The following is a 57,671-nucleotide window of genomic DNA, read 5'->3' on the forward strand; positions in this document are numbered from 1 at the left end:
TGCGATGTTGTCGCATAAAATGCGCGCGTTCCTTTCAATTTTAGGCATACTGATAGGAGTTGCTGCGGTTATCGCAATGATTGCATTAGGAAGAGGAGCGCAGGAGTCAATAGAGAAACAATTAGCCTCTTTAGGCTCTAACCTTTTGCTGGTAAGGCCCGGTTCTCCTAAATTGCAGGGGATTGCTATGCAAAGCGGCTCTACAACACGGTTTGTTTTTCAAGATCTGGCTGAAATTGCGAAACTAAAAGATTTAGTTAAATATGTAAGCCCTTCAGTGACCGGGCGTGTACAGGTTGTTTATGGAAATAAGAATTGGAATACTCAGGTAGAAGGCGCAGGAGTTGAATATGAACAGCTGCGAGTTGCAACTCCCATAGTCGGAAGATTCTTTACCGAAGAAGAGGTAAAGTTAAGAAATAAAGTTGTTTTATTGGGAACGACAGTAGTCCGTGAACTTTTTGACGATGATAACCCTATCGGAGAAACCATAAAAATAAATCTGATTAATTTTAAAGTAATTGGTATCCTGCCGCAAAAAGGAGCCGGTGGTTTTCATGACCAAGACGACACCCTGCTTGTGCCGATAACAACTGCAATGTACAGGCTTTTAGGCAAGCAATATATTGACCAGATTTATGTAGAAGCAAAGTCTCCCGATTTGGTGGAAGGCGCGCAAGAAGAAATATTAAAAGTTCTTGTTAAAGAACATCACATACCGCAGAAAGATGTTGAAGATGCGTTCCAAATACGCAATATGTCCGATATTAAGGCGGCATTGGAATCCAGCACAAAGACGATGAGCCTGTTGTTGGGTTGTATTGCCGCTATCTCTCTTTTGGTAGGAGGGATCGGGATTATGAATATTATGCTTGTGTCGGTAACCGAAAGAACACGCGAAATCGGCTTAAGAAAGGCGATAGGCGCAAGTAATAAAGATATCTTAACACAATTCCTTATTGAAGCAGCTTTGATGTCTTTTATTGGAGGAATTGCCGGGATTATTTTAGGAACAGGCATTTCTGTTTTGATTACAATATTTACGGGCTGGGCAGTGAAAATTTCTTTATTCCCGATAGTTCTTGCAACGACTTTTTCGTTAATAGTGGGAATAATCTTTGGAATTTGGCCGGCGAAAAAAGCTTCCATGCTTGATCCGATTGAAGCATTAAGGTACGAATAAAAATATTTTTTAATAATGATAAAACCCTTAAAAATAAATGAATACTATGAAAGGATTGATAAATATCTTGGAATGTTGTTGTTGCTTTGCGTATTTTTATTTATCTTTGCTTATTCCCACCGTGCCATTTTTGACCTTGATATCTGGTCGCATTTAAAAACCGGCGAATATATAATCCAGAATAAAACAATCCCGCAAACTGATATTTTTTCCTTTACGCGGCAAGGCGAGCCTTGGCCAAGCCAGAGATGGCTTTTTCAGGTGGTGTCTTATCTTATATATCAAAAATGGCAGGCAGAAGGCCTTATCTTATTTGGCAGTTACACGATTATTTTAACTTTCTTTATTTTATTTCTTATTGGGCGGAAGTTTTTGAAATCTTACTTGGAAACTTCTCTTTTGATTTTACTTGTTGCTTTGGCTTCAGCCTCGCGTTTTAATATCCGTCCTGAAATGTTCAGCCTCTTATTTTTTACGTTTTACCTATATATATTGCGGTTCTTTATTGAGAAACGGATAGTCTGGTTTCTTGTTCCGATTCAAATCCTCTGGGTAAACCTTCATTTTTACTTTTTTCTCGGGCCAGCGCTTATATTGCTATTTATTATTGCAGAGTCGGTAAGGAGGTTTTCAAAAAAATTACCTTGGAGATGGGGAAAAGAATTTCCCTTAAGCAATAAAGCGTTTAAACAGCTCATCCTTTTATTTTTTGTTTCTTCTTTCGCCTGTATTTTTAATCAAGGCGGGTTAAACGGCGCATTCTATCCTTTTGTGGTCTTTAAAGAAATATTTTTAGGCCAGAGTAAAATATTCTGTGAGCATATCCAAGAACTAAGGCCTACATTCCGGTTAATTAAAGACATCGGGAATTATTATCCTATCCTGCTTGTTTTATGTTTTTCTTCCATGTTGATGAATTTTAGGAGGTTGAAGATTGTTGAGATTTTGCTTGCGGTTTTCTTTTTTTTCTTTGGGCTTACTGTGCGCAATGTATCTTTTTCTTCGGTCGCGGCTTTCTTAATTATAATTTCTTACCTCGGAGAAACCATAACTTCAATGAGCTCAAATATTAAAGTTAAGGTTCCCCGTCAGCAAACAGTCTATTATTTATTTAGGATAGGAATAATTTTAATAATTATTGTTTGGCTCGTATCCAAAATTCTCTCTGTCTCTTCACAGAAGTATTATGATTTTACTGCCAATAAATTTGTATATCTTGGTTGCGGTATAGATAATAGAAGGTTTCCTGTAAAGGCAGTTGATTTTGTTATTAATAATAACCTACCGGATAATATCTTAAATGATTTTAATTCAGGCGCCTATTTAATATACAAAGGATATCCAAAGATAAAGGTATTTATCGATGGCCGGACCGAAGTATATGGAGAAGTTTTTTACAGGGATTATCAGGAAGCAATGGATGGGAAAAGAGCTGTTTTTGAAAAATTAGTTAGTAAGTATAATGTAAATACAATTATATTGAGCACGCTTTCAAATACTAAAATATACAGTATAGTCCCCTATATTTATAAGAACCCGCAGTGGAGGTTGGTGTTTTTTGATGATGCGGGAGTTGTGTTTTTAAGAAACCTTCCTTTATATCAGCAATTGCTAAATAAATATTCATTAGGCTCGGGCAAATATAACCCTTTGCCTGTAAATACGAAAGAGATCGGGCTAAGAAGAGTTTATCCGTCTTTATATTTAAAGTATGCAAATCTTCTGCTTCTTCTAGGAGAGAATAATGCCGCTATAGTAGAGGCAAAAAATGCTTTGGAGGTAGATCCGGCCTGCGGTGAAGCATACAGTATCTTAGGCCGAGCTTATTTAAAGCAGGACCAATACTCTTTAGCTTTCAGTGCGTTACGCCACGCCGCGTTGTTCCTTCCGAAGAATCCCGAAGTTCTGACTAACTTGGGCTTATGCTTAAGAAAGTTAGGAGATAATAGTTTTGCTGTTACTATCCTAAAAGGAGTAGTAAGAATTGACAAAAAATATTCTCCGGCCTACTATCAATTAGGCATGGCATATTATTCCAGGAATGATTTAAGGGGAGCTGTAAGTGCTTTTGAGAACGCCGTTAAACTAAACCCAGAAGATCCAAGATTGCGCCTTAAACTTTCGGAGAGCCTATTTCAATTAGGGGAAAAATCAAGAAATCCGGTAATAATAACAAAGGCTAGAAAAGAAGCAAGCAAAGCATTGGAATTATCAAAGAGCGACGCTAAGTTATACAAAGAATTAGAGATGCGGATAAAGAAAATTTTTGAGCATGAAAAACTTTAAAGAATTCTCTTGCATTTTTAATTGCTTTATGATAAAAGAATAATAACTAAGAGGAGATCTAATGCGTGAGCATCTAGGTTTTTTAAAGATATCCAGTGCAGTGGTAAAAATAACTGCCTGGATTTTTTTGGTTTTAGGTTTAATAAGCGGCGTGTCTATTATCTTGGGTATTGTGCCGGGACATAGCTATTGGGAAGGGATAGTTGTATTAGCAGTATATGCCTTCTTTTTTTTCTTCCTTTTCCTTATAGCAAAAATCGCGGACCTCTTGATAAAAATCATTAACGAAATCAAAAAAGACAGTAACGCCTAATTCTTTAAACGACTAATTTATTTTTTTTCAGGAGGTAGGATGTTAAGAATGAGGCTTTATAATTTTTTAATTATTGCGGCAGTTATAGTTCTGTTTTCTGGTTGTGATAATCTCCCGTTTTTCCCAAAGAAAAAGGAAATTAAGCAGGAAGAGAGCAGGGCCCCAGCAGGCGATATAGTCGCAAAGATAGGGAGATTTTATATTACTAAGGATGATTTAAATAAAGAAATAGATGCATTTAACAATATGGTCACTACCCAGGGCATGCCTCAGAGTAAAATTGATACCCGTGAAAAAAAGATAGATTATTTAAAGAATGACGCGGTGCGTAAATATATACTTTATCAGGAAGCTTTGGATAGAGGGCTTGATAAAAGAGCGGATATTGAAAGAAAATTAGAGAATGGTAAAGTTACGCTTTTAGTTTCAGAATTATTGCGCAGCGAAATTGAGAAGATAGATGTTACCAGTAAAGAAATAGAGGATTTTTATAAAGAAAATAAAGATATGTTAAAAGAGCCGGAGCAAAGAAAAATTTCTGAGATACTTGTTCCGACGGAAGAAGATGCAAGACAGGTAAATATTGAGCTCTTAAAGGGGGGAGATTTTGCGACACTTGCCCGGCAATATTCTAAATCTCCTACTGCAGCTAAAGGTGGAAGCTTAGGCTTTATTTCTTTAGAAATGGATACTACAAAAAGAATAAGGCCGGATAAGTTTTATGAAGTAGCTTTTTCTCCTACTCTAGATACGGGGAGCATCAGCAATATTTTTAAAAGCAAAGAAGGCTATTATATTATAAAGCTGGAAAGCGTTAAGAAATCGGAAGCAAAATCACTTTCTGAGCTTTGGGACAATATAAAGTCGTATTTATTATTTGAGAAACAGCAAAAAGCTATTGAAAGCCTGGCTAATAAATTAACCGGAGAAACAAAAATAGAGATATATGAAGGCAAGGTAGACTAAATATGGATATGCCAAAACTCCCAATTGATAAAAAGTACCTCCCGATGATTATAGCGGCTGTCGCCGGTTTAGTCGCGGTGTATCTAATTAATATTTATATCCAGCAGACAGCAGATGAAACCAGAAAGAGAGAGCAGGAGAGGAGAAAAGAACTGGCAACTGTTGTCATTGCAAAGCAAGATATTGCTTCGGGGACTGCTATTAAAGACACTATGGTTAAAGAAGAAATAATCAGTAAGTCTCTGATTCAGCCTCGCGCCGCAAGTTCCTTGGATAGGGTTGTGGATAGAATTACAATTGCTCCTATATCTAAAGGTGAGCAAGTGCTTCTTAATAAAGTTACTCTTTCGGGAGAAGCAGTTTCGTTATCGACAAAAATTCCCCGGGGAAAAAGAGCGATTACAATTCCAGTAGATAATATTTCTTCTGTTGGAGGGATGATCAGGCCGGGAGACCATGTAGATGTAGTCAGTATGATACCAATCCCGGGGATAGGCCAGGATGGAAAACCCAGTAACCAAATGAATACTACGCCGCTTTTTCAGGATGTTTTGGTTTTAGCTGTTGGGCAAGAATATGCAGCAGTCCCCGGCGGGCAAAAAGGAGAAAAAAGGCAAACTCCAATTATTACTCTGGCATTAGCGCCTCAGGAAGCGAATCTTATCGCATTTATTCAGGAACAAGGCAGAATTCGTTTAATCCTTCGTTCTCCCGGAGACAGCGGATCTGAAAGAATTGCTCCTGCTAATTGGGAATCTGTATTAAGAATGACTATACCGGAAATGTTTGAAAGAGGAGAAGAGGCGCCGGCTCCAAAGCCTCGTAAAACGGTTGAAATATACCGCGGTTTGCAAAAAGAAGTAAAACCTTTGGATTAGAAGAAAAGGATAGATAATGACGAGAAAATATAAGATTCTCTGTAGCTTAATTTTGTTTTCATCTTTTTTATTGGCACACAAACCAGTTTTAATTACTGCGGAGAATGAAGAAACAATCCGTATGATAGTCGGAGAGTCAAAAGTTTTTCCTACATTATCGCCTACCCGAGTAGTTATAGGAAATCCTAAGGTTGCAGACATTGTGGATGTCACGAATACCGAGATTTCCGTAAATGCAAAATTATCAGGAGTCACTACTTTGGTTTATTGGGATAATTATGGCGAACAATCAATGAAAATCAGAGTTGTCCCCGAAGACACTATAGAGTTAAAGCGAAGAGTAGACAGTTTAATTTCCGGTTTAGGATTAGATGAGGTGAAAACCAATATTGCCGATGATGAGGGCAAGATTTTAATTATGGGCCGGGTAAAAAACCCGCAAGACAGAGAAAGAATTGGAGTTGCGCTTGGAGCATTAAAAGATAAGACAATTGACCTTATTGAGGTAAAAGAAGAACAGGCAGTAGTTGAAATTGACGTGCAGATATTAGAGCTTGATAAAGACGGGACTACTTCATTAGGGTTTAGCTGGCCCGGGCAATTCTGGATTAATGAAGTTGCTTCTCCGGGTATTGCTACTACAGGAGTTACTTCAATTGTTCAAGGAGCTTCTCCTTCCACAAGTTTCTCGGTTACAAATGCCGGAACAAAACTTTCAAATTTGTATAAAGTTGTAAATTATAGCCGTAATGCTTTTGGCGTCAAGTTAGATGCGTTGATTCAAGAAGGAAAAGCAAGGATTCTTTCCCGCCCGCGTTTGGCCTGCCAGAGTGGGAAAGAAGCAGAGTTGTTGGTAGGAGGAGAAAAGCCGATATTTAGCACAACACTTGCTGCTACAACAGGAAATTCAGGAACTCAGGTAGAATACAAGGAGTACGGAATTAAGCTAAATATTAAGCCAACCGTAGGTGCTGATGAAAAAATCAAATTAAATTTAAAGGTTGACGTAAGCGAGTTGCAGGAAGCTGAAACCATAGGGACTACGACTTCAATTACGGCAAAGGCATATCCGCTTACTAAGCGTTCCACGTCTACAGAGCTTTTTCTTGAAGATGAGCAGACCTTAGCTATCGGAGGTTTGATAAAGCAGAAAACCTCCGAGGATTTACGTAAATTCCCTTGGCTTGCTGATATCCCCGTTTTAGGATCATTTTTTAGACAAAAAATTACGACTACTGGTGGTGGAAGCGGCGAGAAAGGGGATACAGAATTATTTATTACGCTTACTCCGAAAATTGTTAGTAGGGAATCGGATAGTAAAAAAAATAAGAAAGAGCCAGAACCCCGGGATTTTGTTAAGCCTTCTTTGCCCGTGAATACATCTTCCTCACCAATTAGTAACTATGCTTCTTTAATTCAAAAGCGAATTACTGATAATTTGGAGTTTCCTGCAGCAGCCAAGAAAAGCGGTTTTGAGGGGACAGTGAAATTAAGTTTGCATCTTTCGTATCAGGGGGATCTTTTGGATACAGTGGTTAAGAAAACTTCCGGATACAAAATATTAGATGAAAGCGCGGTAAAGACAGCCCGGGGCATCGGAAGTTATCCTCCGTTTCCTCCCGCAATAACATCTCAGGATATTTGGATAGACGTACCAATAGCCTATCGGCTTGATTAAAATATGTCCAAAACAATTTCAATATTCAGCACAAAAGGCGGCGTTGGGAAGACTTTTGTCTCAATGAATTTGGCTGTAAGCCTTGGGTACTATTCCAAGAAAAAAGTCGCCCTTATTGACCTTGATCTTCAAGCAGTAGGGGATATGTCGCGGCTACTTAATGTTCAAAGCCGCAAATCTTTATTGGACCTTGCCGAAAATATAAAGAAAAATCCCGAAGCTGTATCATTGAAGGATTATATGGTAAAAATTCCCAATTTCGGGGTTGATTTTTTACCGGCAGTCTTAAACCCGCGGCAGGCTGTGCATCTGGATAGCGATAGAATTAAATGCGTCCTTGATTATTTGGATAAGAATTATGATTTCATTCTTATTGATGCAGGGCGGGCTTTTACGGAAAGTTTGTTTTCTACTTTTAATTATACCAATTTAATCCTCTTAGTTGTAACTCCCGACGTAATTTCAGTTTATCAAACAAAATGGTCACTTGATTCTTTACAGTCTTTGCATATCCCTCTTAATATGATAAAGATTGTTTTAAACCGCGCTGAGAGCGCAGGCAGCGTCAGTTGGCAGGAAGTGCGCGCCGCGATACCCGTTGAAATAATTGGGAGAATCCCTTCAGAGGGAAAAACTGTTGGCCTTGCATTAAACCGCGCAACCCCGGTTGTTATAGATTCTCCTCGTTCAAAAGTAGCCCTTGCCATAAGAAAACTTGAGAAAGACCTTATTGAAAAACCAAATCTTTTCCTTGAACGTCAAGAAATAGCAGTTGCCGCTGGAGAAGAAGTTGTATTGCCTAAGGAAGGTGAGTTTTGGCAGAGGTTTAATCTAGCGAAGGATGCGCTTGTTGAAACCGATACTCAAGAAGAAGATGAGATTATTGAGTTAAAGAAACGAATCCATTCAAAATTAATTGAAAAACTGGATTTAAAACATATTGAAATTGACATGACTGATCCGGTTAAAGCGCGCCAGATAAGGGATAAAACCGAAGGGCATATCTCTACTGCTCTAGCAGAAGAGACCGGTGTATTTCTCTCATCATTTGAAATAAGAAAAAGATTAGTTAAAGAGATTGCTGATGAGGCTCTTGGTTTGGGGCCTTTGGAAGACCTCGCAAATGACCCGGACATATCAGATATTATGGTTAATAATAAAAACCAGATTTATATTGAACGAGGCGGGAAAATTAAATTATCTCCCAAAAGATTCCTTTCAAATGAACAGGTGCGCCAGGTTATTGAGAGGATTATTGCTCCATTGGGCCGCAGGATCGATGAGTCAGTCCCAATGGTGGATGCGCGCCTTCCTGATGGCTCGCGCGTAAATGCAATTATTCCTCCGCTTGCTTTATCCGGCCCGACTCTTACGATTAGAAAATTTGGAAGAGAGCGTCTTACTATTGACGATTTGCTTCGTATAAATACTTTAACCGAACCAATGCGCGATTTTATTGCCGGCTGCGTTTTATCAAGAAAAAATATTATTGTTTCGGGAGGAACCGGTTCAGGAAAAACAACCGTTTTAAATGTGCTCTCTACGTTTATCCCGGAGAATGAGCGAATTATTACAATTGAAGATGCTGCCGAATTAAAATTAAAACAGGAGCATTGCGTGCGCCTTGAGTCACGCCCACCTAATATTGAAGGAAAGGGAGCAATTACAATTCGCGATCTTTTCCGTAACTCTTTAAGAATGCGGCCTGATAGAATCATTATCGGAGAATGCCGAGGGGCTGAATCATTGGATATGCTGCAGGCGATGAATACAGGCCACGATGGTTCATTAACTACAATCCATGCAAATTCTACACAGGATGTTTTAGTCCGCCTTGACTCCATGATTTTAATGTCTGGTGTTGAGTTGCCTATCAGGGCGATTAGAGAAATGATTGCCTCCGCAATTGATATCGTAATTCACACTGCCCGTTTGTCCGACGGAACCCGGAAAGTTATACAGATTACGGAAATTACAGGCATGAAAGACGATATTCATATAGGTTTAGAAGATATCTTTGTCTTTAAGCAAACCGGCATTGATGCGCAGAATAATGTTGTCGGTCAATTTAAAGCCACTGGTTACATCCCTGCATTTATTGAAGAACTTAAGATTAAAGGGATACCAATCCCCGCTGATATATTTAAATCATCTTAATCTTTAGATAGTAATTCCTTTCTTGTCACTAAAATGCAAATAATCAATAAAACTACAAATATAAGTTTGGCCAACGAAGTTATTATAGCGCAATCTTTTTTTAAAAAAGCAAAGGGGCTTTTGGGAGTTAAAGAGTTTAAAGAAGGACATGCACTTATTATTAAGCCATGTAATTCAATCCATACTTTTTTTATGCAAATTTCAATTGATGTTATATTTGTTGATGCAGCAAATATAGTAGTTAAATGTATCCCAAATCTTCCGCCATTTCGCTTAAGCCCAATTTATTTTGAAGCAAGCTACGTGATTGAATTACCCGCCGGAACAATCAATAAAACCCAAGTTAAAACAGGTGATTGCCTTTTAATATCATAGCCTATCTGTCCTTTTCAGTTGTTTAAACCTTATTATAAATGTCCAATCAGAGTTCTTGACAATGTCCAATCTATTTGGTACACTTTAATTGCTATATAAAAATGTCCAAACTGGAGTGCTTGAGGTAGGTATGGGTGTAATTTATAAATTAAGGCCGGAAATTAAGGATTTTATTGTTGAGAAGAAGAAGATTAATCCAATTATTAGTTGTCGTGGCCTTACTGAGCTTATTGAATCTGAATTTAAAATTAAATTATCAAAGTCTACTATTAATGCAATAATTAAAGATGCTGGCTTAAGTATGCCGATTGGAAGGAGGCTTAAGAAGCACAAGCATCATCCCAAGGAGCAGATTGTTGAATCAAAAGAACCGCCTCTAGAATCACCTTCAAAAGAGTTGGTTCCCGTCGAGAAAAAGCCGGAGCAAATAGCTCAGCCAATCAGTATTCCTAAAATTGAAGAACCTGTTGAAGAAATAAAACCGCCGCAAGAAGCCCCTGAAACACCAATAATTCTCCCAGAAGAAAAACCAATTGAAGAAAAGAAAGAGGAATTGCCAGAGGTTCAAATAGAAAAGCCAGAGGAGCCGGTTATTGTTGAAAAGCAAGAAGAACTGATTCCTCCTCCAGAGCCTATTTTGGCTAAAGAAGAATTAGCTCAACCTGTTGCTCCAGAAGAAGTTATTGAAAAAGAACCAGAAAAAGAAGAAATTAGTGAGCCTGTAGTAGAAAAAGTTGTCGAGCCTGCAATATTACCTGTTGCAAGAGAAGAAGTTAAGAAAAATGAATCTTATGAGGAATTAGTCTCAACTGGAGCGGTTCTTTTAAAAGCTGCTGATTTTATTATTGGTGGAAGCAGTATAATTTCTGATGCGATCAGGAGTAGAATTATGTCTCTTGATGCCGCTCTTTTAGCTAAGACTGAGAGTGCAATTTATTTGCCTCTATTCCAAGGAGTAGCTGGTGGGCAGGAAGATGATTTGGAGAAATTATGGTCTTTAGTTGGACGAAATGTCACTTTAGATGCAATTTTGACATATCTTGATGATTTGCAGAAGGTTAAGCCAGTTAATACTGATATAATCCGTATTATTGACACCTCGGCGCAGGAAGTGAGGTGTATTAAGCTAGATCTTTCTAACGGAAGTATCTTGTATTTGGATGGGCAGTTTCAAACAGTGTGGTCAACACCGCATATACCGCATAGTTTTAACCTAACTGTAAATAATGTAAAGGGTTACATCAATAATTATTTCTTTGAAGAAAAGCCGTTAATCCTCGGTATGGCCCCGGGTTATGATTCTCCAACTGATGAATTTTTTAATTTTGCTTTAAGTCTTGATTCAAGAGAAAGAAAAATACGTTCACTTTCTCTGATTGCGGATAATCTTGAAGAAATTGAAGTAATCCCAGTTGAAACAGCCCGAAGAAGGTTTTTTATTTTTGGCTTATGGCCGTGGCAATTTACTCAGAGCCGGAAAGTAAGTTTATCCGGGGAATTTAAACCGTATCAATCCAATGTTTGCAAAAAAGAGTTATTTATAGCTTCCCTCGGGATTATTTTATCGCAAGTATCTGGAGATAAATCACTTACATTAAGAGGCTATGCAATAAAAACAAATCTTAACGAGAAAACCAGGTTGGTAATTTTAAGTAATCTTCCCATAGATACTAGCCCGGATTTATTGATTGAGCCGTATCTTGGCCGTTGGCCGAACTTTGAAGAGGCTTTTAAGGATTTTAGCCGAAAAGTTGAATTATTTACTTATACCGCGAATTCGCAGAAATATTTTTCCTCAGCTTCTGCAGATTTATTTACTGTGGCAAACATTGATATCAAAACGATTTTCAACCAGTATCTGAAACTTTTGGATATGTTCGTAAAATATCATTTTCTACCTCCCGGGTCTGAAGATACAGATTTCTCGTCGATGAAAGAGCAGTTTTATAGCCTTAAAACCACATTTAAGAAAGAAAAGGGCTGTGTTTTTATCAAATTTCTTACCCCCGAAGGATATGCTTCGCAAAAGCTGCTTTCTTACGCCTGCAACAGACTGAACGAAAGAGAGATTATTTTCTTTAACGGCCTGCGCGCCTGGTTTTCGCTTTAGAAAACGCTTTCTTTATACTCCCAAATATCATTGACACTGTATTATATTAATGTTATATTTTGAATGCAATTGAAAGGCGGCAACGAAAAGGCAATTCCACTATGGAGGTAGTGGATGCGCAAAGCCACGGTGAGTATGCTCGCAAAATATTGTTTTTATATTTCTAGCTTTGGGTCAGAGCGAGAAACTTTTACCGGGTTACCGAAAGCCGTCAATGGCTTTCGGTTTTTTATTGGATAAATTAGTAAAGACTTTGTAAAATCAATTAATAAGTTAAAGGAGGTGAGAAAATGTTAAGTTTAAGAGGGAAAAAAGCTCAGAGTACATTAGAGTATATCTTGGTTCTTACGGCTATTGTTGCAGCAATCGTGGTTGTTTCACAGGGGGTAATAAAAGAAAAGGTTATAAGTATGTTCGGCAATGTAGCTAATCAGGCTGATAAGGCAGTTTCAAAGATTAATTTTGATAACGAAGAATAAACAAAAATTTTTGAGGGAGGTGAAGAAAATGTTGATCTATTTAAACAAAAAAGCGCAAAGCACAGCCGAGTATGTCATTGTGTTGGGGTTGGTTGTAGGAGCTGTGGTTGCTATGCAAACATTTGTAAAAAGAGGCTTGCAAGGCAGAATCCATGACGCAGTAAAATATACCGGGGCTGCAGGCGATACAGATGCAAAAGCAATATTTAAAGGCAACCAGTATGACCCGAATTATGTTGAGAGCAATTTAACAAGATCAAGCTCTTCAGAAGAAAGTGAAAAAATTGCTACAGGCGGAGGAGAGATTACAAAAGAACTTACCAAGGAATCAAGCTCCACAACTGGTACGCAGACTATGGAAGCAGAAGATGGCAATAACGATTAAAAGTATGTACTTAACCCCCAATTTTATCGGATAAATTGGGGCGGGCTTGTGCCCAGGGAGGTGGAATAAATGTTGAGATATCACTTAAGAAAAAAAGGCCAGTCAACTCTGGAATACGCGATTCTTATCGGAGTTATTGTTGCCGGGCTTATCGCGATGCAGACGTATATCAAGAGAGGCTATGAGGGAAAATTAAGAGAGAGTGCTGATACTATGGGTAAGCAGTATAATCCCGAGGACACAACTTATAATTATACTACTTCAACCTCTTCTTTAAGTACTGAGGTTGTTTCTGATTCTAAAACAACAACAACAATTCAGAATCAGACATCGAATAGGACTGGAAACGAAACAGTTGGCGGCGTTACAAACGAAACATTGTTTTAAGCAGGTTAATTAAATTTAAGAGGGGAGAAGCCCATGTTTGTAAAAGCTTTGATATTTTTGGTCGTCTTTGGGGTGATATTCTTTCTTGTCACTTCTGCGTACCCCGCGTTTGAGATTTTAATGAAACGTTGGCGCAGAAAAAGAATGGATAATATTACCCCAAAGCTGGACCATATGTTTCTGGATATTACATTGCAGAAGCTGATGTTTCTGGATGTGTTAGTACCTGTAATATTCGGGATTATAGCAGTTACAGTTTCCAGAAACATTTGGATAGTTTTAGGGGCAATCGTGTTGGGTTTAATCATCCCTATCTTCGTGATTAAAAAGTTAGAGTCAATACGCCGGAATAAATTTGCGGGACAAATAGTAGATGTATTGATGATTCTTTCCAGCTGCCTTAAAGCAGGTTTGAGCATGACGCAGGCTCTGGAAGTTGTGGTTGAAGAAATGCCTTCTCCTGCTAACCAAGAATTTGGCTTAGTAACCCGCCAGATGCAAATGGGTGTATCTTTGGAGGATGCAATGAACAGCTTGCGCCGGCGTATGAAGGTAAGTGATCTGGATATGGTAGTAACAGCGATGATGGTTGCGAGGGAGAGCGGAGGAGACCTTACAGAAACATTCTCCCGCCTTGTCTTTACGATTCAGGAACGCAATAAATTAATCAGCCGCGTTAAAGCTTTGTGCGTTCAGGGAAAGTTGCAGGGTGCGATTATGTCGTTATTACCGATCTTTTTTGCGCTTTTTGTTTATAAGGTTAACCCGCATTTTTTTGATATCTTTTTTGAGGATAACTTTGGAAGGATGCTTTTTGCATACGCGATAATTTCAGAAATAATGGGGATAATCTTTATCCGCAAATTAAGCAAAGTGGATATTTAGGAGAATATATATTATGTTAATAATAATAGGGTTGCTTTTAAGTTTAGCGATATATTTAGTGCTCTACCAGATTGGGGTTGCTGCTTCTGAAAAGGCGCATCTTCCGCAGGAAGTTTTTTCCAATGATGTAGAGCAATCACTTTTGCGTTCTAGTGCTAGCATTGAAACACAGAATACCGCCTGGCTTTCTATTACTAAGCGGTTTAGGGCTCTCGAGAAGCGTATAAAAGCTACTGGCTTAAGAAGAAAGATAATCAAAGCAGGTTCTCCTATGGGTGTTTTGGAATTCATTTTCTTAAAGATACTTTGTATGACAGCAGTTCCTTTGATTGCCTTTATTTTATTAGGAAATAAATTTCCGCAGCATTTGGTATTTATTATATCGTTGGGTGTTGGCTTTATTCTTCCGGAATTTTGGTTGCAAAGGCAGATTAAGATCCGCCAGAACAATATCAGAAAGGACCTGCCCAATATTATCGACCTTTTAAATTTGTGCGTTAGCGGCGGTATGGATTTTATGCTTGCAGTTAACCGTGTTGTAAAAGAATTACCCAAGTGCGACTTAACGCAGGAATTAAGTGAAGTATACCGCCAGACCCAGATGGGTAAAAGCAGGAAAGAGGCTTTAAAAGAAATGGCTTGGCGTATAGATATGGCAGAGGTTTATTCATTCGTCAGAACTCTTGTGCAGGCAGATAGGATGGGTTCTCCGATGGCAGAGGCATTAAAACTTCAGTCAGAAGAGGTCAGGACAAGAAGATTCCATAGAGGAGAGGCAATGGCTTTAAAGGCACCTATAAAACTGCTCTTTCCTCTTTTTGCATTTATTTTACCGGTTGTTTTGATTATTGTAGGCGGCCCGATTATTTTAAATTTTGTGCGTAACAATGTCAGTATGGGGTTTTAAAAATGAGAAGACTAAGACGAGGCCAGAGTACGATTGAGTATTTTTTGATTATGGTGGCTTTTATTTTGGCGCTTCTCGTCAGTAACTTTATTTACAGATTGCATAATCCGACGGGTTCAGGGATATTCGATAGGTACTTTGTGAATCCGTCCAGCAGGATAGCAGGAAGCATTGGTGCAATGCATTTATTCCATTAAGAATTTGGAGGGAAAAGTTATGTTTAAGAATTTTAGATGCAGAAAAGCGCAAAGCGTTTTGGAATACGCAATGCTCATTATCATTATTGTTACAGCCCTAACAGCTATGAGTTTGTATATTCAGCGCGCAATAAATGCCCGTATGAAACAAGTTCAGGCTGAATTGGATGAAAATAAAAGGTAAGGTAAATATGAGAAGAGCCCAGAGCACATTAGAATATTTGGTTTTTATCGCTATCATTGTTGCGGCAGTTACTTCCATGGCCGTATATATGAAAAGGGCTATTCTTGGAAAATACAGGACAAATGCCGAGCAGGTTAGCGGAAGGTCATTTTATTCTCCGGGAGCAACGGAATCATATTATAAAACAACAAAGGATGTAATAGAGAATAATCATTCGGACAAATTTATACAAGAAGAGGGCGTTGTCCCTCCGCCAGTAGATGTGCTTGGTTTATCTCTGGGGGGGGAACCGGTGGTTACGCCTAACGTAACTAATATAACAGTTAATTCGGCTGAAACAGTGTTGCCTTTTGCAAAAGAGCCAGTGAGGCCGTGATATGAACTACAAAATTAACACAAGAAAACAGAGAGGATTTGCGTTTGCAGAATACGCTATTCTTATCGGCTTGGTGGCTATGGTGTTTGTAACTATGGATATGTATATTAAACGCGGTATTCAAGCGCGCACAAAGGATATAACAGATTTTTATTTAAGCCCTAATGGCGCGCCTAAGCAAGCAGTAGACCAGCTTTTGCCCAATAAAACTTACACAAGAGACTCTAGTACGGATTATGATGCAACTTCAGATTTATCTATGTCTACAGGTGGAGGTACCGGAGTAGATGTAAGTTCAACCATGACTTCAAAAACACATTCAAAAACTGTAGATCAGGATTTGTATAGCGGCATACTACCCGGGAACCTTTTAACTTTTATTCCTTGGGAATCTGGAGATATTCAGGCTCCAAAAAGCGAAGATTATACCAACCCGGATCATACTACTGAAGAAACAAAATATGATTGGGAAATTGATGATGATATTCCTCGGCTGCAGGCAGAGGTAGATAAATTGGTTACGAAAGCGCAGATGTTAGAAGAAAGGGCGGCAATGTTAGATAAAACAAGCGGTTCTGTGTCTTCAGATGCTAATATTTTAAGTGGCAATTTTTTTACCAGTTTCTTTTCTGCAATCACAAGTGGGACTAATTCAATGAATCAGACCAGCTCTGATTTATCCAATAATGCCAGTGACCTAAGAAGGCAGGCGCAAGAATTTAGAGATAGGGCTTCTCAAATAGAAGCGAGAATCGCAAGCCTTACGCAATCAACACAGGTAGGTGCATAATGATTATATGCGGAAATAATAGAGGACAGGCGGTGTTAGAAATGTCGATTTTCGCGGTTGTATTATTTATGGTCTTAGGGGGCCTTATTAGTTATATCCAGCAACTTAACGACCAGCAATATGTGCAGATGGAAACTTTTCGCAGGGCGCTTCAAACAGCAGGTGGATCTTTCCCCCAATCATATTTACCAGAAGCTTTAGGAGGCGGCAAAGGAGCGGGTGCTGCGGTTAACTATGTTCTTGTCCAGCACCGTAGATATACTGATTTTTCGGATTTCTTCAGGAAAGGCCAGCTGGTTCCTGTCTCTGGCAATGCTTCAATATACTGGGCGATCCCGGCAATTGGCGTAACAAAACCGCAGGACCGTTTAATTTATAGAATTAATGATGATGAGCCGCTACTTCCTCAAATTGTAAATGATGTAATGGGCGAGTTAAAAGATAGCATCCCGTCAATAGACATTCCTATTTTAGGCGAAAGTAGTATTACAGTGGGAGTTGCAGATATAAAAACAGATGTTAGTACAGATTTTAAAGAACGGGATATTAAACAAGAAAGCATAAACAGTATTATTACTACAAAAAAATCCACACTGAAAGATACGATAAGGACAAGCTTTGGTTATACGGTTATACCGACTGGCTTAGCATCGGATTTAATTGGTATTGACCCGGCAAAATTCCCCCAAGCAAATCATTCTATTACGCAGAGATTATATCGGGATGCAAGCGGGCAATATAGATATTCAAGGTTTGTTCCTGAAGGCACAACTGTAGAGAGAGGCAGGACATGGGAAACTCCTATTGGAAAATAAAAAATATTATTAAGAATAACAAGGGGCAGAACACTCTGGAGATTACCCTTGTTTTAATAATTATGATTAGCCTTCTTTATGGAGTGATTAATGTCTGGCTTTGGGGTAACAAACAGATTGTAAAAAGGCAGATTTCGTATAATAATTCAAGGATACAGGCTGGAACAGCTAAAGATGTATATCTTGAGCCGGTGTGGTGGGATTATAGAGGTAAAGACGCTATAGAAAAATTAACGGAAAACCAAGTCTTAATTGATAAATAAAAAGGAAAATAATGTTTATTTATTTTCACCAGAATAGATTAAATTACGAAAAAGGGCAGATGATGCCCGTTTTTATTTTGGTGCTGGTAGTTATTATTACAATGGCATTGGTTACTGTAAATATTTCTAAGATTGGTCTAATCAAGACAGACTCTTCAAATGCTGCAGATGCCGGTGCTCTGGCCGGAGGCGCTGCAATGGCAAATACTTTTAATAGTATTGCCTATGCTAATTCAGAGATGAAGGCTGCATATGATGAATTCTTCGCGCAGATGTCCACGATGTTTGCTATGCAGCTGGTTGCTTTAGTGTTGACTAAAACTTCCGCGACCGCAGCTCAAATAAGCGCAACAGCAGGCTTAGCAGCCGGCCAGGCCGCTGATACGTCTGCAATGTTAGCATTAGATGAAATTAATAGTGATTTGCCTTGTATTGCAATTGGATTTGCGGAATCGGCTTCTCAAAGCACTACTGCAGCACTCGCAGCTATGACAGCTGCTGAAGCTTCAATTGGAACAGCTACTGCCATGATGACTGCAATAAAGATAACAACAGTTGGAATGATGTTATCTACTTTCTTTTTTGCGGTTGCGCAGAATTTTATGTATTTATCTATCAGAAAAATGGCGCGAGAAGGCAGAAAGAATGCAATCAGGGTTGCCCACCAGTATCTATTTAACAATAGCGGGATAACTCAAAAGTTAAAAAGGAATATTCTAAAAGACCCGGATTTTGGAATCGGCAATTGGCAGCAATTTAGCAATTATCAACAGGCATTTGCGCTTTTTATGAAGTTTATTGTTAAAGACAACTCTTTTTATACTTACCCGTGGATAGATGGGCAAAATAGGACGCATACGGTTACTTCGCAGGTTGACATACGTCCGGTGGATAAGTTTTCGTTAAAAGTTTCTAATCTGCCGCTTCCCGCAATAGAAGCAATTTTTGCTGTAATCTTAATAACCGTTTCTGCGGCTATCTCTCAGTTTTCTGCAACCCTTGCTTCTTATGGAAAGGCAATAGCTTCTTACACCGACACAAAAACTAATTATGAGAAGGCACTTGAAGCTTTAGAGAGAGCTTGTGATACTTATTGGCCTTGCCATCTACTTGGAATAAGTTGTGATGTTTATGAGGCATCAATGAATGATGCTATAACTGCATTAACAAAAGGTGAAGAAGCTAACAAGGCAGGCAATGGTTTTGTTGAGGCTGGCTTAGGCACAAATGCATCAGCAATTGGTACAATTGCCCCAATAAGCACTCTTTTAGTAGGAGGAAATGCTTCTGCTTTGGGTGGCTTAAGGCCGGGCCCTACATTTACCAGTTTTAGCGATGCCGATGGGCTTTTGTTTATTATTGACTGGATAGAAGATGTTGTGCATGATCGTTTAGTGCGCGTTTCAACGACGCAAACTCATGCTGGAGGAGATTTGACTTTATGGCAGACTAAGTATCCAAATATTAGCAGCTATTCTATAGTTAGCTTTCAGGGAGACGGTCAAATTAAACCTCAGCCAAAAGCAAATTTTGATGCAGATATAAAATGGACTGATATCTATTTACCTGAGATAAATCCTCCGGAGGACGCGGTTTGTAAAGAAGTAGAAGGCAAAGTAGGTTTATTGCAAGAGCAGTTGGATAATCTTCAGGCAAGCAGTGATTCAATGGAAGCAAATGCAAATGATGTAGATGGGTATGCTCAAACTGTTACAGAAGATAGCAATGCTTTGGCATCAAGTTATACTAGCATAGGCTCAGGGCTTTCTTTGAGCGCTGCGGAAACCAGAGAAGGGACTAGTGCGATAGATAATAAGGTGCAGAACATAGTAAATTCTTTGCAATCCATCTTAACTTGGATTCAAATCCTGATGGATCCACAGTTGCTTCCGATATTACTGGAGTTGATAAAGTCGCTTCCTCAAATAAAGGATGGTATTCTTGCAGGCGCAAGTTTTCTTGACGGAGGAGCAAGCTTTCTTAATGGAGAAGCTGACAGGTTAAATTCTACTGTTGGCTCGGAAACGCAGGCTTACGGAGAATCCACGAACACTATAAGAGAGCATATAGGAGAAGGCGGAGTGCAACAGAATGAAATTAATGCAATGCAGGCTGAAATAGAGCAGTATAAAAAAGATTATTCCCAGTGTTCGTTTTAAGGAGGAGGTGTAAAGTGTTGTTAAAAGCAAGATACAAGATAATTTCTTTTCTCGCGGCTTTATTTATTTTATCTAATTTGGGAACGTGTTTTTCTGCTTGGTGGGATAATTCATATATACCGGCTCCCCCTGAAACCGAACAGCTAAGGACGCAAACAAAAGTCTTTTCCGGGACAGAATTCAAATTTACATATTATACCAGCACGCAGGATGAAAAGAGTATAAAGGATTTCTATAAACGGGAACTAATTAATTTAGGTTGGAAGGAAAAGCAGATTTTGGATGGTTTAATGGGAGACAAAAAAGAGGAGATAAAAGAGGGTTCAACTTTAGATTTATTTTTTGACAACAATCTTATTTATGAAAAAGACGGGAAGATGCTCACTGTAACATTCCTTCCTAAAGAAGTCAGGCAGCAAGGAAGGGTTGATTATTCAATTAGCATAGGAAAGCCTGATTTCGAAAAGTTTAAAGTTTCTCCTCAGGCAAGCCCAATTCCAAAATTAATGGCTAAGCCCCAAAAGAATGTTGCCCCGGTTTATCCCGGAGCAGTGTTAGTTAGCCTTTCAGAAAAAGCCGAGTATTTAAAAGCAGTTTATTATACTCAAGATGATATTGAGAAGGTTATGGATTATTATAAAGGAAAAATGCCTTCATCCGGATGGTCATTGGTTGATGAAGTCCCAATTACAAAAACAGATTACAGTAAGGCAACTGAAAAATTATGGGATTTGGAATCATGCCCAACTTGCCAGCAAGGAAAAATAGGATTTTCTCAGATTATGGGAGAGGTTTGGTTTGGAGAATTGAGTTATGCTAATCAAAAAAGCGATACCTGTAAAGTTGGTTTTATCAACAATGCAAAAGCAGAGGGAGGAAAGCAGGGATATTTACCAGGCTTTACCGCTATAAGAGTAGACTATGAGAAGAAGAAATAGTTTTATAAACGCTCAATCATTTGTTGAGTATGCTGTGATTATTGCAGTAGTAGCTGCTGCAATTTTGGCAGGGAGGGCCTTTTTTGTTCGAGCCTTGCAGGCAAAATACCGCCAGAGCGCAGATACTTTTGGCCAAGGCGAACAGTATGATAAAAGAGCGACCAAAGACGTTTCTTTAGATACTCCGGGGTCAGATCTTGTCCCTACAATACTCCCTGAGCTTGTGCATGATTGTGATGTAATTAGAGAAAGAGTAACCGGCTTAGAAACATCAATTAGTAACCTTTATAGTCAGGCAGATAAATTGGAGCAGAGTGCTGCAAGTTTGGCAGTAAGCGCGGCATTGGTAGGCAGCGTAAGCGATATTTCAATTAAGCAGTATAAATCTGAAGCAACATCTTTAAGAGATGAAGCAGCAGATAAGCAACAGCAGGTAGATACCATTAGAGGCAAGTTTCCAGATTGTTTTTAGCATGTTTTAATTGTCCAATCTGCTAATAAGTAATGTCCAATCTGGATAAAATACAATAAAAATGTCCATTCTGAAACAAGGTTTTCGCTGGTAGATAGAAAAATAGAGGTTGGTTAAGCTTGTTTCGTTGCCACGAATAAGCGCCTTTCAAGCCAGCCTCTTATTTCTACCAGTGTTTCAAACATCCCACCATTAGGTTCTCTAAAAGTGAAGTAATCATGAAAAACAATAGTTTTTGGGAAGCTTTTGCTTCTTTTCTGGCCAGGTAATTGACAATTAAACTAACTAAAAGTAAATTTTTTAAGCAGAGTTAAAACATGCTCAAACTAAAGAACTTTCAATATGAAAGCGCTATCATTTTGGTATGATTTTTTGCTTGACACTATTAATAACTATATGATATACTTTTGATGCTCTTGGAAATAAGATTGTTTATCTGAAAAAGGTAAACTCCGAGTAATCGGAGGACACAAAGCCACGGGTCCTCACGCGAGAAAGAATTGTAGGATAGCCGGGTTGCCGAATAAAAAAATTATTTGACAATCCGGCTTTTTTTTGAAGCATTAATAAATAGTTTGTTAAAGAATAAAAAAAGAAAATGAAAAACTTACTATCAAACAGATTAATAAAAATAATCATAATTTTAATTATGGTTATTTTTTCTTTTAACCAGGTCGCCTTTGCAGCTCGTCATGCAGCTGGCGGAGGCGATATGGCGAAATTTAATGCCGGCAAATTCGCAGTAGGAACCGGTATTGGTTTAGCTTCTTTTACTGTTGGTAGTGCTTTAGCTGGCGGGATTTCATCTGGTATGCAAGGTGGCAGTTTTTCCGCAGGTATTGCTGCAACAAAACCATTAGCCTTTTCCACATGGGCAACAAATTATAGTGTAATGACTACAACCGGCCAATTAGGCAGGGCTGTTGGTAATATGGGCAATTATTATGGGTGGAATCCAAAAGCCACCTTAGCAATCAGCTCTGCTTTGCAGGGCGTTGTTGGCGGAGGGATGAATCCTGCAGCTTACGGAACCTCAAGCGTTTTAAATGGCATGGCATTAGGTGGGATCAATGGTAGTGTGCAGGGCGCTGTTTTGGCAGCAACAGCAAATAAAAGAGGTGTTGTACAGCCTTGGGCTGGAGCTGTAGCAGGAATAGCAGGTGGTTTTGCCAGTGGATTTGTTTCCGGAGCGCTTACGCCTACCAATGGAAACTTTTCTTTCGGAAATAAATTTAATGCGGGGGCTGGATTTAAAGCCGCGGCTACTTCTACAATTCAAAGCCTTCCTTCTCAAGCAATTAGCGTGGGTGTTGGTTACATTGCTCAGAATTCAAAAAATCCACAAGATAGATATATGATTCAACAGGCATTTAGCGGTGTTTATCCTATGGTAAATGCGGTAACTAATCCAGTTTCTGTAACAAACGTGAGGCAGCTTGGCCCCGGCTTTATTAACGTAAGGGCAACACCAAGCGCATACAATTATTCTCAATTCCAGCATGCTAATCCTGTTGGTTCAGGGTTGCCATCGAATCAGACTCTTAATTATAATTCAAATTCAGGGATTAATAATTTCCCAACAGCTGGTAGTAGATAATGCATAATTTTGCGCAACTAAAAACAAACATGAGCGAAGACAGAAACACGACAGAAAATAATCTTCAGGCGGAAGCGGTAAAGGAAGAATTCAAATCCAGTTTTAAAGCTTGGATTAGAATTGTTGCTTTTATCGTCGTGGCTGTGTTTTTGCCTGAGCAGGCTGCCCAAGCTGCAGGGTATGACTGGAGAGTTATTTGGAATAAGCCGGGTTTATCTATGCCTGCTGTTTTAAATTCAAATGTCGGCCAAGTTAATCAAATTGATATCCCGTTAACCATAAAGAATATTTTAAAAGAAGTTTCCGGTAAACCTTACACTGCGATAAAGCTCTCTGATAAATTGACCGTTAATTTAGATAAGCCAATTAACCTTTCCCAAGAGAGAATTGAAGAAATTTACAGCTGGCTTAAAGGCAAGCCATGCGGATCAAAAGCACTATTAGATTATTTAAAACTTAAAGGTGTGCAGGTCAGCGAGCAGGATATTGCTGTTATGGCTTTGACAGTGGATATTATGAATGACGTGGTCAAGCCGGAAGGCAACCCCGCAATTATTTTGAACTCATTATATGCTTTATCTAAAACCGCGGAATTTTATGGACAAAAACTTTACTCTGTTAAATTAGCAACTTCAGATTACGGATCATGGAATAAAATAGCGCCTTTTATCGCCCATCTAAACGGCAACCACTTTGTTTTAATAAATAAAATTTCTGGCAACAAAATTTACCTTTCCGATAATCACGCAGAAAAAGTTTTATCCACAGATGAATTCAAAAAACAATTTACCGGCTATGCTTTAATCCCTGAAACTAGCAACCTGAAACCTGAAACTGTTGAATTGTCTGATGCAGAAGCAATGAAGATAATGGGGGCTGCTGCTGCCAATGATAATGTTTGGGGCGGCCAGCTTAACTTGAGCTTAGATAGCGGTTCTTCGCCTTCGCGTTCTCCTGCACCGACAACTCAGCCTAGTTATACGCCTCAAGCGCCTGCTCAGCTCGGTCTTGGTTATAGCCCTTCAACACCGTCTTATACACCTACTTATACGCCAAGCTATACTCCAAGCTATACTCCGACGACTCAACCGTCTTATACTCCTGCTGTGCAGACACCAATGCCTCAAATTACCAATAATTTCTGGACTAATGTGAATAATTTTGCGAATTATACTCCTACGCCAGTTTATACACCACAAGTTAATACTTATACACCTCCGACAAATTACGTAACACCTTATACACCGACAACTCAACCAGTGGTTTATACACCCAGCGTTACCCCATCATACAACCTTAATCTTTTTTCTCCAGTTTCCAATTATATTCAAAATACTCAACCTGCTTATAACATAACTGTTCCTTTCGCAGCTCCGGCTTATACGCCTCCAGCAAATAATTATGTTACAACTACTCAGCCTGCTTATACTCCTGTATCTTTTAAACTAGATTTTAATTCTCCGATAGCAGCTCCGTCTTATACATCGCTTACTAATTATGTTGCACCCGTAGCTAAATTTACTCCGACAACGCAACCCGCAGCGGTTAGCATGCCTCAGGCAGGCCCGACATTCTGGGATAGCGTGAATAGTTTCTCTAAATATACTCCTCCTGCTGTTCAGTCTTATTCAGCTCCTCAAATGCCTGTTGCTCAGCTTACTATAGACCCAGTTGCAAATTCTAAACAATGGTCAAATCAGCCTTATGGAAATAATGTAAGTATTATGGGGACAAATGCTGCTGGAATGACTACGATTAGCGGAGCAAAGAATTATTCTTCGCATAACAACACAGTAGCTGTTAATTATCCACAGGGAGCTGTTTTATTTAATGATAGCAAAAGAGGTTTAGGGGATAGGATAGCTATTGGAGTAGGTAGGGTTGCGGCGAGCTATTTAAATATTCCAAAAAACAGTCCAGTTAGAGATGTTGCGCTTCAGGTTTGGGATAAAGAAACAACTTCTGTCCGGTATTCTTTGGATACAAATCGGGTAACAGGTGGGTTAACAAGCGGCTCTAAATTATTTACAGATTTTTCTTTAGCACCGAAAAGCTCAGTTGTCGCAAATACTGTTTCTCCAGTAAATCGTAATGAACACGCCCTGGTTTTAGGAATAAATACTCCTAAATCACCTACGGCATTTCAGATTACGCATGTTGACAGGACTCCTGTCAGCCAGCATATGGGGTATTTTCCGCAGGTAAATACTCTACAAGGAAAGATTGCTTTTGATCCCTTGGTTTTGGATACAGGAAGATATAATCCTGTAACTCAATCTATCGCTGGCAAGGGCTGGCATACGGATTTGGCAATTAAAAATGCCCCTAGTAGTAATTTGCAGGTAGTAGTTGGAAAAACTTTTATAGACAAATTACCCGCTTCTTTACCCGGCATCCAGTCGACAATGACTATCCCAAGCGTTTCTCGTATGGATATTCCTATGGGTTCAGCAGGGTATAACGCAACGCTTAAAGTCGCGGACAACTATAATTTTTCATCCGGCAGTAAGAAATTTAACGGGGATTTATATGTAGGAATTCCAGATGCCAAAATAGATTCATTTCAGCAATTGGCTTGGGGTACTAAAGCCCCCGGTAAAATCTGGGTGGATATCAATAAAATTCCAAATTTAACCAATAATCCATTTAGTAATTCTCCTGCATTTGGCCCGACAGTTACAAGTAAAATGATCGGAGTAGACCTTTCTCAATTTGCGAAGAATCAAAATGCCGCGCAAGGCGGAAAGCCCCAGAAATTACAAGGCGGATGGGAATTAGAAGGAAAGTTAAGTTTTGTTAAGATCGCAAATTATAATTCTAACTCTCCAAAGATTAAATCACAGACAGATTGGACATTTAATACTAACGGGTTAGGCGCTCGTTATACCAATATAGGTAAAAATTTGGATTCAACGCCTTTGGCTCCAAGTTTGGGGATTATGAAGGGAGATACATTGGCTCACTTGCCTTTTGCAAGTACTCATAATCCATCTAGCTCGGGCTTATTCCTGTCAACTTCCCGTCCAGATGTTCAATTTAGAGATTGGAAGACAAATCATGATTCTACTTGGAACAAACAAACGGTGGTTAATCAGTATAATGCGGGAGTTGAAAGAATAAATGCAAGGTTAATTCCCGGTGAAAGAATACAGCCTATAAGCGCAAATAAATACCAGTATTTCCCTCTTTTAAAACCGCAAGTAATAGGTTCTGATATTGTTTCTGTAAATCATTTTGTCAAACTTCCAATTTCACAAAAGGCTTCTTCTGCTGATGCTGCCAGAATATTTGGCGAAGATTTCTTAAGTACCTACAAAGTAGAAAAGATAGGGCGTGGTTTACAGTTGACAGGCAAAAATGAATTTAGCGGGCTTTGGCAGATAAATACATTAGGAGTAGATGGTAAGTTAGTAACACGGACAATTACTGAAGGTTATGTTTGGACAAATAAAGTCGGGAAAATAGGCGATGTGGATTTAAGCCAAAAAAATAACGTAATAAGCGACGCTCGTTTTAATTTTGATCATTTTAAAGGCGATGCAAATGTAATTCCTTTTAAAACAGGATACGGAGTTAACTTAGCTGGCGCTAGAATTGAAAGCGGCATGATTAAAGGGCCCGGGCTTGCCACTGGGGCATTACCGCAGCGAGTAATAAATAAAGTAGATGGCCTTCTTAAGGCTACCGATATCCACCAGGTATTTCCAAATAATAAGCAAATTAATCTTACTACAAAAATTAATAGCGATGGAAGCCTCGTAGAAAATTATTTTATAAAAGATAAGAGTTACAGTGCAAGTGTTTTAAGCGGTAAATTCGAACAAGATATTACTAATGTGCCGCTAAAAGTAAAATATGATTTGAATAAATTTTCTGCACAGCTTATGCCTAATGGCTCAGTAAAATTAATTACTCCCAACAATGCCATTACTTATAGCTATTCTCATCTATTGTCTAATCAGGGTGGTAGTGGTGTAGGCATTAAAAATTTAGGAAAGGGTGTGGAATTAGACTGGATTTCTCCTGTTTCCAGAGGAGCGGATGTAAATGTTCATTTAGGCAAAGCAGGCATTTTAATCAATCCTCAGGCTAATACGCTGGATTTCTCTCCAACTTATTCCGAAGGTGCGGTATGGAAGAAGACCGCGGAATTTAATATCGTTAGCAAAGACCAAGCAGTATATGCAGATAAATTAACTGGCATACATTTTTCTTCTGATACATGGTTAGGGCATTTAAAAGGCCAGTCTGGAAGAATAGAAATTGGCGAGCCAGGCAAATTCTCCGGAGATGCAGCTTTTATCAAAGCATTTGCTAATAATACTCCTTATCAATTAACTTCTCAGGATAAAGCAAAATCATTAAATGTTAGCTTAACTCAATTTGATTTGGTAAATAGATTTGATGTAAAAGGCCAAGTTGCTCCGGATTGGCACTTGTCTTATATGAAAGGCAACGGCATTGTTAATGGCAACAAAATTGATATATTTGATTTAGGGGTAACTAAATTTAGTAATGGCAATGAAATGCCCACCTTAGGCGTTAAAGCTGTTAAATCAGGCAATTTATCTATTCCGGAATTTTTCAACAAAGCCGGCGGAGGTTCTTCTGCAGAAATAACATACAGTAGCTTTAGCCCGAAATTAAATCTCTTAAAGGTTCAGAATACGACAGAATTAATTGCTAAACAAAATGGCCAGGATATTTATCGCAGAACAAATATTGCAAGCGGAACAACGGGCATTTTACTTAACCCAGCAGAAATCAACAAACAGCAGACTTATTTTGACGGCCAGGGAAATTTTGTAGTTGGCTCTGCTGATATCAGCTCTTTGTCTTTAAGCAATCGTGCTGAGTGGCAAAATGTTGGGAAAGCTTCTTTAATAAATGGAAAGATTTATGCGAATGACGAAAAGCTCGTTGCTTTTTCTACTAATTTAAATGGAGATAAAGTAATCCGTGCATCTTTAGGAATTAAAGCCGGAAAAGAATCAGGAGATGTATTAAAAATAGGTAAAAATGATTTTCAATTAACTAGTTATCTTCTATCTTCTCCTGAAAAAATTAAACAATACCCGGGAATGAATTTATCTCCTTTGCAAAGAAGCACATTAGGCATGCAAGAGATAGTTCCTCAATTGTTTTCCGGTGTTGATTCTTATGATCCTCTTGCTGGTTTTTACTCTTCATTAATGCCAAGCTCAAAGAATTTGTCTGAAATTAATCAAATCATGGGCAGCAATCTTTTACAGAATATTTACAAAGATTGGCCTTCAATTGCAAACACCGGCATAGAATATACTATTTCATCTTGGGCTACTTATCAGGAAAGAGATGCCTTGGGGAACATGGTTTTTCCTAACAAGGATGTTATCTTTGGAAAAGGCATTCAGGATAATCATTCTATCAATTGGAAAATTGGCCAGGTTGATATAAATGGGGAGATAGGTCCTCTTGCTGAAGGAACAAAAACTCTTCTCGGGAATGATTTAATAACCAAGGGGTCCTCTCCTTTGGTTATGCAAAAGGCAGCTACAGAAATAAATATGAAAGATGGTAAGCCGGTAAATGAAGCTATCGGGCTTTTAGGCTGGCAAGGATTGCCTGTGATTTCTCAGGGGCTTGTTAATGCAACGGTTAACGCCGGAGGAAATTTATCAACAGATGCTAATCAAAATGGAACAATTCTTAATTCCGAGCATACCTACAATATTAGTGACCGCATAGGTGGTGTTTTATTAAATGATAATGCTACTCTTACGAATTTAGGTATTGATAATAATGGTAAGGTTAATTTTAACCCTGTAACCCAAGCGGGAAGATTAGGGTATTCAAACGTAAAAACATCAGAAATTGTTAATAACAAAGATCTTTCCAGAGTGGCTGATATCAAATGGAAAGATGGTTCGCTTGCAATGCCATGGAATTTAAGTGTTAATGTAAATAATGAAGGAAAACCGACGCATTTTGAAGTTGGATATTTAGGCGGGGCTAATAGCAAATCCGTTAAATTCGACGAGAAAGGTAATTTAATGAATGGGGCTGGGCAAATTACTTCTACCCAGTATTTATTATCATTAAGGCCTGGTCTGGAATATGGGCCTGATGCCAAGATGCTCACGCCTGTTTTGTATAGATACAGCGAATTGAAAGATGGTTCTTGGCAGATTCCAAAAGGGAGCACATATTTTGGAGAGAATTTAAAATCGATGATTGGCAAGGTTATTTCTATTCCAGAAGGCAGTGCAGCACGGAGAATTTTTACTGCGCAAGGCGAAGAATTCAAATCAGGTTATTGGGCTGCTGATCAGAATGGGAAGGTGTGGGCTTTGAGCCCAACCGCAATGCGTTATGGTATTTTGAATGTTGATGGGTCTTTGCAATATTTAAATAGCGAAGGCCAATCTTTTAAGGAAAGCGATATTCCTGAGGAGATAAGGCCGAATTTAACCTTAGCAAAAGAAATAGCTTTACAGAAAAAGAGCATTGCTGAAAATTCGGAATTTGTGCATAACCAGCTTAATGATTTGCATAATGGATTCGCTTATAAATATTTTAGAGCCGGAGAAGGCACAGAAAAAGCATTGAATAATGAGCTTGCAGCAATTCACGATAAGAAGCTTCTTATCAAAGAAGCTGAAGCGTTCTTGAATGTTGATAATATTGATGGCGCGAAAAATACATTTGATATGTTGGTTGGCGGAGATGCTTTAGCAAAAGTTGTTGTAGAGGCTCTTCCTTATGCCAAGCACGACGAAAGATTAGTTTTAGATGCATATATGCGTAATGCTGGTGTTAAAGATGATAAAGATGTTGCAGGTATTGCAAGAATGGTAAGAGAGGATCCTAAAGCGCGCATGTTTGCTCATAAACTCCCGCAATGGATCAGAGAAAGTAATGATGAATTAAGAGATTGGAAACAGGGAAATGATATTGTGCGCGATAATCCGGACAGCCCTTGGACAGTATGGGCAGAATCTTTTTATCGCGAAGCTGCAAGTAAAATTTTACCCGTAGATTATGTTTTAAATAATCCGGATGCTTCAATGCCTCGCCAAGGTTGGGAAACTTTCAAGAACGTCGGCTCAACTGAATTAGAAGGTTTGGGTATGATGTCTAAGGGGGGTTGGCAAGGAGTAAGGTCAGTAGTTACAGAACTAGGTGTTTTAGGAGATTCTTTAGTAAGATGGGATTCTTCAGAATTAAAAGAGGGTTCTTTGCTAGCTTGGGAAACTTTAAAGGGAGGTTATAACCCTTACGACGATGCTTACAACAAAGGCGGCGCATGGAAATCCTTATATTATATGGGGAATGGTTCAGAAATTACTCTTGAGATTTTATTAGGCAGAGGCGTTTTGCGTGGGCTAAAACTTGGAGAATACGGAGCTGCCGGAGAAAAGTTAGGACAAGTTTTATCATTCGGCGGAAAAGTTTCACCTTATGCGACAGCTTCTTTATTGACTGGTGCTGCTGCCGCTGGCGGAACTGCAGTTTATAATGCAGCAGAAGGCAAACCAGTAACAGAGGATTTAGCTAAAAATTCACTTCAGGGTTTGCTCGCACCATATCTTATTCATCCTACTACCAAAAGCATTGCTGCTAAAGTAGCGGCTTATGGCCCATCTATATTGGGTTTGATGGCTACTCTTGGCGGCACTCTCGATCTAGCTCTTTCTTCCGATAAGAAGTTGGAACGCTATTATAGCGTTGGTGAAAACAAAACTTCCGTAAAAGATTCTTCTACAACCTTCTCGTTTGAAAGGTATTTTATTTTTTCTTTTGCAGGAGAACTTTCTGCAGCAGCCGGATCGGTTGTAAGAAATTTTGCCCTTTCTTTGGCCGGCAAACTTTCTGCAACAACTGGATATATATCTGGAGATAAAGCAGGCGCGGAAGCAATGGATACGATTACAAAAGGTTTTGAGGCTTCATATCAAAAGACTTTAGGAAACTTTGTAGAAGTAACCAGAAAATTATTTGGAGATATCCCAGCTATCATTCCAGAGGTGTTACGTACGTTGCCCGGATTCGCGGGTTTCCCACATACTGTGCTACGTGATATGGCTTATTTTGGCAGAGAAAACGCCGATTTAGCTAATCAGTTTGGCGGAGATCAGATGGGTGGTTGGATTGCAGGAATTTTCCGCGGCTCAGCAAAAGGTGCTTGGGGTATGTTTAGTTATGTTACTTCTATAGCTGATGCTTCATTGCATGTATTTGAAGGCGGCGGGGACACTGGAAAGTTCTATCAGGGATTTATTGGCGATAAAATAAAATCAGTTTTAGGGCAAGAGGTTTCTATTTTTGTAGATCCTGAAGGAACTGCTAATATTGTAGCTCAACGAGCCTATGAAGGATTTTCATATGTTATTGCTAATTTATTGCTTATGCCTGGAGCGCAACATATAGGTAAAGGCGAGAATATTATGGCAGCTGAGAAAACTGCACCTAAGAGCACAGCGGGACAGGTTGCAGTGAGCATTCTTGATGGCTATAACGCAGCAACACGCGCTATACTTCTTCCTACGGATATGTTAATAGGGATTGGTAAAGCTCCATTAATAGTTGGCAAAGAGACTATTAAAGGAGAGATCTTAGGCAAAGATACCGATACTTCAATATATTCTGGTTTGGTTAAAGCAGGCAAAGAAATAGAAAATAAAATTCCCGGGTTAAGACAGGTTAATACTGAGGCTCCAAAGAAGGCCAATGAATCCCGACCTACTTTTAAAGACGGCGAAGTTGGCGGCAGACAAGGATCGAAAGTAAGTGCTGCAGAATTAAATTCCGCTGCAAAGGATGCAAGATATGTAGGAACATATAATGACGTAGAGGTTTGGTTAAAACCAGGTAATGAAGTAGTCCCTGGACAAGCCGGTGCCGGCGGATTAACTATTGATGGCAAACAAGTAGTCCTTATCGCAGAAAATACTTGGAGAAATGCAGAAGGCGGTAACGCAGATGCAAAGTGGACTGTGCATCATGAGTTAATAGAAGCAGCTGGCCGCGGTTCATTCGCAGAGGGGCCTTTGGCTCCATCTAAAGAAAAAGTTTCTGATGCGGTGCATTGGGAAGGTGAATTAGGTAAAGCGTATGAAGATAATGTAAAGAAAAATTGGCAGATGCCGAGATTTGAAGAAGCAACTCCAATCTATTCTAGGGTTGCTACTCCAATGCAAAGAGCAATGGCTTTATTTAATAATATAGCAGGTAGAGCTCCGACGCAGAAAGAAATGGTTACAATCATTAAGAACTCACCAATAAAAACAGACTTTATTGATGCAGCAAGGAATGTAGCTAAGGAAACTAAAGTTAAAATAGGTGACGAATTCTCTTTTGATAATGCTTGGGCAGGGAAATTGTTTAGGGTGAAAGCAAAAGCTACTGAAGGAGAAGGCTGGATCACAGAATATTATTCTGAAGGGGATAATGCATGGAAACATTTTGCGTTTAAGAAGTTTAGCAGCAGAGAAGTGGTGTTAGGGCAAGAAAAGTTAGCCGCTCAAAAGTCATTAACTGAAGTGCAACAGGCAAATTTAGATTTTGAAAGATTAACAGGGCACAATCCATCATACAACGAAACAAAGGCAATTGTCACAGAAGTGGTAAACAGGGGAGGAAGGACAACTTATAGAGATGTTGCTATGGAAAGAGCGGAAATCATAAAAGCCAATCAACGTCTACAGCCCACAGGCACCTTACCTATTATTAATGAAGGCCCTCTGCAGTTTGCCGAAGGAAGGTTTGGGTTTAATGAGGGAGATGCTAAAGTTGGTAAGGTAGAGGAAAAAGACTTAGCTACACGTGTTGCCGAAGCAACTGGTGGTAAAAAGATTGAGGAGTTAAATCTTAGAGAAAGAGTGTTTCTTGCTTGGAGCGATGTGCGTTCTTCTCTTCCAAAGGATCAAGCGCAGGCAGATTTATTCTGGAGAATAGATTCTACTAATCAAGAGGTAGTATCAAGATTACAAAATAGAACTCCAGGAAAAGATGTCATTCCTCCTACATTTGAAATCCAAGGTGGTATGTCTTCAGGTAAAGATTCAGGTGCATTGGTATACGACAGTTTACGTCTAAGTGAATTAGGTGATCCAGCAATAGGTAGAGAGGTAGTACCATTAAGAACTCATTCACAAGCCCAAGAAACAGCAGCTGAGGTTAGAAGAATAATTACTCATCCTTTAATTGGGCTTAAAGAAGGAGACGTTGCAGTTGTTTCTGCGCACGATCCTAAATCAATAAAGGCTGCAGAAAAAGCACAATTTGTATTCTCTGCAAATGAGGATTTACAGCTTCTTTCTGCAACTCCAGAAGGAAGGAAATCAATTGAATCTTTTATGGGGTCTAAAGATGCCCGTCGTCATTATTGGAATCCAGAGGCTGAAGATACTCCAGGCCTTATGGTAGGGACTAAGGCAGCTAGGAATCTCTCCGCTAAAGAAGGGAATGTCGGGGGCGAGACTCAAAATGTGCTAACCGAGAGACTGGGTTCAGAAACTGCAACAAGAAATGGTGAGAAAATTATTTCAAAAGATACTGATCATATAGTGAGTTTAAATGAACCATTAATAGAATCTATTATGCCCGTTTTGAAAGCGGATAGCTTAGAGGAGGCAGTAAAAACTGAAGATGGGGCTTTAAGAATGTCGGCAATGGCAGCGAATGCTAAAGCACGCCACGATAAACTTGGTGTTGATGTTGATAGGTTAGAAAATGGGCAGACATCTCCGTTGGATGGTCTTTCTGGTGTTAGGCATAGGGTAAGGCCGCATGATCCAATGGATGCAGTTGCTCAAGCCCATATTACAAGAGCAAAAATGGGAGAGATAACAGGAGAGACTCCTGATTTGCCTGCTAATATTGAATCCCAAGCAGAAACTACCAAGGTTTTAGATGAACAAATGATAAGGATATTAAGGCCAAGCTCTGTTCGTTTTGCAACAGGCTCTCTTACTTCTGAGGCAGCAAAAAGAAATCAGGTGGTCTATGGTGCAGAATTGCCGCCAGGTGATAGTGTTGCTCCTTTAGATTTAGCCAGCCTTAAGGTAACCCAAGGGGAACATGATACCGGAGTTAAAAATTTTGAAACTATAATGCAAAAACTGGCTCAAGAAAAAGTCAGCGGGATTATAACTATTGCAGCTAGAGGAGAAGATTTGCCTGCTTTTGTAACACGAGCAACTGAATTAGCTAAGAATACACAGCAAAGAGTTATATTAGTTGATGCTGCCGGTGAAAGCAGTTTTGTCACAGGATCTAAAGAACGCATTGCAAGTGATAAAGATGTTAATACTCAGTTAGTTACTTCAGATAACATTGTAGTTATAGTAGCTCATGGATCTGCAAAGAGTAAGAGTTATTATTTTGGCCAGGATTCTGAAGGAAAACCTCTTGGTAGAGGTTTTGTTTTGGCTGATGGAAAAGCTTATGCAGAAATTGTCGCACAAGGCACCAAACGTCCAAGGACAGCAGCTACTCTTAATGAAAATGGCGAATTAGTGAAAGATTGGGGAAAACAGCAAGAGGTATCTGATACTGTTGAAGTTGTAGCTTATGGCCCTACGCGTGAAGGTGCTTCCACCCATCAGGAGAGTTGGTTGAGGAACCAGAGAGACGGAGAATTAAGAGCTAATCATCGTAAAGTTATAGATAATTCAATTAGAATGCCGCATGATTCTTTGGAATATTTAGCTCAACTAGCTCCGGAAGCAAGTAAAGAAATAGCTACAAGATTAGAGAGAAGAAGACAAGAAGATACGATTTACAAGAATACTGAATTACGAGGCGATGCTGAAAGTGGAGAAACTTCAGCTCTTAGGACAAGAGATAGGTCAAATATCTGGCTTAGGGAGCAGATGAAGAGTTTGGAATCTTTTGTTAGGGCGGATAATACACAAGCAAGGGATTTTATGAAAGAAATACTCGGTGAAGAATTAAGCCGTGGTCCAGTGCCTTTAGGGTATGCACGTACTCCCGCTGAATTGATTGAAGCTTTAAAAAGATTTGATTCTGCTGATTATCCAGCTCGCACTCCTCACTACGTAGAAGCAGGTGTTGCTTCAGCTGATGCTGCTGCAGGAGCAAGAAAAGATTTAGGGTTAAAAGGACATGAACCTATAATAGCAGAAAGATTATTAGCAGTTAGAGGCATTGCTCCAGCAAATGCTCAATGGTTGAAGGATAATGGCTATGCTGATCCTCAAAGCGGCGTTTTATATATTGATTCACAATTCTTACCTATAATTAATCAGTTAGTTAATTCTACACAAGCTACAAGACAGGCGTTAAATAGTGGTTTATCCACTCTTAATATTACAGCTGCTACTTTGCCTGATTCGGAAACTGTTTCAAACCAGCAGGCCTTTGATACACTAAAATCAATTATTGATAACGTTGTGCCGGCAGCTAATACAAGGCAAGGTTTTAATTCTCTCATGACTTTAGGCCAGCTCGTTAAACCTTTTGAGAGTACTGGCGATAGCGTCTCGATTACTCCTGGAGCATTCAAGAAAGCCCAGCAGAGCTCGGATTATTTAGCAATTGTAGATTTGGTTTTAAACCTGGTAAGAGCGAGCCATCCTGAAAAAGCAAAAGCCATAGATAACTTGCTTAATGATAAAGTTAGAAGCGCATATAAGAAAATGCAGATGGCAAGAACTGATGCAGAACGCAAAGCCGCTGCCAAAGCTTTAACTAAAGCTTTGCCTACCCGTACTGCTATTTATGATGCAATGACGCCTTTTGGCACAGCTGGCACAACTGATGATGAGTGGAAAGCTCCGGAAAAACTTCGTTCAATGGAATTCGTGCCTTTCTTAATTCCTATGTCTCCAGAAGAAACACGCAATTTAATTGCTGTTGATGATGCCTTATTAGAAGATGATTTGCTCCCAGCATCAGTAGCTACAAAGGTTCCTTTAATTGATACAGTAGCTGTTGCCCAAGGCCAGATGAATTTCTCGGGTTTGATTTCCAGATGGGGCGGCAGAAGCGAAGTAGCTAAAGCTGCCAGAATGCTTAGTAATTTAGAGAATGCTTCCGCAAGGTTATCCGCAGCTAGGAGAATACTTAGCAAACAGGCGCAATCCGGAGAACAACCAGATAAGAAATTACAAAGCGCATTAAAGAGTTTATCAAAGCAGATTAAGAGATTGCAAAGATTAGGGCTTGATCCTACTCAATATACCAGTAATGATAATCTAACTGTAATTGCACAAAGAATTGTTGGCGAGGATAAGGCTAAAACAGATAAATTAATGGAAAAATTAATTCTTCTTTCTATGGCAGGAAGAAGAGATTTGCTTGAGAAGCAGGTTAATAAACATAAAGAATCTTTGGATCCGGCTATCGCAGCGTTGAATGCATTAATTGAGGAAGAAAGGCCGATTGCTGAAGGCGGAGAGAATTTAACAAAGAAAGCCGAAGAAGTCCGCCAGCAAAGAGAACAGAGGCGTCAACAGCAGATTGCTCAGGTTGAAGAAGATGCAGCTAAAGCAGCCCAAGAGGGAAAAACAGTAGAACCAACCGAAATCCCAGAAACAGATAGCGTTGAAACGATTGCTGCAGAATTACAAAGCCGCGCTAAAATAACAATTGATTTAGCTAAAGAAAAGTTGGCTAAACTTGAAAAAGAAAAGGCTGATGCTGCTGCAGTAACTAATGAAACTCCTCTTGCACAGCAATATGCTGCTACAGAAGCTTATCTTCCTGAAGCATTAGAGTTGTCCATTAGAAGCGAAGCTTACCAGAAATTTGCTAAAGATAAAGCTGCTGAAGAAAATCAGCCTGCAACAACTGAATTCTCCGCAGAAGACGTGGCTAATCGCCTTAACGAAATTTCGAATCAAGATTCCGGCGAACATATGAATCTTATGGCGAAGAAATATACTTATAACACCATCACTCCTGACGAAGATGTCCGATTGAATGAAATTGAGAAGAATCGTAGGCAGCAGGCAGAGAGTTTACTCCAGGGCCTTAGTATTGAACAATTGGAAGCAGTTGTAAGGCTTAATGTTGAGCAGGATGAACGTTTAAATAATGGAGAAAAGCCAGCTTCGTTATTTGGTAATGGAGCTCCAGATTATGCCGCGCAAGAGTTAATAAGGAAATTAAAAGCTAGGGATGAAGCCAAGTCCGATGCACAATCGAAACAAGGTAATCAACCAGTGGCTCAAGAGCCAAGTAATCAAAGCTTCTTTAAGCGCGCATTGTATTATAAAGTCACCCTGCCTTTATCAGAAAAATTATTGGGCTCCCCGGTAAGCGTGCATTGGAGTGTTGCTGCTTTAGTAGCGTTCTTGGGGATTAAATTTGGAGGTGTTACAGCTGGTTTGGCGGCTGCAACGCCTATTATGATTTCAGTATTCTTACATGAAGCTGGGCATGCATGGGCTGCATTTAAGAAAGGAATGAAAACCGATAATATTACTCTATTTGGTTTTGGTGGATCAACTAATTTTGATAAAGATAGATATGAAGCTATGTCTCAGAAAGATAAGAAATTTGTCGCTTTAGCTGGCCCGGCGATGAATTTTGTTTTGGCTGGTGGAGCAGCTATGTTGAATGCTTTAGGCGTTATTGATTCACATTCGGCAAATTATTTTGCTAACATGAATTTATTCTTAGGGGCATTTAACTTGATTCCTTTCTGGCGGATGGATGGGGCAATTATATTCAGAAATATTGGTAGAGCTACTAGTAATGCCTTTACACCGCTTGGCTTGATGATTTATGCTGCTGGGAAGCTTATGTTTGGTAATGGCGGATTAGACAATGCAGGTGTTTCTGGCGCTGGGCAGAATAGTAATGGTGGCGCTAAAGAAAAGCCTGAACAACAGCCGATGGGTCAACCTCTGCCTTTCACAAATATTCCAACACCAAATGTTAATAATTTGAAGGTTCCTGCAAGTAATGGCTTAATTCAACATTTACATAGCATATTTGGTTTGTTTGGACAGGCGTTATCATTCGCAAGGCCAGCTTATGCCGGAGAAACCAGCTCCCAGCATCTCACTAAGGTAGCTGGTGCAGGCGTATTTGGCCGTAGCAGCCCGGGTGTCAACTCCGCGGCTGCGATTAGCCCAATCGCAGGTCGTGGTTCTAGGCAAGAGGGCAAAAATAGTGCAGGTTCAGTAACTCTTGCTACTACGGAGACTGGATCTGAAACAAGAAATGAAGTAGTAGGTGCAGAAAGTGCCGAAGGAAAGGTAGATGCCCAGAGTGCAACTAGAAAAACTCAAGGCGCAAATACAGGTTCTAATGATAGAACCGGTGGTTCGACAAGTGCAACCTTAAATGGCACAAATTCTGGTAACGGCAGCGGTGCAAATAATGGTGCAGCAGGCTTAGGTGGAAAATTAATATTAATTCCTCCAATGGTATGGAGGCTTTTGCGTCTTCTTAATACAATTATTCCTCCACAAATCCTCGGCAATAACCATAATGCCCGTGGTCCGCCCGCCAAACTTGGCGCATTAGTAAAAACTTTATCAACTGCTGTATTAATCCTCGCTTCAATCTGTGGTTGTGCTTCAAATCAAAATCAATATAATCAATCTTCCTCTATCCAAGTTGTTGGCATTATCGCTGCCGTATTAATTATCGCATTACCAATAGTAATTAAATTATTAACCAAGCCGGTTTCTGTTCCTTCCGTGGCAGGAAAGACAGTCCCGGCTTTTGTTGTAAATGAGGGCTTCGCAGGAACCCTCCTCCAGGGATTGACCCTTCTTGTTGGAGCCCTCATTACAACTGTTTCAAAAATTATAGGAGGTGTAAAATGGTTAAAATCAATTTATCAGAGCTTAGTTTCGACCATCTTGTCATCTTTGAGAAAGACAGTACAATCTTTGCAGCAGCCCGGTGCGTTGATAAGAATCTTAGGATCTTTCTTATCCATGATAAAACAGGCAACGCATACACCCGTAACGGCAGAGCAGACAGCTGGGAAGAACTCTGTGATACCGACAGAGATATCGTCCTCCAGCGAATTATCGCAGCCCGAAAAACCAATGCAATCCCAGTCTACAGAATCAACGGAAGACACGATAGCTGATGAAGATGTGCCGTATGTTGTTTACAGAAGAAGATTTGGAATTGTTAATCCTTATCTTTTAGAAGGTGGATTAAAGGACGATGATTTTAGAGTTGTTTCTGGTGATAGAAGATATAAGCTAGGTCAATTAATTCCCGGGTTTTCTAAGCCAACTCCTGAGGATTGGGATGAAGCAGATGCATATTTCGCACAAGAAGCTGAGAAAGAAAATCAGGCTGCAGGCGTAATTGCGGGATTACCATTAAGAAGAATGGCTAAAGCCGCCGGCTTCGTTGTATTAGTAGGCGGTGCGCTTTACGCTGGTGCTGCCCTGTTTGACGGCACACCAGTTTATGCAGCAGATAATCATGCTTCAACCATGAATGCTCCAAGATTGGATTTGGGAGAAATGTTGAATAATGATGGGAATATCTTTGGGCAGACAACAACTTCTCAGGCCGCACAATTGACAGAAGCAGTAATTGAGAATGGTAAAGCAGTGCAGATTGTCGATGGAAGCCATCGTATGATATTAGGCGTTCCTGCATTAAACTGGCAGAATTATTCTGATTATCAGGCCTTTAAGAATGCTGTTAGGAAGAATGTTGAAAGCCAGATCGAATCTTTAAACTTATATACTAAGAAGAATTATTCAATTGATAATCTTAAACAGTACAACGGTTTAATTACGAAATATTTAGAAGGTGCATATTGGGCGTTTGATGCAAGAAATAGAAAAGTAACTACAACTTCTTCAACTGCTACGGCAACAGCTACTGCGTCAGTAACCACGACTAGCAACTTATCTACAACGACTTCTAGCAATGTAGCTACATCTAACGTAACTACTACCACAACAACAGATTCTGCTCCAGCTTTAACTGAACAGCCATTTATTTTAGTTGAAGACATCGAAAAGGTTAACTTTGGAAGGCCGTTGTTTGTTGGCCCAGTTGATTCTGTGATTATTACTACTGTTGATGGCGCACATTTTGTAATTGATGACGCAGAATTCTTAGCTAACCAGTTCGGCTTAAAGACCGGCAAGATTACAAAGATGGAATTTGGCCGTGCAAAGAAGATAGAAGTTATAGGCGTAGATGGCGAAGTAAAAGTACTTGGTATCAAAGGCATAATAGAAGAAGCAAGAGCACAGCAAGCAAATAAAACTTATCAGTCAAACACCAATCCTCGTTTTAATATTGATTTAGTTAGAAATGCTCACGAAAAAGGCCTGACAAGAGGTTTACGCGAAGTTCTTACTCTCGGTATTGTTAAGGGCCCGCGCGCTACCGGATTATATCAGCTTGATTTAAATGGCCGCCAGGTATTTGTATATTATGGTGGAAGCAATGGCCAGGATTTACTCAATGCATTAAATGATTTTGGTGTCCCAGATGAAAATATTCTTATGGATTCAGCTAAAGAGGAAAAAGTAAAATCATGGGGAATGGCTGCAGGGCGTACTTACGCAGTTGATGTCAGACTTCCTGATGGAGAAGTTGTAACAGCTACTTATGATAATGCTTTAGAGATTGCACATCTTTTTAAAGATGCTAAACAGGCAGCCAAAATCAAGCCTGTTAAACCAGTTCCTGTTACTTCAATAACAACTACTAATACAACAGACATCGGTACTCCTTTTACTCAATCAATGCCGAGCTCTAAGCCGGTTGATACTTTACCGACAACAACAAGTTTACCTGTAGTAAATCCAGAACCAACAACAACTACAAAGGCAGTGTTACCTCCTGTTACAACAACTAAGCCAGTTGTGCCGACTACACAGGCTGCTCCTAAAGCAAAAGTTACTCCAGTAATACCGACAGTAACTACTCCACTACATACCCGCGCTCCTCCGTATGTGGCTCTCGCTGCTCTTTTCTTTGCTCTCGCCGCTGGATTATTATCCAAAAATCGCAATTGGGAAATAAAGAATCGTATTAACGATATCCTTAAGAAAGTATTCCCCGAATCCCGCTGGTTAGCTCCTGCCGTTGAAGGTATCAAAGGTGTTAGAGGTTTAATCAATAGTGCCAAAAATGCATGGTACAACTGGACTTCAAATCATAGTGACTTACGTAATACCATTTTTATTACCGGAGCAGGATTAGTTATTCTCGGTATTGTAGTGGATGGTTCAGTATTTGGTTTTGATTATCATTATAATTGGAACAAAATAACTGATGTCTTAAGATTTACATTTACCGGGATTGCGATAGGCTTTGGTTATTTAGCAATAATCGCTGCACTGTTATGGAGAGTTAAGCAAGGCATCCAACCAATACCAGAGGATGACAAATTTGCTCGTATTACAGGCGGCGATCCGGTAGATTTATTAGTTAATGCATATGGATATGGAGAAGAAGAGAGCAATTCAAGCATGCTTGAGACTGCAGCTAAGTTTTTGCGCAAGAGAGGTTCAGCTGCGCTTTTAGCTGGTATTATGTCTGACAGTGATTATCCGTTAGATTCATATGCAGAAATAGTTGGATACTTGAATAGGCAGTCAAGAAGTTGGATAAGAGAGCTAAGTGAAATGGATCGTCAAATTGGGGTTCCAATGCATAGGGATTGCAGAGTTGTGGTTGGTATACCAGTTGCTGGCCACCAGGAAGGGGATAATATTTATCGTACGTTACAAAGCTATACTCATCAAACTGATAGGTCAGGTAAGGCATTAAATAATAATTATTTTGAAATAATTGTATTCATAAATCATCCTTCTGATGTTGCTCCGGATAATACAATTGACGAAGTCCGAAGATTCCAGGCTGATTATCCGCATATAAATGTAAGAATGGTCTATAAAAAATTAGATCGTTCAAATATTACGATGGGTAGAATTAGAAAATATGCAACTGACTTGGCGTTGTTAAGACATAAAAATAGGCACAACAATAGTGATTTGATAATTATTGGAAATGATGCTGATTTAAATGGTTTAGCTCCTACTTATATTTGGGCATTTATTAATGGATTTGATACTCATAGCAATTGGGATGGTATTTTGGGTAAATTAGATTGGGGCTATGATGGGTATTTATCTTCACCTGTATTTCATTTTGGTACTAGGATTTTCCAATTGCAGGAGATTATATGTAGGCGTAACTGGGGAACTCCGGGTAGTAGTGGGGCTAACTTTGGTTATAGAGCTAGCCGATATGCTGCTTTGGGAGGTTACAACGATAGGATGAAGTGGGGTGAAGATTCAGAATTTGGCTTAAGATTAAGAATGGCAAGAGATAAGAGAGCATTCAAAGCCATCGACCATCCTACTTCAGCTAATGTTGGTTATGTAGGAAATGCAGCCCTACTATTTACTAACGCAAGAAGAGGGATAGATGCTGTTATTAAAGGAAAAGCTCCTATAGAACAGTGGGATAGATTTGGTCCTGATGATGCTTTAAGAAAACAGCGCTGGGCAAGGGATCAGAATGATGCATTTAGTGTGGTTTTAAGTCCGGAAGAATTAAGGGACTTATTAGATAATCCAGCTTATTTGGAAAGATTAAAGAAGGATTTGGAAAGAGTTTTAAATAGAACTTTCATGGGTAGATATGATATTTATGTAGAGCAGGTTCTTAGGTTGTTGGGGGTACAGCACATTTTATCTACTGATCCCGATGGCAAAAGATGGATAATCTTAACCGATATTACCAAGGCAGTTAAAGGGTTTAAGAGATTTCAAGAAACAGCTTCTTCAATATTCGCTGGCAAGACAGGGGCAAAGAAAATAGTCACAAATACTGTTAAGCAGTCAGCTCCTGTAGAGCAACCTGTTTCTCATGAAGAAAATACAGATGCTCTGCGCACCCAAGCTGAAGAAGCATTGAAGGCAAATGAAGAAATTCTGGCGAGAATTCGCGCGGCATTGGATAGCTTAGCCAAATCGGAAAATGAATTAGAGCAAATGTTGAATAGGTTGCAAGAGGCACAGCAAGCTGAGCTAACTATAAAGGAAGAATCTACTGTTGAAGCTGCCAAGCCGGTAGAAGTTGAAGTAATGTCAGTAACTACTGAATCTATTGAAGAAGAGAAGGAGAGATTATTTGGAAAACTAAGGGATATCGGATTTGAGGATTTTAAGAAATTGAATAAAGCTATATTTGATGCAGCAAGAAATGCAGAGCCTGAAAAAGCACAAGAAGCAATTATAGAAGCTTTAAGGAGAATAGTTAAAGAAGCAATTGCAGCTTGGCAAAATGCGCAAGCTGCTGTTGAAGTTGTCAAACCGGTAGAAGTTGGAGTAATACCAGCAGCTCCTAAGGCCATAGAAGATGAAGGTGTGATTGATGTTGAATTTACACCAGTTGAAGATAGCGTAAATAATCAAGTTGAGGATAGCAGAGATCCAGCTGAAAGAGCAATTGAAGATTTATTTGCCCACAAAGAATTCTTGGAAAATGCGTTAGAAGCTCCTTCATTGCGTCTTAGAAACGGCGCTGCTAAAGAGGCAAGGGAATCATTAGAAGCTGCTTTGGAAGATGTTAATGCAAAAATAGCACAATTGGAAAAAGAAGCAGATGCAGAAGTTGAGCCAGCAGAAAGTGAAGTAATCCCAGCAACTCCTGAAGCCGCGAAGAAGGAAGGTGTGATTGATGTTGAAGCGCAACCCGTAACTACTAAAGATGATCCATATGCGTTAACTCAAGAGGAATTAAATACATTAATAGAGGAATTGGGAGAAGAGCTTGACCCTGTAACTCCTCCAGCAGTAGATAATAATGTTGTTGATGCTGAACCGGCAACTGCTGACCCGATTGTAGCGACTTACCGATTCTTGAAGCCCAATGATGCTTACGATACAGAAGTTTATGACCAATTAAAAGCATTGGGAGCGCCCATAGATATGTATATAGGTAATGCTGAACCTGGGCAGATAATAGAATTAAAGAAAGGATGGCTATTTAAAATAGGCCTTGATTCTCAGCTTAGAAGAGCGATTTTAATGGTATATCAGACCAGCGCTGCAATAGTAAATGAGCCAAAAGTAGAGCAGTCTGTAGTAGAAGCTCCTAAGGCGGAAGCAAAGCAAGGCTGGTTAAAGAGAGCTGGAGCTCGAGTGCTCGGAAGATCCTATTCTATTATTCCTTTGGGTGCATTATTCCCTCTCGCTAATAATACTTCAACTCCCGTAGTTAACGATGCTTGGGTTATGGTTGTTTTACTTGTTATCGCCGCAATATTATTGCCGGTTGCTTTTGCAGATATGGCAGATATGAGGGTAAATTCTTCAACTGTTACTAAGATTAGCCCTGTTGTTGGAGCATTCTTAAATCGCGAGAAAGAAAAGAACTCAGCAAAAGAAGAAGGGGCTCGCGAAGATACAGTAGAAATTTCTGAAGAAGCACGCAGAGCTGCAGCGCAGAAAGTAGCCAAGATATTTACTGGATATGGTTTTGTTGGCACAAGAGATGGTGGGATTGATGTCGTAGCTTTAGGATTAATTTGGTGTGCTTGTGTTGGCATATTTGATGACAAAAATAACAAATTCGTCGTGGCACATCTTGGAATGGATAATGATGTTGCTGCCTCTATAGATTTATTACTTGCTAAGTTAGGGAATGCAAATATTAAAGAGCTTAGATTTGAGGTAATTTCTTCAAAAGAAGGGGATATCTTAAAGAATGAAATTATGCGCGAGCTTGGTAGAAGAGGAATTGTGTTATCTCAGGTTGCTGAATCTAGGGTTGAGCAAATGTCTGCTAACGCTTATTTGAATGCAAATAGCGCTAGTATGGATGTACGTAAGAGCGAAAACTTAACCTTTGATTTAATAGCTTCTCAAGATAAGGTTGGCCAAGGGCAATTCGAGTTGCCGCTAAAGAATTCTTCTTTAAGTAAATCTTTATTTGATTTTGGTGCTATTGTTGCTGGTTTAATGACTCAATCAGCATTCGGCGCTAGCACAAGTATTCTTGCAAATGCAGGTGACGCAATAAATTCAATCATGACTTATCTTCAATATGCATTAATCGCTTTAATTATTTATGGCATATATTCAATTATGCAGAAAAGATTTGTTGCCGGAATTTATAGTATTGTATTATCAGCTGCGATGTTTGGCATAATGGCAATGCCGCAAGTTAGCCCTGAATTAGCTTTAGCTGTATTTGCTATTTCCGGGCTGGGTGGATTAGGCGCAAAATTATATTTTAGAAGAGCAAGTGCTCGTGATATTAATTTTGGTAAATTGCTTTTGACTTCATCTTTATTGACTGCAATTCTTGGTATGGTTGCAGAGGCAAGAGGCAACACAACTCAGATCCAGTCTTCAGCAACGACTGTTAATTCGTTAGTATTAGGGGCTGTAAATAAAGTTAAAACTCCTGTAAGAGCTGCAAATAATGTTAAACCTCAAAAAGCCGGTAAATCAGCGCTCAAAGCACGCAGCCCACCAGTAATTAATTATAAATCTTTTGAATTGAATGAACTTACCAGAGTAATTGTCGGTGAAAATATTTTCGAAATCCTCAAAGCCTCCAATAAAGCACAAAGAGAAAGAATAATCGCTTCAATTGTCTGGATTGTTATTAACAGAGCAAAAGACGGTGATTTTGGCGGTAACACTATTTGGAAAGTTCTAACTTATTCAAATGCTTTCAGCTGCAGATATGATAGAAACAGTAATTATTATACCTATTATAATGATGTTGATAACAAAGAAGAAATTGCTCGTATTAAAGCCGCTGTTCAGGCTGTCTTGACAGGTAAAATCGCCAATCCAATCGGTAAGGCCACTCATTATTATAATCCGAATAAATCGAATCCTTATTGGGGTATAAACGCCAAGACAATAGCTTGGGTTGGCCCGCACAGATTCGTAAATGTGAACAACAAAGAACTTCCTACCGCTAGCCAGAAAATAGCAAGCACAACTAAATATTATGGCAAAAAAGCTATTAATGCAGCTTCAAAAGCAGCTTTAAGAGCTTTAAAGAATGCTTTTTCAACAAAAGGTGTTAAACATAGAGATGTTGGAACTGGCCTTGTTCTCGTAGGTGTAGTTGGCACAGAAGCTTTTGCAGGCATACTATTAGCTGTAGTAGCTTTACTGGTTATTAAATTAGCACTTAATAGAATTGATATAAGAAAAGCTTTGATTGCTGTAACTTTGCCAGCGATGTTCTTCTATGCAGATGTAAAAGATACTGTTGCCAAGTTTATGGATAGTGAAAAATTAGTTTGTTCCCACTGTAGTAAATTACCTCCGGGAGGAATCAGCCCTAAGCTTGCTGCTCAAATTGATGTATTAGAAGCTCGCCTGAAAGAATTCTTCCAGAATAAGAAAGAAATAAAGATTATACCAACATCCGTCTATAGATGCCCTGCATACAATAAGCAAGTTGGCGGTGCGAAGAATTCGCAACATGTAGACGGAATCGCTGCTGATTTTCAGGTATTTGTTGATGGAAAGCAAATGCCGGCTATACTTGTGAGGCATTTTATCGACCAATTTAATCTTGGATTTACAGGTAATGGCACATATCATGTCAGAAAAATTGTTAATGGAAAAGTGACCTATGTTGATTGGAATCATGGGGATGTAAGAGAAGGTGCTAAGGCCGAATGGAAAGATATCGACTCTGGATCTACTAACCAGAAAAATACCAAAGTAACTAAGTATACTCATCACCGTCATGGCCGCGCAAGAGGGTGTTCAATGTTAGGTTCATTCTTCTTTGGCGCGCTTTATTATCGTGATGACGGGAAATTACTGCTCCATCAAGGACTGATTATTAGAAAAGCATTTGTTGCCACATATGGAATGTTCTGGGGTAATATTTATGCGTTGACCAGTCCGATTATCAGCCAGACTGTATTAAGTTATGATATGGAAGCTGATGCGGCGTTTGGTTATCTTGAAAAAAGAGCAGAATACAAAAGATTTGTTGATGCTATTTTAAAACATGAGCATGTCCACTTAACAAGTACTTCTGAAAGAGTTGCGTATAGAGTTAACTTAATCGCATTACAGAGAGCAAAAATTAATTCATTTGAGGACTTAGTTGAATATTTGGCTCCAAAAGTAGAAATTGCAGAAAGGGGATTTGATCCTAGAGATGAAGAGAAAACTATTGATATTGTTGCTGATAAAAAACCCGCGGTTAATATCTCTGTAGTGGTTGTTAGGCCGGAATCAGGACATTACTTAGATGTTAAGCCTTGGCAATTAAATAGCTTTATTGTCGGTGCACTCGTTGCCTTCTTCGGCTTAGGCGAGGTAGTGGCTAATGCTGCTACAACTGCTGTTCAGGATCCAACCAATAGCGATTTACTTGGCCTTCTTGCAGTTGCCTTTGTATTATTCATTAGCCCTATAACAGCTATATTAGCAGGATTTACAAAGGCTTCTGAACGTAACGGTACTGTGATACATGAATCAAGAGAAGATGTAGGTCTTCCTAGCGAAGCATATATCATCATCTACGCCTTAACCTTGATATCCAGCATGATCTTGCCTGAATTACGTGTAATAACCAGCTTCGCAGGCCTACTTGGTATAGCAGTATTTTCCTTAAAAAGAGGCGTTATTAATGACATAAAGAAATATAAAGAAGAGTTGATGGTGCTTGCAGTGATGGTCATAGTTATCCTTGGTATTGTAAAGATGATGAATAGCATGCCAATAGCAGGGCAAAGCAGTATTTCTTTAGGAGTTGTATTGCCGCTTGCTATTCTTGCGGTATTAGCTTTAAGTAATCTTAATTTCTCCGCAACAGCGGTTAGGGCTAGGCCAACAGTGGCCCAGGATAAGAATTTAAGAAAAGCAATTAGATTAATAGATATAAAACTTAAGAAAATTAATGGAGCAAGGCCGGCTGTCGTAATTATTGATGGCGCTTCTGGGGTTGGTAAAACTGTTTTTGGAAAGAGACTCGCAGCGCAGTATAAAGGCTCCAGGCTTATAGACGTCGATGATTATGTCCGAGAAATGCATCCAGATGGTGATAGCATTGAAATGGTTGATTATTGGCAAATCAAGAATGAAATTGAGAATTCGGATAATAGTCTTGTGATAGTTTCTGGGTTAAATGCTTTGTATAATTTAAGCAGTATTAATGTTGATGTTACAATAAAGCTGAAAGCAGATGAAGAAACAAGAGAGGCTCGGCTTCTTAAGAAAGCCAAAGAATTAAGTTTGACTGAAGAAGAGTTGAATGATAGAAGAGATTCATTCTCTCTTTCCGGTGATAATAAGTTTGATTTAGTGATTGATGTTAGCGCGCAGAAACAAAAGAATTCAAGAAGCACATCTTTAGCTACCGCAGTTGTGTATTTAGTTGCAGGTTTAACCGCCTTCTTTGGCTTAGGCGAAACTATTGTTAATGCAGCGACAAGCGGAATTGTTGCGCAAAACAGTATTTTTGTTAACGCTATCCCGGTAATCTTAATAATTTTAGTTATATTGGCTGGGGCATATATCATTAATCCTAAAGTTAGAGATGGTATTGATAACACGTTAGCGCAGATTAAGGATTGGATAGTAGCAAATAAATTCGTAGTTAAAATTTTCTCAGGTATTGTAGTAGGAATTTCGCTAATCTTATTTACTTTTAACCATTTCGCTTCTTTAAGGAATAAAGAGTGGAATGAGTCTAAGAGCAATAAGAACTTAGTTGAAATCAAGAATGCTTTTGAAAATAAGAATAGCGAAGCGCTTGATGGAATTATTAAAGATGCAACTGCGCGCGGCAATAGAATGCAGGAACGCCTCAAGAAAGCTGAAGTAAGCAAGGCCAAGAAAGTAGAGGATGCTACTAACGACCCAGTTAAGCTCGCAAAACGTTATCTTGCTTATGACCGTATGGTTGCTAATTTGGCTGAATTATTCAAGAACCAGATTACAGATAAATCTTCAAGCCGCATTGGAGCAATAACTCCTAATGCTTGGAAAAAAGAACTGAATGATTTAGAGCAGGATGCTATTAAAACCGAATTTGAAGGTTATTTATTCGCTGCATTAAAAGCTCTTCATAACGAAATCCTCGCCCAACAATTTAAAGCAAAGCAATCTGAAGAAACCATCAATGGATATAAATCTGCGGCACCTTTCTTATTTAAGAAAAATATGGGAGATGTAATTAATCAGGCAATCGCAGCATTAGAGCAATTTAAGAAAGAAATTGCTGTAGAAGAATCTCAATACAATTCCAAAACCGCAGCAATGAGACAGCGCGTAAGCGATAAGCTTTATAAACAAGATAATGCATTTAAGGCCCATCGCGATAGAAGAGATGACTTAGGAAAATTATTAAACAGCAAGATTGTGCCTATGGTGGAAATTGCAAAAGAAATTGACAGTAACCTTGAAGGAGTGATTTCGGCTAGAAATAAAGAAACAGAAATGAATGCTTTGGCTGAGGCTAATAAGGACGTTGCAGAAGAAGAGGTGGAAAGAAATTCAAAAGGCGAAATAGTCCGTCGTTATACAGTATATAGAGATTATAGCGGTCCTTATAGAGCAGCTGCAGCCGTCGCAGCTTCGGATGCGCAAAGCCACGCCCGTAAGGCAAATGAGGGAGCAGAAAAGCTAAAGAAGCAATTATTAGAGTTAAAGAATGATAAAATTTTTGTTTCTGAAGAACTTGGTTCCATGCTAATTGGTGGAATAAATGTTAAGCTTGGCCAAGGCCATGGTATTTTCTCAGATTTGTTCTTGCCGCCAGTGTTAAATATATTTACTGGAGTTAGTTCTTCTTCATCTGCATCAAGCGCTCGCGTAGAATTTGCTCCGTTACTAGCTTCTTTGAAAAATGTTCAAAATATTGTTCAAGGTAGGCTTGATGTTGAGAAAAAATGGATTAATGCTCAAATCGACGCAGAGCTCAATCGGCAGATTTTACAGGTTAAACCAGAAAAGGAATCTCTTCAGCCAGAAAGAGCTCCAAAATATTCTTCGAAAAAACTAAACAAAGTATCAACTAAACAAGAAAAACCATTCTGGGCTGCTTTGAATGAGAAGGCTCAGCGCAATAGACGCTTTGTAACACTCGGCGCCCTCAACGTCTTCTTCGGTGCTGAGACGATTGTTAATGCAGCACAAACTGCCACTACTCAGCCAGCTCAACAGCCTTCTATTTTAGCCGCAGTTATAGTAGCAATTATCGCATTAGCCGCGGTTGGATATTTAAATCACTCAATGAATAAGTTTGGAGGTTCCGAATCACAGAAGAATGTTAAAGGCGATGCAGAAAGTATTGATTTAATTGATATGTACGGTATTAGCTTATTGCCTTTAGCACTGCCTCTATTAATGGGGGCAGCTCCAGCAGCCACCTCTGCTGCACAGACATCTGCTCAGTTAAATGATGGGTTTGCTATTTTAGGACTCTCCTTCATTATTCCAGTAAGCATTGTATGTGCAATAGCAGGAGGAATCCTAAATGCTGTTGAACGTAATGGTAGCTTAAATGAATCAAGAGATGACGCTGGAATCCCCAGCATATTCTTAATAGCTATCTATGTATTAACTTTAGTATCCAGCATAATATTACCCGAAGCCAGATTAATAACCAGTTTTGCCGGATTGATAGGAGTAGCTGCCTACTTATTAGCAAGAGGTATCATTAAAGAAACCAAAGCTTTAGCAATATCCGTTGCAACTAAAATCTATTCTGGCATCAAATTATCTAGTAGGGCATCGTTAGTATTATTGGTGTTAGCTTTACCTATATTAATGGGTGCAGCTAGCGTAGATTTAGATAGTATCGATCCTTTTGTTATAATTCTTCCTCTTTCTTTAATAATAGTAGGAGCTGTTGTTATTTCTATTGTATCGCGTTACAACCGAAATTTAGCGAAGTCAGGTTATGATTTAGAAGCTCTTAGTAAAATGACAGATACAGAAAAAGCAATGCTTGTCCCGCAGCTTATCGAAGATGTCCAGCAACAAAGAAGTGAATGGGAAAAAGCGGTTATTATCTTGGGATTAATAGGTGACAAGATGGCAAGTAGGCCTTTAGTTAGGCTTTTAAATGATCAGATAACTCGCTACTTGGCGTCCTTAGCTGCTAAAGATGGTATGAATAGTAATATAGAAACTTGGTATAAAGAATGCATAAGCGCGATATTAAAATCATTAGAACAGATAGGGGATATATCAATTGCTGCGAATTTGATTCTTATGTCTTATCGTATACCAAAAACAGTCAGAAGAGTAGATGTAGCAGCTAATAGCATCAGTTTAAATGTTACCTCAGAGTATGCTCCGAACGAAATATATAATATGTTTAGTAGTACCATTAGCAAAATGTCTAGCAGTTCTTCGCTAGCTGTCTCTTTTGCAAATTCAGTTGCATATGGCTTATTGTTTATTGGGAGAAATGGTACGTATCTGATTAAACAGGCTTTTAGGGTTGCCCAGGCTTTTATAAAAGAATATGGGATATTGAACGGTTTACTGAAAGCATTAAAAGCACCCATTGCTACACCATATAATTATGATATTGCTTTTAGGAATTTACCTAATAAATATCAAGATGCAATAAATATGCATGAATGGGCACATGAAAGAGGATATAACGAATATGTCGCTTACAAAGCACAGGTAAGATTTATGAGAAAAGAAAATAAAAATTCTTCTCTTCGTCAGGCAAGAGCAGTTCTTTCTGCAATTAGAAAGCCTTACGAGGATTTAATAAATACTGTAAATGAGCAAATAGAAAAACAATCATATTTGGAAGGATCTCTTTCAAAGAAAGCAAGAACAATAATTAATTATAGGATAGAAAGCCTCAAGAAAATATTAAGCGATATGAAAGAAGATAAAATTGGCTTAAGAGGCGCTCTAAGTAGCGTCCCCGTTAAACTTCGCGATAGTATTTCATCAGAAGTAAATCTTACTGAAGAAATATTGACGGAAATGATTAACAAAGAAGTTGCAAGATTAGAGAATCTAAATAATTTACGAATTAATAACCGGATAATGCCTGCTGAGAATAAAATAGACGCTTTAGCGAAGAATGGCCCTACGATATCAGAATGGTTGGTTTATACTGTATTCAACAACTATTATCGTTGGCTCAGAGAATATGTAGCTCACAATAATTCTATGCCATCTTTGAATGTGAGATTAAATAAGTTTATTGGGGTAGGGAAAGGTTTAAATTTTAAGGAGAGTTTATTAGGGGAGTATCTATTAAAGACTATTCAGGCGTTAGTTGAGGAGAATAAAGAGATTAAAGATGTAGAGATAATTGCTTATTTAAACGAAATGTTAGATTCTAAGACGTATAAACAACTTATATCTTTGGTTATCGGTGAAGATGAAAAATTAACCGAAGAGATTATTGCTAATCAGCGTGAAAACGCAATTAACGTGGCACTAAGCGATATAAGAGTAAGGCGCGTTTTGCGTGAGAGAGTAGCCATAGTTAATGATTATGCGGCGGATTTAGGTTTGTTCGGTAGACTCGTTCGTGCGGTAAAGCGTTTTGTGGCAAAATTAAGCGGTGAAATCAAATCGTTAGAAATGATGGAAAGAGATATTGCTACTCGTGTAAAGGAAGCGGTTCTAGCTATAAGAAAGAATGCAAATGAATTAAGGCAAAATAGCAGTAATCTCTATGATTCTTTTGCTGCGTTAATTGAAAATGATGAAGATGCAGTTATTTCAGGTGGAGTTAGAATGGGTTGGTTGAAGTTCGCTCCGGCTACCGTTGGTGTTTTAGGCTTAGTTGCGGTTTGTGGGATACTCTGTGGTGGATGTGCCGCTGGTTCAAATCTATCCTCCGGTTTTATGACAACAATAGATAATTCAACTATGGATTATCCTGATGTTTCAATGGATGGTAACAATCAATTATCCTCACAGAATTTATCTGTTGGAGCTTATCCTTATTTTGCACCTGTAGTAAAAGCTTTGAATGCTGTAATGCTTGGGCAGGTGGAGAAGGATGATGATTTACATGTTAAAATTTATACTGGTGATTGGTGTGGGATGTGCCATGCAGCGAAGGATTTCTTTGATAAACAAAGTATCCCTTATGAAGAATATAATATAACCAATAATAAAGCTAATGCAGAAGAGGCCAAAGCAAAGTCTGGGCAAGATGCTATACCGGTTATTGATATTAATGGTACAGTTATTGTAGGCCTTGAGCGTGAGAAGATTTTAGCGGCAATTGCGCAGGCAAAGCAGGAATTAGAAGCAAAGCGTGCAGCTGAAGCAGCAGCGAAAACTGTTAAAGAAACTCCTGTTGTAGAAGAAGTAAAAGCAAAAGAACCTGTTGAACCAAAAGAAAAAGCAATACCGCCAGCCCCAGCCTTAATGGAAACAACCAAAGTTAAATCTATTTCTCAATATGGCATTACTTGGACATTTGATAAAGAAGTTGAGGCATTCCAGTTTGTAGACGGAAGCTGGGGAGTTAAAGGGCCGGTAACAGTTGTTAGTATTAATCCTATGCCGTCTGATGGAAGCAATGGTTCAATGGTTAATCCTATGCCTGGAACAGAGCAGGCATATGATTCACGTATTGCTGGTTACAACAGCGCGTTGTCAATACAACCTCCATTTACACTTGAACCAAATGAATCTTTAGTTTCTACGATTAGCACTGATAATGGACAGCAGACTAATTATAGAGGATATACTGGAGCAAGGTCTTTATTAAAAACCGCCGCAGTATTAACTTCTTTGGAGAATGTCCCTGCTAAAGGCGCATTTCGTCCTCCTTATATTGGCAATGAAAAGCCTGTATTTAATACTAATAAACTACGCACAGAACTTCTGCCTTCATTAAAACCTGTAGGAAATGTTCCGGAATTGTCAACTTTTGAGCGTGATTTCCAGAGAGTTTGGATTGATCATATGACAGGATGGCAAAGCCGCTTTATGCATCCTTTGGAAAATATGGAAGATTACGGTGCGCGTATCGCAGGCGTTGTTGGTGAAGCAGGATTATTGCTTTCAATGGATTATCCTCTTAAAGAAAAACAAACATTGCTTAATGGAGTTGTCCAAACCGGAATTGATTTGTATGGAGTTGCAAAATTACATAAATCAATTTGGGAGCCTGATGGCGGCCATGGCCCGGGACGCAAATGGTTAATTACTTTTGCCGGATACATGCTTAATGAAAAAGATTTTTATATGAATGATTATTTAAGCGAAGATAATAATACCTATTATGGTGATGAGCAGAATCAGCTTTGGACTGGCTGGCAGAATTCTGGCAATCCTTATGCAGCGAATGTAATGTGGAGAATGAGGGTTGATCCTGATAAATTCAATTATGAACATATAATACCTGAGAATTGGGATAAAGCACCTTTCCCCATTAACGGGCAATACCCATATAACAAATTCCGCGCTTATCAAGGTTTATGGTCTAAGGCTGTGGTAGCAGAGGCACTTGCTGCACGGCTAATTGGTTTTAAGGATAAATGGAATCACGATGCTTTCTTTGATTATGTTGACCGCTGGGTTTATGAAGATGATGTAATGGTAAGGAAAGCGATTCAAAATGCCGCTATTTCTAATGATTGGTCTGATCCGCAAGGCCGCGATCCAAAAGATATTAATTATTACGCTCCTTATTTTGGCCAGACTGCCTCAGAGCCTTGGGTAATGGATATGTATAAAGAGTATCGTTCTTCTCATCCAGCAACAATTGAAACCGTAGCAACAAAACCTGCGAAGAGTTTAGCAAGCAAAGTAATAAAAACGGCAAAAAATCTTAAATATGAATTAGGCCTTACTAAGAAGAATGCCGCAAAATTGGCGTTAACAGTTGCTAATTTAATTCCTCAAACTCCGGCAACGTCAATGCCAACAAGTAGAGACAATGTTAATTTCCCCGCTGCAAGAATAGTAACGCTTAATCCAGCAGATGCAACCGTAGATAATTATGGCCTTGGTTTATTTGATGAAAATGGAAATATTAATTTAAATAGAATAATGATGTTCCCTGAAACAAAAGATTATTTGAAGTTTAGCGGCCTGGCTCCTCCAGTATCTAGCCATCCAGCAACCCAAACACAGATTAAAGATTTATTAGGCGAGATTGCGCAAATCGTAGCACAAAAAGATCAAACATTGGCTGCACAGTTACGCAAAGCCAATGTAGTTATTTCTGATAAAACACAAGGTGTTGTATTTGTTAAGGAAGGCGTTTATATTGCAAAGGATATAATTGATAATCCTCAGGAACTCATCCGTTCAATCATTCATGAAACAGGCGCAGCATTAGGAAAGTCAGATACAGAGAATCAAAAACTCGAACAGGCCTATGCAGAATGGAAAGGGAAGCAGAAAGTTTCAACTAAGCCTGTTGTTGCCCCCACCACCAAAGAATCTGTGTCTAAGCCGGCTAATAATAAAGAAGCTACTGACGATAAGTATAAGAAAATATTAACCGCTTTTAAGTCCGCAGGAAAGTTAGACATCGCAGCTAAAAGAATATGTTGTGTACAGTTGGGTATGTATGTAGAAAAAGAGCCGATGCCAGATCAGGTAATCAAGGTTCTTGTAGAGGCAGCTACGGCAAATAAAGAAAATGTATTTTATATACCGGTCCGTCAAGCGGCAGCAATGGAATTAGCAAGCCAGGTTAGAAAATACGGATTACCGGAAAGCGCAATAAGGGATTTATCCAGGGCTTTTGTTTCAGAAAAATCCCCGGAAATGTATGATCCTATTACTGTCATATTTAGTATGTATTCAGAAAAGCAAAGATTACCAGAAGATGTCTTATTGTCCCTTGTTTCTAAATTAAATAAAGAATATAAAGATATTAATGCGCAAACCAATATAATCCCAGCATTATTAACCCATACTCAAAGACACGGCCTTCCAGAAAAAGTATTCTCTGTTTTTATCAATATATTAGGTTATGACAATATCGATGAATTTCAGCGTTGGTATGTTACTGAAGCTGCAATTTGGCAGGCACAAAACAAGAATATAGATACAACTTCGCTTAAGGAAATTCTTGGAACAAAAGTAAAAGAGCACAAGGCTACTAAATTCTCAGCTGAAGAATTAAATGCAGTAAGAAATGTTTTTGAAAAGAAAGCTATTAAGGTAGCGCCCAAAGAGGTTGCGCCTCAAAAAGTTACACCCAAAAAGGTTGTTCCTAAAATAGCGGAATCAACAGTTACTGTTGATTGGGAGACGCAGAGGAAGGCACAGATGGAAGAATTTAAACGTGCACTTCAACTTGCTCCTGAACCGAAATTTGTCCAGGCAAAGAGCGAAGCAGTCTCGGCTTCGGCAACTCTTGATTTAGGCATGATAACTGGCCAGGACACTCGCTCTGCTGAATGGTCTGCATGGTGGAAAGATTTTACTAATCCAGTTGATTTTTCTTCATTCCGCTTTGTTAATTTAAAAATTCGCGGTGAAGGCAATGTTTACTTCCAATTAGTAGATAAAAATACTCAGGATGGCGCACCGGGAGGAATGAATCGCAAGGCTTATAAATTAAATAGTGAAATTTCTGTAATAAGTGTGCCGCTAAGTGAATTTACAGGAATAGATTTGACTCAAATAAGAAGGCTTGTAATCAATGGTGGGCCGGATGTATTTGGTGATAAGATTAATTCTGAGCAAGCAAAGGTATATGTCGAGAATATCTGGGCTTCTCAAGTAGAAGGTGAAATTAAAGAAGCGGCAGAAGAACAAGTTGCTGCTTATCCTCAAGCTTTAACTCCAACATTTGTACAGGTGGCACATACTGACGGTGGTTTTAAATTAGAAGTAACAGGGCAAGCTGCCGGTAAACAGTGGTCTGCTATCTGGTCAGATTTCCCAGCTATGGATTTTCGTAATTTTGAGAGCCTTAAGTTGATAGTCAGAGGGCAAGGGAATTTCACAGTGCAGTTATTAACAAAAGATGCTGATGAAAACCAGCCACAAGGAATGCATGCAAAGACTTTTGCTTTAAGCCAAGAGCAGAAAGAAATTTCCATACCTTTAACTGGATTCGGTGTTGATTTAAGTGCGATAAGAAGAGTGATTATACATCGCGGTGAAGAAGTTTATGGCCAGGTTCTAAACAAAGACGGAAAAGCAGAAATTGTTGTTGATGGATTGTATGTATCAACACAAAATGGTGAGCGTAAGATTTTGACTCCTAATGGGCCAGAATTTGGTTTGGTAAAAGCAGTTAATTATATGCCAAATCCTGTAGGCAAGAGCCCCGATGCAGGGAATCTTGTGGTGCATGCTGATTGGTTAATCAGTGATGCTAATAAAAATGGTATGCCTGATGGACCGTTTGATTCATGGGTGGATTTGAATAGGAATAATCGTCAGGATAGTAACGAAAAGGCAGTAGGAGATTTCTGGCTCATGCGTCAGATGAACGCTAATGTAGTGAAAGTTTATCAGGTAGAGTGGGATAATCTTGCTCAGAGAAAACAAGTGCTAAGAACCGCGTTTGATAAGAACGACTTAATGTTCATTATGGGTGATTATTTAGGAGCGTATGGCCAGCACGCAGGTATTAAGTGGCCGGAGATAACAGACTATAGTAATGACCAGCAGCGACAGGCTATGACTGATTTTGTCTTAAAGATGGTTAAAGGATATAAAGATGAGCCATATGTATTAATGTGGATGCTTGGTAATGAAAATAACTTTAAATTTACTAACACTAACGCTGGGCAGAACATGAAAGTTTTCTTAAAGTTTGTTAATGAGGTGGCACTTAAAATCAAGGAAATTGATGCAAGGCATCCTGTTAGTATTTGCCTTGGTGGAGATGATGCTAATCTTGTAGAAATTCTTAAATTAATGAAAGAATATTGCCCTGCAGTTGATATCGTAGGCCTTAATTCTTATAAAAATGGTAACAACTTTGGCCCTATTTGGCAGCAGGTTAAAGATAATTGCGATAAACCGGT

Annotated in this window: 25 protein-coding genes and 1 riboswitch (1 of these 26 running past the window's edge); all 25 genes read left to right on the forward strand. The window is 39.1% G+C overall.

Annotated features, from left to right (window positions below; genetic code table 11):
- Positions 1 to 1,183 (forward strand): ABC transporter permease (locus PHO70_01010; protein ID MDD5431559.1); only part of this gene is annotated, 1,183 nt, incomplete at its 5' end.
- Positions 1,184 to 1,198: 15 nt separating this feature from the next.
- The gene (locus PHO70_01015) at positions 1,199 to 3,469 is read left to right on the forward strand and encodes a tetratricopeptide repeat protein (GenBank protein ID MDD5431560.1); all 2,271 of its coding nucleotides are present in this window, start codon (positions 1,199 to 1,201) and stop codon (positions 3,467 to 3,469) included.
- 61 nt (positions 3,470 to 3,530) lie between these two features.
- On the forward strand, positions 3,531 to 3,782 hold the full coding sequence (locus tag PHO70_01020; GenBank protein MDD5431561.1) for a hypothetical protein: 252 nt from the start codon (positions 3,531 to 3,533) through the stop codon (positions 3,780 to 3,782).
- Between the two features lie 39 nt (positions 3,783 to 3,821).
- The gene (locus tag PHO70_01025; GenBank protein MDD5431562.1) at positions 3,822 to 4,748 is read left to right on the forward strand and encodes a peptidyl-prolyl cis-trans isomerase; all 927 of its coding nucleotides are present in this window, start codon (positions 3,822 to 3,824) and stop codon (positions 4,746 to 4,748) included.
- Between the two features lie 44 nt (positions 4,749 to 4,792).
- Positions 4,793 to 5,626 (forward strand): Flp pilus assembly protein CpaB, encoded by an 834-nt coding sequence (gene cpaB, locus PHO70_01030; GenBank protein MDD5431563.1) that lies wholly within the window; start codon positions 4,793 to 4,795, stop codon positions 5,624 to 5,626.
- A 16-nt stretch (positions 5,627 to 5,642) separates the two neighbouring features.
- Entirely contained in the window at positions 5,643 to 7,304 is a 1,662-nt protein-coding gene (locus PHO70_01035; GenBank protein ID MDD5431564.1) for a TonB family protein, read from the forward strand.
- Positions 7,305 to 7,307: 3 nt separating this feature from the next.
- The gene (locus PHO70_01040) at positions 7,308 to 9,461 is read left to right on the forward strand and encodes an ATPase, T2SS/T4P/T4SS family (protein MDD5431565.1); all 2,154 of its coding nucleotides are present in this window, start codon (positions 7,308 to 7,310) and stop codon (positions 9,459 to 9,461) included.
- A gap of 33 nt (positions 9,462 to 9,494) precedes the next feature.
- Positions 9,495 to 9,836: a DUF192 domain-containing protein gene (locus PHO70_01045; protein ID MDD5431566.1), complete on the forward strand. Its 342-nt coding sequence runs from the start codon at positions 9,495 to 9,497 to the stop codon at positions 9,834 to 9,836.
- A 130-nt stretch (positions 9,837 to 9,966) separates the two neighbouring features.
- Positions 9,967 to 11,946 carry a hypothetical protein gene (locus tag PHO70_01050; protein MDD5431567.1) on the forward strand — a complete coding sequence of 660 codons (1,980 nt, stop codon included), beginning with the start codon at positions 9,967 to 9,969 and terminating at the stop codon, positions 11,944 to 11,946.
- Between the two features lie 290 nt (positions 11,947 to 12,236).
- Positions 12,237 to 12,425 (forward strand): hypothetical protein, encoded by a 189-nt coding sequence (locus PHO70_01055; protein ID MDD5431568.1) that lies wholly within the window; start codon positions 12,237 to 12,239, stop codon positions 12,423 to 12,425.
- A 28-nt stretch (positions 12,426 to 12,453) separates the two neighbouring features.
- Positions 12,454 to 12,810, forward strand: a complete 357-nt coding sequence (locus tag PHO70_01060) for a hypothetical protein (protein MDD5431569.1) — start codon at positions 12,454 to 12,456, stop codon at positions 12,808 to 12,810.
- A 69-nt stretch (positions 12,811 to 12,879) separates the two neighbouring features.
- Complete coding sequence (locus tag PHO70_01065) at positions 12,880 to 13,197, forward strand: hypothetical protein (GenBank protein ID MDD5431570.1); 318 nt, start codon at positions 12,880 to 12,882, stop codon at positions 13,195 to 13,197.
- A gap of 33 nt (positions 13,198 to 13,230) precedes the next feature.
- Positions 13,231 to 14,082, forward strand: a complete 852-nt coding sequence (locus tag PHO70_01070) for a type II secretion system F family protein (GenBank protein ID MDD5431571.1) — start codon at positions 13,231 to 13,233, stop codon at positions 14,080 to 14,082.
- 13 nt (positions 14,083 to 14,095) lie between these two features.
- Positions 14,096 to 14,989 (forward strand): type II secretion system F family protein, encoded by an 894-nt coding sequence (locus tag PHO70_01075; protein ID MDD5431572.1) that lies wholly within the window; start codon positions 14,096 to 14,098, stop codon positions 14,987 to 14,989.
- 2 nt (positions 14,990 to 14,991) lie between these two features.
- On the forward strand, positions 14,992 to 15,186 hold the full coding sequence (locus PHO70_01080) for a hypothetical protein (protein MDD5431573.1): 195 nt from the start codon (positions 14,992 to 14,994) through the stop codon (positions 15,184 to 15,186).
- 19 nt (positions 15,187 to 15,205) lie between these two features.
- Complete coding sequence (locus PHO70_01085; protein ID MDD5431574.1) at positions 15,206 to 15,370, forward strand: hypothetical protein; 165 nt, start codon at positions 15,206 to 15,208, stop codon at positions 15,368 to 15,370.
- On the forward strand, positions 15,354 to 15,746 hold the full coding sequence (locus PHO70_01090; GenBank protein MDD5431575.1) for a hypothetical protein: 393 nt from the start codon (positions 15,354 to 15,356) through the stop codon (positions 15,744 to 15,746). Before PHO70_01085 ends, PHO70_01090 begins: the two co-directional genes overlap by 17 nt.
- 1 nt (position 15,747) lies before the next feature.
- Positions 15,748 to 16,536 carry a hypothetical protein gene (locus PHO70_01095; GenBank protein MDD5431576.1) on the forward strand — a complete coding sequence of 263 codons (789 nt, stop codon included), beginning with the start codon at positions 15,748 to 15,750 and terminating at the stop codon, positions 16,534 to 16,536.
- Positions 16,536 to 17,351 (forward strand): hypothetical protein, encoded by an 816-nt coding sequence (locus PHO70_01100; GenBank protein MDD5431577.1) that lies wholly within the window; start codon positions 16,536 to 16,538, stop codon positions 17,349 to 17,351. The genes PHO70_01095 and PHO70_01100 overlap by 1 nt, the downstream gene beginning before the upstream one ends.
- The gene (locus tag PHO70_01105; protein ID MDD5431578.1) at positions 17,327 to 17,614 is read left to right on the forward strand and encodes a hypothetical protein; all 288 of its coding nucleotides are present in this window, start codon (positions 17,327 to 17,329) and stop codon (positions 17,612 to 17,614) included. The genes PHO70_01100 and PHO70_01105 overlap by 25 nt, the downstream gene beginning before the upstream one ends.
- Before the next feature lie 11 nt (positions 17,615 to 17,625).
- Entirely contained in the window at positions 17,626 to 19,773 is a 2,148-nt protein-coding gene (locus PHO70_01110) for a pilus assembly protein TadG-related protein (GenBank protein ID MDD5431579.1), read from the forward strand.
- 14 nt (positions 19,774 to 19,787) lie between these two features.
- Positions 19,788 to 20,711 (forward strand): hypothetical protein, encoded by a 924-nt coding sequence (locus PHO70_01115; protein MDD5431580.1) that lies wholly within the window; start codon positions 19,788 to 19,790, stop codon positions 20,709 to 20,711.
- Positions 20,695 to 21,183, forward strand: a complete 489-nt coding sequence (locus PHO70_01120; protein MDD5431581.1) for a hypothetical protein — start codon at positions 20,695 to 20,697, stop codon at positions 21,181 to 21,183. Before PHO70_01115 ends, PHO70_01120 begins: the two co-directional genes overlap by 17 nt.
- A gap of 434 nt (positions 21,184 to 21,617) precedes the next feature.
- Positions 21,618 to 21,707: riboswitch (cyclic di-GMP riboswitch) on the forward strand.
- A gap of 74 nt (positions 21,708 to 21,781) precedes the next feature.
- Positions 21,782 to 22,780 carry a hypothetical protein gene (locus tag PHO70_01125; protein ID MDD5431582.1) on the forward strand — a complete coding sequence of 333 codons (999 nt, stop codon included), beginning with the start codon at positions 21,782 to 21,784 and terminating at the stop codon, positions 22,778 to 22,780.
- Positions 22,780 to 57,671 carry part of the coding region annotated (locus PHO70_01130; protein ID MDD5431583.1) for a cell wall hydrolase on the forward strand (this coding region is incomplete at its 3' end). The annotated region continues 13,660 nt past the right edge of the window, so 34,892 of the 48,552 annotated nt are shown. The genes PHO70_01125 and PHO70_01130, both read left to right, overlap by 1 nt.

The organism is Candidatus Omnitrophota bacterium (assembly GCA_028715415.1).
GTDB lineage: Bacteria > Omnitrophota > Gorgyraeia > Gygaellales > Profunditerraquicolaceae > JAQURX01.

What these genes read in the sequence shown, in the direction of transcription:
- PHO70_01015 (MDD5431560.1), top strand. Translation starts at nt 1,199, where the DNA reads ATGATAAAACCCTTAAAAATAAATGAATACTATGAAAGGATTGATAAA.
- PHO70_01020 (MDD5431561.1), top strand. Translation starts at nt 3,531, where the DNA reads ATGCGTGAGCATCTAGGTTTTTTAAAGATATCCAGTGCAGTGGTAAAA.
- PHO70_01025 (MDD5431562.1), top strand. Translation starts at nt 3,822, where the DNA reads ATGTTAAGAATGAGGCTTTATAATTTTTTAATTATTGCGGCAGTTATA.
- cpaB (MDD5431563.1), top strand. Translation starts at nt 4,793, where the DNA reads ATGATTATAGCGGCTGTCGCCGGTTTAGTCGCGGTGTATCTAATTAAT.
- PHO70_01035 (MDD5431564.1), top strand. Translation starts at nt 5,643, where the DNA reads ATGACGAGAAAATATAAGATTCTCTGTAGCTTAATTTTGTTTTCATCT.
- PHO70_01040 (MDD5431565.1), top strand. Translation starts at nt 7,308, where the DNA reads ATGTCCAAAACAATTTCAATATTCAGCACAAAAGGCGGCGTTGGGAAG.
- PHO70_01045 (MDD5431566.1), top strand. Translation starts at nt 9,495, where the DNA reads ATGCAAATAATCAATAAAACTACAAATATAAGTTTGGCCAACGAAGTT.
- PHO70_01050 (MDD5431567.1), top strand. Translation starts at nt 9,967, where the DNA reads ATGGGTGTAATTTATAAATTAAGGCCGGAAATTAAGGATTTTATTGTT.
- PHO70_01055 (MDD5431568.1), top strand. Translation starts at nt 12,237, where the DNA reads ATGTTAAGTTTAAGAGGGAAAAAAGCTCAGAGTACATTAGAGTATATC.
- PHO70_01060 (MDD5431569.1), top strand. Translation starts at nt 12,454, where the DNA reads ATGTTGATCTATTTAAACAAAAAAGCGCAAAGCACAGCCGAGTATGTC.
- PHO70_01065 (MDD5431570.1), top strand. Translation starts at nt 12,880, where the DNA reads ATGTTGAGATATCACTTAAGAAAAAAAGGCCAGTCAACTCTGGAATAC.
- PHO70_01070 (MDD5431571.1), top strand. Translation starts at nt 13,231, where the DNA reads ATGTTTGTAAAAGCTTTGATATTTTTGGTCGTCTTTGGGGTGATATTC.
- PHO70_01075 (MDD5431572.1), top strand. Translation starts at nt 14,096, where the DNA reads ATGTTAATAATAATAGGGTTGCTTTTAAGTTTAGCGATATATTTAGTG.
- PHO70_01080 (MDD5431573.1), top strand. Translation starts at nt 14,992, where the DNA reads ATGAGAAGACTAAGACGAGGCCAGAGTACGATTGAGTATTTTTTGATT.
- PHO70_01085 (MDD5431574.1), top strand. Translation starts at nt 15,206, where the DNA reads ATGTTTAAGAATTTTAGATGCAGAAAAGCGCAAAGCGTTTTGGAATAC.
- PHO70_01090 (MDD5431575.1), top strand. Translation starts at nt 15,354, where the DNA reads ATGAAAATAAAAGGTAAGGTAAATATGAGAAGAGCCCAGAGCACATTA.
- PHO70_01095 (MDD5431576.1), top strand. Translation starts at nt 15,748, where the DNA reads ATGAACTACAAAATTAACACAAGAAAACAGAGAGGATTTGCGTTTGCA.
- PHO70_01100 (MDD5431577.1), top strand. Translation starts at nt 16,536, where the DNA reads ATGATTATATGCGGAAATAATAGAGGACAGGCGGTGTTAGAAATGTCG.
- PHO70_01105 (MDD5431578.1), top strand. Translation starts at nt 17,327, where the DNA reads ATGGGAAACTCCTATTGGAAAATAAAAAATATTATTAAGAATAACAAG.
- PHO70_01110 (MDD5431579.1), top strand. Translation starts at nt 17,626, where the DNA reads ATGTTTATTTATTTTCACCAGAATAGATTAAATTACGAAAAAGGGCAG.
- PHO70_01120 (MDD5431581.1), top strand. Translation starts at nt 20,695, where the DNA reads ATGAGAAGAAGAAATAGTTTTATAAACGCTCAATCATTTGTTGAGTAT.
- PHO70_01125 (MDD5431582.1), top strand. Translation starts at nt 21,782, where the DNA reads ATGAAAAACTTACTATCAAACAGATTAATAAAAATAATCATAATTTTA.